The organism is Pseudomonas sp. SZ57 (assembly GCF_009495975.1).
GTDB classification, from domain to species: domain Bacteria; phylum Pseudomonadota; class Gammaproteobacteria; order Pseudomonadales; family Pseudomonadaceae; genus Aquipseudomonas; species Aquipseudomonas syringae.
The window spans coordinates 1-51,139 of sequence record NZ_WIBD01000031.1; the positions used below are offsets into that span (position 1 = coordinate 1).

At 57.3% G+C, this 51,139-nt stretch carries 44 protein-coding genes; 16 read left to right on the top strand and 28 right to left on the bottom strand.

Annotated elements, in window-relative coordinates; all coding sequences use genetic code 11:
* Window positions 1–479: 479 nt before the first annotated feature.
* From GE543_RS24190 to GE543_RS24200, 3 genes are all read right to left on the bottom strand, one after another.
* On the bottom strand, window positions 480–2,312 hold the full coding sequence (locus tag GE543_RS24190) for an ABC transporter ATP-binding protein (protein WP_003412816.1): 1,833 nt from the start codon (window positions 2,310–2,312) through the stop codon (window positions 480–482).
* 102 nt (window positions 2,313–2,414) lie between these two features.
* Window positions 2,415–2,978, bottom strand: coding sequence for a peptidylprolyl isomerase (locus tag GE543_RS24195; protein WP_100072401.1), 564 nt, complete (start codon window positions 2,976–2,978; stop codon window positions 2,415–2,417).
* Between the two features lie 221 nt (window positions 2,979–3,199).
* Window positions 3,200–4,123: a LysR family transcriptional regulator gene (locus GE543_RS24200; RefSeq protein ID WP_003418424.1), complete on the bottom strand. Its 924-nt coding sequence runs from the start codon at window positions 4,121–4,123 to the stop codon at window positions 3,200–3,202.
* A gap of 67 nt (window positions 4,124–4,190) precedes the next feature.
* On the opposite strand from GE543_RS24200, the gene GE543_RS24205 reads away from it, so the two are divergent.
* Window positions 4,191–4,505 carry a hypothetical protein gene (locus GE543_RS24205; RefSeq protein WP_003314461.1) on the top strand — a complete coding sequence of 105 codons (315 nt, stop codon included), beginning with the start codon at window positions 4,191–4,193 and terminating at the stop codon, window positions 4,503–4,505.
* A 187-nt stretch (window positions 4,506–4,692) separates the two neighbouring features.
* Here GE543_RS24205 and GE543_RS28035 read toward each other — a convergent pair whose 3' ends face one another.
* A complete protein-coding gene (locus tag GE543_RS28035; protein WP_153222540.1) occupies window positions 4,693–9,525 on the bottom strand; it encodes a M10 family metallopeptidase C-terminal domain-containing protein in 4,833 nt (1,610 codons plus the stop codon).
* A gap of 267 nt (window positions 9,526–9,792) precedes the next feature.
* On the opposite strand from GE543_RS28035, the gene GE543_RS24215 reads away from it, so the two are divergent.
* The gene (locus GE543_RS24215) at window positions 9,793–10,671 is read left to right on the top strand and encodes a carboxylate/amino acid/amine transporter (protein ID WP_003418418.1); all 879 of its coding nucleotides are present in this window, start codon (window positions 9,793–9,795) and stop codon (window positions 10,669–10,671) included.
* 1 nt (window position 10,672) lies between these two features.
* Here the strand turns inward: GE543_RS24215 and GE543_RS24220 are convergent, their stop codons facing one another.
* Complete coding sequence (locus tag GE543_RS24220; protein WP_003314465.1) at window positions 10,673–11,407, bottom strand: SDR family NAD(P)-dependent oxidoreductase; 735 nt, start codon at window positions 11,405–11,407, stop codon at window positions 10,673–10,675.
* A gap of 78 nt (window positions 11,408–11,485) precedes the next feature.
* Window positions 11,486–12,031, bottom strand: a complete 546-nt coding sequence (locus GE543_RS24225; RefSeq protein ID WP_153222541.1) for a Bro-N domain-containing protein — start codon at window positions 12,029–12,031, stop codon at window positions 11,486–11,488.
* Between the two features lie 465 nt (window positions 12,032–12,496).
* Here GE543_RS24225 and GE543_RS24230 point away from each other — a divergent pair, with 465 nt between their 5' ends.
* Window positions 12,497–13,072, top strand: coding sequence for a DUF1349 domain-containing protein (locus GE543_RS24230; RefSeq protein WP_153222542.1), 576 nt, complete (start codon window positions 12,497–12,499; stop codon window positions 13,070–13,072).
* 56 nt (window positions 13,073–13,128) lie between these two features.
* Here GE543_RS24230 and GE543_RS24235 read toward each other — a convergent pair whose 3' ends face one another.
* Window positions 13,129–13,566: a DUF3757 domain-containing protein gene (locus GE543_RS24235; protein ID WP_178118667.1), complete on the bottom strand. Its 438-nt coding sequence runs from the start codon at window positions 13,564–13,566 to the stop codon at window positions 13,129–13,131.
* Between the two features lie 948 nt (window positions 13,567–14,514).
* On the opposite strand from GE543_RS24235, the gene GE543_RS24240 reads away from it, so the two are divergent.
* The 4 genes from GE543_RS24240 (at window position 14,515) to GE543_RS24255 (ending at window position 17,211) form a co-directional block, all read left to right on the top strand.
* Window positions 14,515–15,111 (top strand): hypothetical protein, encoded by a 597-nt coding sequence (locus GE543_RS24240; protein WP_153222543.1) that lies wholly within the window; start codon window positions 14,515–14,517, stop codon window positions 15,109–15,111.
* 398 nt (window positions 15,112–15,509) lie between these two features.
* Entirely contained in the window at window positions 15,510–15,863 is a 354-nt protein-coding gene (locus tag GE543_RS24245; RefSeq protein WP_238986383.1) for a YkgJ family cysteine cluster protein, read from the top strand.
* Window positions 15,864–16,796: a hypothetical protein gene (locus GE543_RS24250; protein WP_153222544.1), complete on the top strand. Its 933-nt coding sequence runs from the start codon at window positions 15,864–15,866 to the stop codon at window positions 16,794–16,796.
* 4 nt (window positions 16,797–16,800) lie between these two features.
* On the top strand, window positions 16,801–17,211 hold the full coding sequence (locus GE543_RS24255; protein WP_153222545.1) for a hypothetical protein: 411 nt from the start codon (window positions 16,801–16,803) through the stop codon (window positions 17,209–17,211).
* A gap of 229 nt (window positions 17,212–17,440) precedes the next feature.
* On the opposite strand, the gene GE543_RS24260 is transcribed toward GE543_RS24255, so the two are convergent.
* Window positions 17,441–18,730: a hypothetical protein gene (locus tag GE543_RS24260; protein ID WP_153222546.1), complete on the bottom strand. Its 1,290-nt coding sequence runs from the start codon at window positions 18,728–18,730 to the stop codon at window positions 17,441–17,443.
* A gap of 502 nt (window positions 18,731–19,232) precedes the next feature.
* Here GE543_RS24260 and GE543_RS24265 point away from each other — a divergent pair.
* Window positions 19,233–19,772: a hypothetical protein gene (locus GE543_RS24265; RefSeq protein WP_065087884.1), complete on the top strand. Its 540-nt coding sequence runs from the start codon at window positions 19,233–19,235 to the stop codon at window positions 19,770–19,772.
* 250 nt (window positions 19,773–20,022) lie between these two features.
* Here the strand turns inward: GE543_RS24265 and GE543_RS24270 are convergent, their stop codons facing one another.
* Window positions 20,023–20,460 carry a hypothetical protein gene (locus GE543_RS24270; protein ID WP_153222547.1) on the bottom strand — a complete coding sequence of 146 codons (438 nt, stop codon included), beginning with the start codon at window positions 20,458–20,460 and terminating at the stop codon, window positions 20,023–20,025.
* A 585-nt stretch (window positions 20,461–21,045) separates the two neighbouring features.
* Between GE543_RS24270 and GE543_RS27570 the strand changes: the two genes are divergently transcribed.
* The gene (locus tag GE543_RS27570; protein ID WP_256664797.1) at window positions 21,046–21,948 is read left to right on the top strand and encodes a hypothetical protein; all 903 of its coding nucleotides are present in this window, start codon (window positions 21,046–21,048) and stop codon (window positions 21,946–21,948) included.
* 292 nt (window positions 21,949–22,240) lie between these two features.
* Here GE543_RS27570 and GE543_RS24280 read toward each other — a convergent pair whose 3' ends face one another.
* The 7 genes from GE543_RS24280 to GE543_RS24310 form a co-directional block, all read right to left on the bottom strand.
* A complete protein-coding gene (locus GE543_RS24280; protein ID WP_153222548.1) occupies window positions 22,241–24,361 on the bottom strand; it encodes an alpha/beta hydrolase domain-containing protein in 2,121 nt (706 codons plus the stop codon).
* Window positions 24,362–24,653: 292 nt separating this feature from the next.
* Complete coding sequence (locus GE543_RS24285; RefSeq protein WP_153222549.1) at window positions 24,654–25,268, bottom strand: hypothetical protein; 615 nt, start codon at window positions 25,266–25,268, stop codon at window positions 24,654–24,656.
* A 340-nt stretch (window positions 25,269–25,608) separates the two neighbouring features.
* Complete coding sequence (locus tag GE543_RS24290) at window positions 25,609–26,268, bottom strand: putative 2OG-Fe(II) oxygenase (protein ID WP_153222550.1); 660 nt, start codon at window positions 26,266–26,268, stop codon at window positions 25,609–25,611.
* Between the two features lie 389 nt (window positions 26,269–26,657).
* Window positions 26,658–27,014 carry a hypothetical protein gene (locus GE543_RS24295; RefSeq protein ID WP_046236329.1) on the bottom strand — a complete coding sequence of 119 codons (357 nt, stop codon included), beginning with the start codon at window positions 27,012–27,014 and terminating at the stop codon, window positions 26,658–26,660.
* Window positions 26,999–27,781 carry a hypothetical protein gene (locus GE543_RS24300; RefSeq protein WP_046236328.1) on the bottom strand — a complete coding sequence of 261 codons (783 nt, stop codon included), beginning with the start codon at window positions 27,779–27,781 and terminating at the stop codon, window positions 26,999–27,001. The genes GE543_RS24295 and GE543_RS24300 overlap by 16 nt, the downstream gene beginning before the upstream one ends.
* 10 nt (window positions 27,782–27,791) lie before the next feature.
* Entirely contained in the window at window positions 27,792–28,340 is a 549-nt protein-coding gene (locus GE543_RS24305) for a PAAR domain-containing protein (RefSeq protein WP_153222559.1), read from the bottom strand.
* 309 nt (window positions 28,341–28,649) lie between these two features.
* Window positions 28,650–29,960, bottom strand: coding sequence for a mechanosensitive ion channel family protein (locus GE543_RS24310; protein ID WP_153222551.1), 1,311 nt, complete (start codon window positions 29,958–29,960; stop codon window positions 28,650–28,652).
* Window positions 29,961–30,119: 159 nt separating this feature from the next.
* Between GE543_RS24310 and GE543_RS24315 the strand changes: the two genes are divergently transcribed.
* On the top strand, window positions 30,120–31,232 hold the full coding sequence (locus GE543_RS24315; RefSeq protein WP_153222552.1) for a hypothetical protein: 1,113 nt from the start codon (window positions 30,120–30,122) through the stop codon (window positions 31,230–31,232).
* Window positions 31,233–31,247: 15 nt separating this feature from the next.
* Here GE543_RS24315 and GE543_RS24320 read toward each other — a convergent pair whose 3' ends face one another.
* Entirely contained in the window at window positions 31,248–32,141 is an 894-nt protein-coding gene (locus GE543_RS24320; RefSeq protein WP_003425485.1) for a LysR family transcriptional regulator, read from the bottom strand.
* Between the two features lie 106 nt (window positions 32,142–32,247).
* Between GE543_RS24320 and GE543_RS24325 the strand changes: the two genes are divergently transcribed.
* Both GE543_RS24325 and GE543_RS24330 read left to right on the top strand, forming a co-directional pair.
* Complete coding sequence (locus GE543_RS24325) at window positions 32,248–33,510, top strand: MFS transporter (protein ID WP_153222553.1); 1,263 nt, start codon at window positions 32,248–32,250, stop codon at window positions 33,508–33,510.
* Window positions 33,507–34,535: an alpha/beta hydrolase gene (locus GE543_RS24330; protein ID WP_153222554.1), complete on the top strand. Its 1,029-nt coding sequence runs from the start codon at window positions 33,507–33,509 to the stop codon at window positions 34,533–34,535. The genes GE543_RS24325 and GE543_RS24330 overlap by 4 nt, the downstream gene beginning before the upstream one ends.
* Window positions 34,536–34,592: 57 nt before the next feature.
* On the opposite strand, the gene GE543_RS27675 is transcribed toward GE543_RS24330, so the two are convergent.
* The 4 genes from GE543_RS27675 to bamA form a co-directional block, all read right to left on the bottom strand.
* Window positions 34,593–34,946 (bottom strand): cyclophilin-like fold protein, encoded by a 354-nt coding sequence (locus GE543_RS27675; protein ID WP_032660216.1) that lies wholly within the window; start codon window positions 34,944–34,946, stop codon window positions 34,593–34,595.
* A gap of 275 nt (window positions 34,947–35,221) precedes the next feature.
* Window positions 35,222–37,225: a hypothetical protein gene (locus GE543_RS24340; RefSeq protein WP_153222555.1), complete on the bottom strand. Its 2,004-nt coding sequence runs from the start codon at window positions 37,223–37,225 to the stop codon at window positions 35,222–35,224.
* A 275-nt stretch (window positions 37,226–37,500) separates the two neighbouring features.
* Window positions 37,501–37,929, bottom strand: coding sequence for a hypothetical protein (locus GE543_RS24345; RefSeq protein WP_153222561.1), 429 nt, complete (start codon window positions 37,927–37,929; stop codon window positions 37,501–37,503).
* Between the two features lie 119 nt (window positions 37,930–38,048).
* Complete coding sequence (gene bamA, locus GE543_RS24350) at window positions 38,049–40,421, bottom strand: outer membrane protein assembly factor BamA (protein ID WP_003412781.1); 2,373 nt, start codon at window positions 40,419–40,421, stop codon at window positions 38,049–38,051.
* A 216-nt stretch (window positions 40,422–40,637) separates the two neighbouring features.
* Here bamA and GE543_RS24355 point away from each other — a divergent pair, with 216 nt between their 5' ends.
* Window positions 40,638–41,327 (top strand): response regulator transcription factor, encoded by a 690-nt coding sequence (locus tag GE543_RS24355; protein ID WP_003412780.1) that lies wholly within the window; start codon window positions 40,638–40,640, stop codon window positions 41,325–41,327.
* Between the two features lie 11 nt (window positions 41,328–41,338).
* A complete protein-coding gene (locus tag GE543_RS24360; RefSeq protein ID WP_046271341.1) occupies window positions 41,339–42,574 on the top strand; it encodes an ATP-binding protein in 1,236 nt (411 codons plus the stop codon).
* Between the two features lie 39 nt (window positions 42,575–42,613).
* Here GE543_RS24360 and GE543_RS24365 read toward each other — a convergent pair whose 3' ends face one another.
* The 7 genes from GE543_RS24365 to GE543_RS24395 are packed head-to-tail and all read right to left on the bottom strand — an operon-like array spanning window position 42,614 to window position 48,919.
* Complete coding sequence (locus tag GE543_RS24365) at window positions 42,614–43,981, bottom strand: ATP-binding protein (RefSeq protein ID WP_057406333.1); 1,368 nt, start codon at window positions 43,979–43,981, stop codon at window positions 42,614–42,616.
* The gene (locus GE543_RS24370; RefSeq protein ID WP_003393295.1) at window positions 43,978–44,640 is read right to left on the bottom strand and encodes a response regulator; all 663 of its coding nucleotides are present in this window, start codon (window positions 44,638–44,640) and stop codon (window positions 43,978–43,980) included. Before GE543_RS24370 ends, GE543_RS24365 begins: the two co-directional genes overlap by 4 nt.
* 10 nt (window positions 44,641–44,650) lie before the next feature.
* A complete protein-coding gene (locus GE543_RS24375) occupies window positions 44,651–45,292 on the bottom strand; it encodes a tetratricopeptide repeat protein (protein WP_153222556.1) in 642 nt (213 codons plus the stop codon).
* Entirely contained in the window at window positions 45,289–46,098 is an 810-nt protein-coding gene (locus GE543_RS24380; protein ID WP_003412774.1) for an SDR family oxidoreductase, read from the bottom strand. The genes GE543_RS24375 and GE543_RS24380 overlap by 4 nt, the downstream gene beginning before the upstream one ends.
* A complete protein-coding gene (locus tag GE543_RS24385) occupies window positions 46,085–46,774 on the bottom strand; it encodes a TenA family transcriptional regulator (RefSeq protein ID WP_003418317.1) in 690 nt (229 codons plus the stop codon). The genes GE543_RS24380 and GE543_RS24385 overlap by 14 nt, the downstream gene beginning before the upstream one ends.
* On the bottom strand, window positions 46,771–48,252 hold the full coding sequence (locus GE543_RS24390; protein WP_153222557.1) for an AMP-binding protein: 1,482 nt from the start codon (window positions 48,250–48,252) through the stop codon (window positions 46,771–46,773). Before GE543_RS24390 ends, GE543_RS24385 begins: the two co-directional genes overlap by 4 nt.
* A complete protein-coding gene (locus GE543_RS24395; protein WP_003412767.1) occupies window positions 48,242–48,919 on the bottom strand; it encodes a thermostable hemolysin in 678 nt (225 codons plus the stop codon). Before GE543_RS24395 ends, GE543_RS24390 begins: the two co-directional genes overlap by 11 nt.
* 288 nt (window positions 48,920–49,207) lie before the next feature.
* Here GE543_RS24395 and GE543_RS24405 point away from each other — a divergent pair, with 288 nt between their 5' ends.
* The gene (locus tag GE543_RS24405) at window positions 49,208–50,545 is read left to right on the top strand and encodes a DEAD/DEAH box helicase (RefSeq protein ID WP_003402477.1); all 1,338 of its coding nucleotides are present in this window, start codon (window positions 49,208–49,210) and stop codon (window positions 50,543–50,545) included.
* Window positions 50,546–50,729: 184 nt separating this feature from the next.
* The gene (locus tag GE543_RS24410) at window positions 50,730–51,032 is read left to right on the top strand and encodes a hypothetical protein (RefSeq protein ID WP_153222558.1); all 303 of its coding nucleotides are present in this window, start codon (window positions 50,730–50,732) and stop codon (window positions 51,030–51,032) included.
* Window positions 51,033–51,139: the final 107 nt, after the last annotated feature.

Sequence of the window (51,139 nt, forward strand, 5' to 3'; positions counted from 1 at the left end):
ACCTCTCCGGCCGTGGCCTCGCACTCCAGAACACATCCAGCGACTGAAAGGGCCTCTTCGCGAGCAAGCTCGCTCCCACATGTGCGGTGTACACCTGACCGGCAGGTGAGTATCTATCCAGAAGACATTCAGCGACTGCAAGGGCCTCTTCGCGAGCAAGCTCGCTCCCACAAGTGCGGTGTACACCTGACCGACAGGTGAGCAGCTACCCAGAAGACATTCAGCGACTGCACTGGCACCTTCGTGAGCAAGCTCACTCCCACAAGTGCGGTGTACACCTGACCGACAGGTGAGCAGCTATCCAGAAGACATCCAGCGACTGCACGGGCCTCTTCGCGAGCAGTTGGCTCCCACAAGTGCGGTGTACACCTGACCGGCAGGCGGGGTAGCGGGGATATCAATGCCCCTGAAGATTTTATGGCTTGTGCAGATCTTGTGGGAGCGAGCTTGCTCGCGAAGAGGCCGGCAGCCTCGCCCTATCAATCCACGCCTACAAACCCACCCGTCTGATGCTGCCACAACCGCGCATACAGCCCGCCATGCGCCAGCAGTTCGCTGTGAGTGCCGGTTTCGGCGATCTGGCCTTTCTCCAGAACCACCAGGCGATCCATGCGCGCGATGGTCGACAGGCGGTGCGCGATGGCGATCACGGTCTTGCCCTGCATCAACGTCTCCAGGCTCTCCTGAATCGCCGCTTCGACTTCCGAGTCGAGTGCCGAGGTGGCTTCGTCCATGATCAGGATCGGCGCGTCCTTGAGCAGCACGCGAGTGATCGCGATACGCTGGCGTTGACCGCCCGACAGCTTGACGCCGCGCTCACCGACATGGGCATCGAAGCCGGTGCGACCTTCGGAGTCCGAGAGCAGCGGGATGAACTCGTCGGCGCGGGCCTTGTGGATCGATTCCCAGAGCTGTTCATCAGTTGCGTGCGGATTGCCATACAGCAGGTTCTCGCGAATCGAGCGGTGCAGCAGCGAGGTGTCCTGGGTGATCATGCCGATCTGCGCGCGCAGGCTTTCCTGGGTGATTTCGGAAATATCCTGGCCGTCGATGAGGATCCTCCCGCCTTGCACGTCGTACATGCGCAGCAGCAGGTTGACCAGCGTCGACTTGCCCGCGCCGGAAGGCCCGATCAGGCCGATCTTCTCACCCGGTTTGATGTCCAGGTTGAGGTTGTGAATGATCCCGTTGCCATTGCCGTAATGGAAATCGACGCCGTCAAACCGGACGCCGCCGTTTTCGATCTTCAGCGGCAGGGCGCCGGGTTTGTCATTGACGGTGACGGGCTGCGAGATACTTTCCAGGCCGTCCTGCACGGTGCCGATGTTCTCGAAGATGCCGTTGACCACCCACATGATCCAGCCGGACATGTTGACGATGCGGATGACCAGACCGGTGGCCAGTGCGATCGCACCTACCGAGATCATCGACTGGGTCCATAGCCAGAGCGCCAGACCGGTCGTGGTGACGATCAGTATGCCGTTCATGGTGGTGATGGTGGTGTCCATCGAGGTGACCACGCGGCCAGCCAGCTGACTTTTTTCGGTGTGATCGCGCATCGCTTCGCGAGCGTACTGCTGCTCGTGATTGGTGTGGGCGAACAGCTTGAGCGTGGTGATGTTGGTGTAGCCGTCGACGATGCGGCCCATCAGCCTCGAGCGCGCATCGGACGAATCCACCGAGCGCTGCTTGACCCTCGGCACGAAATACATCAGCGAGAGGATGAACGCCGCGATCCAGGTACCCAGCGGGATCATCAGGCGCCAGTCGGCCTCGGCGAACAGCACCATGGCGCTGATCGCGTAGATCAGCACATGCCACAGCGCATCCACCGACTGCACGGCCGAATCACGCAATGAGTTGCCGGTCTGCATGATGCGCTGAGCGATACGCCCGGCGAAGTCATTCTGGAAGAAGTTGACGCTCTGTTTGAGCACGTAACTGTGGTTCTGCCAGCGAATCAGGTTGGTCATGCCGGGGCTGATCGTCTGGTGGACCAGCAGGTCATGCAGGCCGACAAAAATCGGCCGTAGCAGCAGGGCGACGACGACCATCCAGATCAGCTCGGAACCGTGAATGCTGAAGAAATTCTCCGGCGGCGTGGTTTGCGCCAGGTCGATGATGCGGCTCAGGTAGCTGAACAGCGACACTTCGATCAGCGCACCGATCAGCCCGACCACCAGCAGCGCGGTGAACGTCGGCCACACCTGACGCAGGTAGTAGAGGTAAAACGCGAAGACGGTATTGGGCGGGGCAGCGGTAGGAGCGTCTTTGAAGATATCGATCAGTTTTTCGAAACGACGATAAAGCATTGGCTATCACACCCACGCGACGTGGGTTCTCCTTGATAAGTGGAGGCTCTCCCGTCCGGACCGCACGAAGCCCGAAGGCCTCATGCGGTGCAGGTTTCCCGATCAGTTGACGCGTTTGGCGGACTTGATCAGGATCGGGTCGATTGGCACGTTTTGCATGCCTTTCTGAGTAGTGGTGCGGGCGTTGACGATGTTGTCGACGACGTCCATACCCTTGACGACTTTACCGAACACCGCGTAACCGAAGTCGCGCGCGCCGTTGTCGAGCATGGCATTGTCATTGGTGTTGATGAAGAATTGACTGGTGGCCGAGTTCACGTCCGAGGTACGCGCCATGGCAATGGTGCCACGCACGTTATGCAAACCGTTCTGGGCTTCGTTCTTGATCGGATCCTTGGTCTGCTTCTGAACCATCTGCTGGGTGAAGCCACCGCCCTGCACCATGAAGCCCGGAATCACCCGGTGAAAGATGGTGTTGGTGTAGAAGCCGCTGTCGACATAGCCCAGAAAGTTCTGGGTGCTGACCGGCGCCTTGGTGTCTGCGAGTTCGATTTCAATCTGGCCGAAACTGGTGTCGAGTACCACGTGCGTGGCTTTATCCGGAGCAGCCATCAGGTTAGCGGCGAACAGCACGGAGCAGGCGGCGAGAGCGATTTTTTTCAGCATGTGGCAACACGTCCTTCATTAAGAGATATCGACTGTGACCGGCAAGGTAACCACGTTTGGCTTTTTTTGCCCAGCGTATTGGCGGGTTTGCAGCACTTCAGGCGATCAGGCTGCACGTCCATGGGCCGCATAGGATTTCAGACTGCGTTGCTGGCGATGAATTCCAGCCGCGTGAGATTGAAGTGCTGCATACAGTGAAGAGCGCCACGTGCCTGCGCCTGTCAGGCATTTTGCGGCGTGCCGGGTGCAGCGGTGAGCGGGGTCGTGTCAAAGCTGCGGATCAGATCGATCAGAATCTGCGTCGCCGGGCCCAGCGGCCGGTCCTTGCTGGAGTAAAGATAGAAGGTCGGGTTGCGGCTGCCGCCCTTGTCCAGGCGCAGGGGCTTGAGCAAGCCTTCGCGCAGTTCGCGCTCGATCATGTGCCGCGGCAGCCAGGCGAAGCCCAGGCCGTTGCTGACGAAGGTCGCGGCGGTGCCCAGGCTGCCGACGGTCCAGCGCTGTTCCGCACCCAGCCAGCCGAAGTCCCTGGGTTGCTGCCTGCCCGAATCACGGATGACGACCTGCAACTGGCTTTCCAGGTCCTGAAAGGTCAGCTCGCGATTGGCCTGATGCAGGGCGTGGTCCGGGTGAGCGACGGCGACGAACTCGACGGAGCTCATCTCGGTGCCCAGATGCCCGGCAATGCTGTAGCCGCTGATGGCCAGGTCCGCCACGCCTTCGAGCAAGACCTCTTCGACGCCGGAGAGCACTTCTTCACGCAGTCGCACCCGGCAGCCGCGGCTCTGTGGCATGAATGCGGTCAGCGCCTTGACCAAACGTGCCGAAGGGTACGCCGCGTCGATCACCAGGCGCACTTCGGCTTCCCAGCCCTGTTCCATATGGTGCGCGAGGTCTTCCAGCTGGCTGGCCTGCTTGACCAGTTGCCGCGAGCGGCGCAGCAGTACGCCACCGGCTTCGGTCAGCACAGCCTTGCGCCCGTCGATACGCAACAGCGGCACGCCGAGCTGTTCCTGCATGCGCGCCACGGTGTAACTCACCGAGGACTGCGAGCGATGCAGCGCTTCGGCGGCCTGAGCAAAACCACCGTGATCGACCACGGCCTGCAATGTGCGCCACTGGTCGAGAGTCACGCGGGGCGCTTTCATGCTGTAATTCCTCTTTAAATACGGGCTTATTGTTCTACTCTGACAATCCCGACTCGGAGATTGCCGAATGAATCGACTGTGTTGTGCGCTGCTGGTCATGTTGCCGGTGACGGCCCTGGCGTACCCCATTGAGGTGGAAAAACAGTACCAGGACGTGAAGATCGATTATGTTGCCCACGACGTCTATCACGATACCGGGTCAATCACCGTCAACAACTACGGTGAAGTAGACGCCAAATGTTCGGTGGTGTTCATCAACGGGCCGGAGGCACCGCGCACCCGACGTGTGCAGGTCGGCGCAGGCAAGAGTCTCGACGTCTCATCCCGATTCAATCGCAGCATCATAAAGCTGCGAATCAGGCTCAGCTGTCAGCCCGCCTGAGAGTAGAGCGCTCTTATGGATAAGACAAATTTATGGGTAGGGGCACAGAGGCTTCGCGTTTTTGTGCAACGCGTTGGTGAAGGACCGGGGTTGTGGGGGATGTCACTCACCCCGGTCGCTCTTGCAGATGTTCTGAGGGTGCAGCCCCGTTTCCAGGGCTGTTTAAGCGTTATGTGCTTTGGGACGATCAGGCAATAATGTCGGCGGCCTGAAGCGTTTGCACGCCCGTGAGCTGGATTTCGAAGTCCGCACCGACGTTGTCATCGATGTTGCCGTACAGCACGCCGTCGGCAAAACGCAGTTCACCGCTGTTGTTGGCGCTGAACGCCGCGTTGCCGATGAATACGAAGGCATCGTGGCCATCGGTCAGCGGGCGGGCATCGAAGCCGGAGAAGTCCAGCTTGTCGCCTTCGACTGTCTTGAAGCCATTGATGATGTCGCGCAGTCCGCCCAGGCCCGTATCGCTGCTGCTGTTGAACACGTAGTGGTCTGCACCGGTGCCGCCGATCAGCGTATCCGCGCCTGATCCGCCGATCAGCACGTCGTCACCCGCGCCGCCGGACAAGGTGTCGTTGCCATCGCCGCCACTCAGGGTGTTGGCGTTCTTGTTGCCGGTCAGCGTATCGGCAAACTGGCTGCCGATCAGGTTTTCGGTGAATTTCAGTGTGTCCAGGCCCGATCCACCGGTGGCTTGCTGGGCGCTGGTGTTCAGCGCAACGGTGACGCCGGCGGTGGCGAACAGATACGACACGGTGTCATTGCCGTCGCGGCCGTCCATGACGTTGTCGCCAGCGCCTGCATAAATCAGGTTATCCAGGGCGTTGCCGGTGGCGTTGGCGGCTCCGGTGCTGTTGATGACGATGTTTTCCAGATTGGCCCCCAGCGTGTAGCTGGCCAGCGAGCTGTACACCGTATCGACGCCGCCCGCTTTGGCATCGGCATTGGTCTCGACCACCCGGTCGGCGGCATCGTCGACGTAATAACTGTCCGATCCATCGCCGCCGGTCAGCATGTCGGCACCTGCAGCGCCGTCGAGAATGTTGTTGCTGGCATTGCCGATGATGACGTTTTTCACGGCGTTGCCGGTGCCGTTGATGGCAGACACACCGGTAAGCACCAGGTTCTCCACGTTGGCGCCCAGCGTCCAGCTGACAGACGATACCACGGTGTCCACCTGCGAGGGCGAGTCGTTGCTTTCGGTGACGGTATCGAAAGCGTTGTCGACCACGTAGATATCGTTGCCATCGCCGCCGCTCATGTCATCCGCGCCCTGATCGCCGTCCAGCACGTCATTGCCGGAACTGCCGACCAGCGTGTCGTCGTCACTGGTGCCGAAGATGTGGCCGCCTTCGTTCTGGCCACTCTCGAAAATGGCCGCCGGGTCGTTGTTGTCAGCGGCGTTGCCATGAAAGCCCAGGTCATCGGCGATGAAATCGGCCAGACGCTGGCCGACGATCTCGGCGGACTCTTCATGCAAGTGCCAGACGTCATCGGGGTAAACCAGCGGGTTGACCTCGTAACGCAGGGGCAGGTCGGTGTAGTCAACCGCCAGCTTGACATCGGCGCGCTCAGTGGCGATGGCTTCCTGGACGCTTCTGACGTACCCGGTGCCTTCGACAATGGCGTTGATCTTTTCTTCGGTGTAACCGCGCGCCTTGGCGGCGTCGGTCTGGTAGTGCCCGGTTTCGGCGATGTACACGGTGAAATCGCCGATCTGCGCGTGCAAGTAGTCGAACACTTTCAGGGTCGAGGCCTTGTACAGGTCGGCCGCCGCCTGCTTGTCAGTGGCGCGGGCGATTTCCTGAGCGGCTTCTTCGCCCTGACCCCAGATGATCCCGGTGGTCACTTTGTCGATGGCGGTCAGCGACGCCAGTTGCGACTTGAGCAACTCGGTGGCGCGCAACAGCGCAGGGCCCGGCTCATCGGTGTCGACCAGCCACCAGGAAACACGCTGTTCATCCTGAGTGCCGGTCGAGTAGCCGACCACGGTGCTGCCGCCCACGGCGAGGTCGATGCCATCACCGTTGGCGTCGGTGAACTGGCTGCGCACGTCGTAATCGGTGTAGCGAGTCAGGTCCTTGACCATTTCCGAGGTGCCGGACTGGTTATCGTCTTCGGTCATGCGCAGCAGGCGCGCATTGGACTGGCCCAGCGTCGGCAGGTAGAGAATCTCCTGCGCCTCACGCTGGCCGAATACGAAGTCCGCATCGGTGAGGGTGTCGATCAGGTTGCCGCTCAGGGCGATTTCGAAGCGATTGCCGTCGGCATCCGCCGTGGCGGACTTGATGTAGGTCTTGTCGCCGGTTTCGTTGAGGGTCATGTACAGCGTGTGATCTTCGCCGTTGCCCAGCCCCAGAAAGCCCAGGGCGGAGACGTCTATCTTGTCCTGGCCGGGGGTGAAGTCATAGATCGTGTCGGTGGCGGTCAGTCCGCCAGCGTCGTAATCGCGGTAGCTGTCGGTCAGTGCGCTGTAGACGAACGTGTCGCCATCGGCGCCACCGTACAGGGCGTCGCGTCCTGCGCCACCGTTGATGATGTCGGCGCCGGTATCGCCGCGCAGCGTGTCGTCACCGCCCAGGCCCAGAATCGTGTCGTTGCCTTCGGTGCCGTACAGCGCCTCGGCGTTCTCTGTGCCAGTGAGGATCCCCGGTGTCACGTTGCCCACGTTGATGGCAAAACTGTCGGCCACCGAAGCACCGGTCGCGTCGCTCGCGGTCAGCAATACCGAGTAAAGCCCGGATGCCGTGCCGCCCGGTGTGCCGCTGAAGGTCAGGGTCTTGCTGTCGAACTTCAACCAGTCGGGCAGGGCGCTGTTATCGGCCAGGGTGGCGCTGTAGGTCAGCGTGTTGCTGTCCGGGTCGCTGAAGCTGCCGGGCTGCACGGCGTAGGAGAACGCCTTCAGCTCGGTGATGTTCTGGTCCATCAGCGGCGTATTGAGCACTGGCGCCTGATTGGCGGCGGCTGCGGTGGAGAAGATGAAGTTGGACGCACTGAGTTTGTCGGCCAGGTTGCCTTGCAAGGCGATCTCGAAGCGATTGCCTGTGCTGTCGACCGCATCGGTCTTGATGTAGGTCTTGCTGCCGTCGGCATTGACGGACAGGTAAATGGTGTTGGCGCTGCCATCGCCCAGGCCGCGCAGGCCGATGCTGGACAGGTCGATGCGGTCTTCGGCCGGGTTGAAGTCGGTAATCGTGTCGCTCTGCTTGGTGCCGCTGGCGGTGTAATTGCGATAGCTGTCCAGGCGCGAGTTGTAGATGAACAGGTCCGCGCCTGCGCCACCGGTCAGGGTGTCGGCATCGGCTCCGCCAGTGATCGTGTCGGCGCCCGCGCCGCCATCGATACGGTCCGTACCGGCATTACCATTGAGCACGTCATTGCCGTCGGTGCCGGTGAGGGTATCGCCGCCCGCCGTGCCTTCCACGACATGCTGGAAGATGAAGTGGCTGGCATTGAGCGTGTCTTTCAGATTGCCGCTCAAGCCCAGCTCGAAGCGATTGCCGCTGGCATCGGCGTCGAGTGATTTGACGTAGGTGCGGTCCAGTGTGGCGTTGTAGCTGATGTTCAGCGTACCGCCCTTGCCGCTGCCCAGCCCGGTGAAGCCCAGGTTGGTCAGGTCGATGCGGTCCTGGCTGATGTCGAAGTCGGTGACCAGATCGGTGGAACTGGTGGTCGCCGTACGGTAGCTGTCGGTCAACTGATCGAAGCGAAAGGTATCGGCCCCCGCGCCGCCGGTGAGCTTGTCGGCCCCGGCACCGCCGACCAGGATGTCGTCACCCGAACCGCCGTTCAGGGTGTCCTTGCCCGCCAGGCCGAAGATCTGCTCGTGGGCTGCGCCACCGGTAATGACGTCGTTGCCCTCGGTGCCATTGACGGTCACCAGCGGGAATGCATCACCTGCAAAGCTGCCATCGCCATACACCAGGGTCAGCCCCTTGCTGGTGTGGCTGATGGTGTTGCCGACGATGCTGTTGCGGTCGGTGCCGTCTTCGTTACGCTCGGCGACGCCGTACGTGGAGTTGTCACTGCCGGTGATCGTGTTGCCACGGATCAGGTTGTCGCTGCCGCTGAAGAACTTGCCGGACACGCCTGTGGTGTCGTCGTAGGACTGAATGATGATTTCCGGAACCGCTGAACCCAGCGCGTTGTTGCTCAGGGTGTTATCGAAGATATCCACCCCGGAACTGCCATAAATGCGCACGCCGGCGTTGCCGTTGTCGTGGATGTCCACGCCGCTGACCGAAACCTGGCTGGACAGCTTGATCAGTACGCCTTCTGCTGCGTTGCCATATACCGCGCCGCCGGTGATGGTGATGTTGGCGGGCGAGGGGATGTTCTCGCTGCCGCGCTGCACCACGATGCCGGTGCTGCCATTGCCATAGGCAACGTTGTTGCTCAGGGTGAAGTCGTGGGTGCTGGTGACCACGTTGAAGCCGTGACGATCGTTGTCGTACGCAACGTTGTTTTCAAACACGCTGTCGCTCAGGTAATCGGCCACGAAGCCATCCAGACCGTTGCCATGCGACACGCTGTTCTTGATCACCATGTTGACGGTCTGCTCGTGCGGGTCGAAGCCGTAGCCCGAGCAATCCTTGATCTCGACGCTGTCGAGGGTGACGTTCGAATCCTTGCCATCAGAGCCTGGAATGTAACCGTTGAACCAGCCGTCCACCTTGCCGGTGGTGGCGTCCCGGTTACCGTCCAGCGTCAGGTTCTTCATGCCGAAGTCGTGGGTTTCTTCGCCATAGGCCGAGCGCACGATGCCGGTCACTTTAGTGTCCGAGCCATCCGCGAGCTTGATGATCGTCTCGCCCATGCCTGCGCCCGACAGGGTGACGTTGCTCTTGAGCATCAGGCAGCCATCTGAAGGCTCCTCGCCACCGGACACGACGTACGTTCCGGCCCCCATGACCACTTCACCGCCGCCTGCCGCAGCGGCTGCGTCGATTGCGGCCTGAATGGCTGCCGTATCGTCAGTGACGCCGTCGCCCAGTGCTCCGAAGTCTTTTGTGTTGAATATCATGGTGTTACTCCAGGCGACGACGAATGTGGATGAATTGAGTCAATATTGCAGCGTCGGGATGATAAGACCTTTTTCTGTGGAAAAGTTGCCGATATAGGCTATATTTTCGTCGAAACCGACGACATGTACGTCAATAATGCGACTGTCATATTTGTGACGGGTAACGCGGAGCGCGGCGACGGGTTGGCGTCAAAAAGCGGCGGCCGCCGAGTGGACAGTAAGTGACGCAACCGCTATGGTCGCGCCCTTCAAAAATGGGGGGCGGGCATGGGTTATCTACTTTTCGTCACACTGATTCAGGCGTTCTCGTTCAGCCTGATCGGTGTCTATCTGGCCGGGCACGTCGACAGCTATTTCGCGGTGCTGGTCCGCGTGGTGCTGGCGGGTCTGGTATTCATTCCGCTGACCCGCTGGCGTCAGGTCGAACCCCGCTTCATGCGCAGCATGCTGCTGATCGGCGCGCTGCAATTCGGCGTAACCTATGTCTGCCTGTACCTGAGCTTCAGGGTGCTGACGGTGCCGGAAGTGCTGCTGTTCACCATCCTCACGCCGCTGCACGTGACGTTGATCGAAGATGCGCTTAACCGGCGCTTCAACCCCTGGGCATTGCTGGCGGCAGTGGTCGCGGTGCTGGGCGCTGGCGTGATTCGTTACGATGGCCTGGACGGCGACTTCCTTGGCGGCTTTCTGCTCCTGCAACTGGCCAACTTCACCTACGCCGCCGGGCAGGTGCTGTACAAGCATCTGGTGGCGCGTTACCCGAGCGACCTGCCGCATTACCGACGCTTCGGCTATTTCTACCTCGGCGCACTGGCCGTGGTACTGCCCGCGTTCCTGATGTTCGGCAACCCGCAACACCTGCCGGAAGCACCGACCCAATGGATCGTGCTGCTATTTCTCGGCCTGTGTTCGACGGCGCTGGGCATGTACTGGTGGAATAAAGGCGCGTGCATGGTCAACGGCGGCACACTGGCGGTGATGAATAACCTGCATGTGCCGCTGGGGTTGTTGATCAATCTGCTGATCTGGAACCAGCATGAGGACTTCACCCGCCTGCTGATCGGCGGCGGGGTGATCGTGGCGTCGGTGTGGATCAGTCGCCTGGGCGTGCGACGCGTGCCGGAGAGCGTTTCCGGCACACGTTGAGTCAGACGTGCTGGCCGCCGTTGACGTGAATCTCCGCACCGTTCACGTAGGACGCGCCAGCCGTACACAGGAAGTAGATCAGCGAGGCGACCTCCTCGGGCTTGCCCAGCCGGTGCATCGGCACCAGCCGCTCGACAATCTCGGCGGTGCCGGGTGACAGAATCGATGTATCGATTTCACCCGGCGCAATGGCATTGACCCGTATCCCGTGCGGGCCGAAATCGAAGGCCATTTCCCGGGTCAGCGCCGACAGTGCCGCCTTGGACGTGGCGTAGGCGACCCCCGCAAACGGGTGGACCTTCGAGCCGGCGATCGAGGTGACATTGATGATGCTGCCCTTGGCTGCCTTCAACTCGTCAAACAAGCCCCGACCCAGCAGCGCGGTGGAGAACAGATTGACGTTGAACACCTTGATCCAGGTGCTGTAGTCCGACTCCAGCACACCCATGCGCCCGCCGTCCTCGGTCTTCGGTGAAACGCCTGCATTGTTGACCAGCGCATCGAGCCGCCCGCCGAGCTTGTCCTTGATCGCTGCCATGCTCTCGCTGACGCTGTCGATATTTTCCAGGTCCAGGTGAATGTGGTTGAGCAGACCTTCAGCCCAGGGGCAGTCAGCGACCCAGTTCTGCCGCGACGCCGTAAACACCTCCCAGCCAGCGGCATTGAAATGCTTGACCGTGGCATGACCGATACCCCGGCTTGCGCCAGTCAGCAAAAGCTTTTTCTTGTCGCTCATGAGTGCGTTCCGGTTTTTAGGGTGGATGCATCATGTTTTTTGGTGGGAAGGGTGTCAACGGGGTTCAGGCAGTACCGGTCAGGCGGCATTGCGCATTGTGTTGATGCGCTTCAACACCCTGCGCCATAACGGCCGCTTTGGCCGGGGCGCTGCCTCGGCCACCACATTCGGCATGTCGCGCAAGCGAACCCAGGTTTCGCTGCGCCAGTGCAGCACGCTCAGCGACGTGCCGGGCCATTGCAGCTGACTCATTCTGGGGTTATCCAGCGTGACGTTCTGTTGATCATGCAAGGTCGTCAGCACCTCATGCGTCAGCCACTGACGCAGCGCGCGGTTCTCCGGCACGTAATGATGAACCAGCAGCGCCAGCACGCCGGACTCGCTGATCATCAACTGCCGCTGGCACTCGCCATGAGCTTCCAGCCAGACCTCGCGACGCTGATCCGCATCAAGCTTGAGCGTGGCACGCTCATCCAGCGCCCTGCCCATCAGACGGGCAAGGTCGGCGAGGCAGAACCAGGCTTGAGACTCTGTGAAAATGGCGCGAAGGGTGCGGCTGTGGCGGAGGAAGAGGGTGGCTTCGAAATGGGGGATATGGGTGTTTCTGAGAACGATATTTCGCATGGGTGACGCTCTTTTTGGTTATCGAGAGCCGCCACGGATTGTCGCCAAACATTGGGTGGCAGCTGTGTGCAGGTTGGCGAACCGGGCAAAAAGACAAACCCCGGCAGACCCGAAGATCTCCCGCGCACAGCCGCCATAGCGCGACATGCAGGCCGACAGGATCTGCTGTTTCGCGATGGAGCGTATTTTTGTCTTTTCTTTGGGTCGCCAAACCCAGCCGCTGATTTTGCAGCGAACGGCGGGGAGGTTAGCGTGGCAGGGATGGGGTGGCAAGGGTGTGGGGGGGGGTTGGGACGTAGGAAATGTCGTTTTTTTTTGGGCGGGTGAGGTGCTTGAGGTTTTAGGGTGTGGTCAGATATCTGTGTTGTCGGTTGATTTTGATTGCTGGGAAGGTGTCCATGCATATGGAGTAGATGAGGTCAGTAAACCCTCGATCACCCTCGACAACCCCACACAGGAGGCGACATGTTCGACAAAGGCATCTGGCTGAACCAACCCCGGCACTGCAGCGTGACGGACGAGCGTCTGATAGTCACCACAGACCCGCAAACCGATTTCTGGCAGCAAACGCACTACGGTTTCTGCCGCGACACCGGTCATTTTCTGGGTGTTTCGGTGACCGGTGATTTCACTGCGCAAGTGCATGTGCAGGGTGATTTCAAGACACTTTACGATCAGGCGGGCTTGATGGTCCGCATTGACGAGCGTAACTGGGTCAAAGCCGGCGTTGAAGTCAGCGACGGAGCCCTGATGCTGGGCAGCGTTCTAACCTGCGGACAATCCGATTGGGCAACCGGCGCGTTTGATGATTCGTCATCCGGGCTCTGGCTGCGAGTCACCGTCGCCAAGGGCGTGCTGCGCATTCAGCACTCCAGCGACGGGCTGCGCTGGCCGCTGCTGCGCCTGGCACCATTTCCCGTGAGTGAGTCTTATGCCGTAGGCCCAATGTGCTGCAGCCCGGAGCGGGGAGGGCTGGAGGTGGTGTTCTCTCATTTCGAGGTCATGCCTGCACTGGGCAAGGATTTGCATGATCTGACGTGAGTGACTCTTCAGCGAGCCATTGCAGGCTCGCTGAAGAGCGACAGAGTTATTTCGTGTTACTGAACGACAGTGAACTTGCAGTTTTCAGCTGATGTTTTTTCACACACGTTATAGACAAGACCAAAAGGCCCATCTTCTTTCTTCCAGGCATTGCCTGCAGTTTTTATAGTGAAATCCTTATTGTTTTTAGCGATGAAACGCATGTCCAGCGCCTCGCGCCCACCGATGTTGTAGGTGCAGTGTTGCAACATCTGAGGTGCGTCTGCACCCTCTTGAATAGCAATGGCCAGGTCAAAGGACTGCACAGGCATTTTCTTTGTCACAACGCCTTGCAGTACGCCGGTCCACTCGCCGTCATTGCCACTCGCCCGATATACACCGGGCGAGACCTGTTCGATTTTCGAGACAGCAGGGCAGTTTTCCGCTGCTTGAGAGGTCATTGACAGTCCCAGCAGGGAGGTAGCAACTGCGACGCCGATCAATAATTTTTTCATGATATTCCTTAAATTTATTTAATTCTTGATGTGTATATAAGCGTATGTATAGGGTTTTTACGCGGTTAGACCGAGTGAGCTTGTTTCCCAAGTCCGCTAGTTGGTTGCATATGGCTATCTAGTGTGTGGCAAGAAATGTGTTGCTTATTATCTCGTTGTTAAGCGAGGTGCGTGCTTCAGTAGTAACTTGATCGTATCCAGTGTGGATGGGTTTATCGTAGGTGTTAGCTTGTCTATTGTCTGCGCCTTCAGGCCTTAATTGTTTGTAGGAAATGGCGTTGGTTTGTGTGGGGATAGTGGGTTGGTTGATTACTCCTGAAAACCTGTCCACATAGGCATGGCAAGGACAGCGCGCGGGATGACGGCTCGAAAGACCGAACCGGTGGCTTCACCAAGGCTTGGTTCGTGAAAGCCACTCCCCACAGGCGTACGCACCAATAACGCCTTTGCGGTATCCGCAGATGGGAACCGAAATCGTTGGCGGGCGGGATGGCGGTTGGTCCATTAGATCTAACGTCGAAGCGCTCAGAAATTCTGATCATTCTTGAGGCACCATTCCCGTATGTGCGCCTCGACCAAGCCAGCGCCAATCTTCCCAACGGAGCCGCATCCCTGGACAAACCACCCGGTCCAATGGCAATCCGGCCTCCTCGAAGGTAAGCGAAGACCGCTTGCATGAACCACGCCTGCACTGCCAGCACCGCCCAGAAGTGGCTCCAGTCGCCGAAAAAAACGCAACACGGCACTGCCCAATGACGCGATAGCCATCAATGCCGGTATCAGGTACCGATAGCGCTTTAGAATTCCGGTGTTGCTGGCTTCTCTCTCCATCGACCTTTTCCCGCTCCAATCAAAATTGAATGCTCCAATCATGGAATCTGCAGTGTTTCTGATAACATCCGCCCCCATTCAATTAGCAATACCAGCATCGACACACGGAGAGTGAAAATGAAACGCCTGCACTGGCTCCTCGCTGGAAGCTACGCCGCGCTTTTAGCAGGTTGCAGCAATCCAGTTCCCTTTGGAACACCTGAAGATTTGGCCCGTATGAGGCAAGATCTCAACTTGGCGTATTTGCCGTCGACCGTGCTCCCTCTGAAATGGGCCTATTTTGACTATGGCGTTCAACAAGAAGGGGTGGACACAGTTGATACTCTCGCGCTGGTCCAACCCGGCTTACTCACACTGGTCGGGTATGAGAACGGCCACTACGTTCGGCAAGCTGAAGTTACCAGCGCGTCAACCGACTGCATGTACATTTTCAAGGGTGATGTCAGCGCACAGCCGGTGTGGTTACTGAAAGCTGATCGCCCTGTATTTTTGACTACCGGCAACAGCAGAGGGCTTATCGACGTCACCCGACGTAAAACACTGATTGATCAGATGACGGCGGCAGGTTTCATTCCCCACCTTGATGCCCAAGGAATGCCCTATCAGCCAACCGGAATCACCGAACGCAAGCTCGTAATGATGACAGGCTATGGGCAACGCGTTGAGTTAATGGAGCAGAACAAGACTTACAACGTCTGTAAAAAACAAAGCTAAAGACCCGAGGCGGCCTTTTTCGAGGGGCAGCAACCGGCCGATTCTTTTGAAAAAGTCGGCCATGGTTTCCACGGCAGAAAAGTACGTGTCTGAGTTTGAAATCTTTGCTTGGAGTAGAGAGTTCCAGGTTCAGATTTCCCGTAGATGCGCGCAAAAAGGCATTTTCAGCAGTCAGTACATACGCAGCCTGGAAGGACCGACTTTTTCAACACAATCGGCCAGAAGCAGTCGCTCAGTCCTGCAAGGAAACTCGGACCCTTTTGATCTCTAGGCTGGTGTCGCGTTCGCCCGGTATGCAAGGGGCACTAAAGTTTTCCAGCGAATAGCAGATACCATTCATAGACACGATGACGATCAGTGCGTTATCACCCGCCACATTCGCAGGAAGCGCTTGAGCCATGAGCAATGGATTGCTGGAAGTACACATGCTCTTCCCCTCGTACGAACGCAAAATTTCAGCCGCATTTTTTTGTACAAAATGTGGACTGTGCTGCAAAAATCTGAACAAAGCGACTGCTTATGCACATCTGGATCGTGGGGATGGAACCTGCGTGAATTTTGATAGCACCAGTCACAACTGCAAAATCTATGAAACCCGCCCATTAATTTGTCGGGTAGATGATTTCTATGAGCAAAACCTGTCTGCGCATATGAGCAAAAGCGAATATATCGCGGCCAATCTGAAAGCGTGCGCGGATGCGCAGCATGCACACAAAGTCAATAATTCTCCAACGCATCGAGAGAGAGTTTAAATGCCACTTCCAATTATTTTGTGGGGCGCGGCCGCTGCTCTGGCAGCAACCGGTGTATTCAAAGGTGTTGAGGCATCTGGCAACTTTGACAAGGCCAAAGAGATCGGTGAAAACGCAGAGGCTAAATTTAAAAAAGCTTCACAAGTGCTGGATGGTGCTCGTGAGGAAACCCAAGCCGCGCTGACTGCGCTGGGCAAATTAAAAGTCCACACATTCAGCCATCAAATTAAATACCTCGTTGAAGCGTTTAAAAAAAGAAAGGACACTAAAAGCACCCTGAAAGGTTTCAATGAGGACTTCACCGTGGAGCAATTGAAAGCCTACGAGAAGCTGGTATTGAACTCTCTGGAGATTGAGAGAGGTCTCGCTTCTGGAGTAGGTGGCGGAGCATTGGCCGCTATCGGGGCCTATGGTTCGGTAGGGGCATTGGCCAGCGCCTCCACAGGCGCGGCGATTTCCGGGCTCTCAGGCGCGGCGGCCACCAACGCGACCTTGGCGTGGCTTGGCGGAGGCGCATTGAGCGCCGGCGGTTTTGGCATGGCCGGCGGCATGATCGCCTTGGGCGGAATTGTGCTTGGCCCTGCTCTCGCCATCGGTGGATTCATGATGGCGAGCAAAGCTGAAGAAGCTTTGACTAAAGCCCATGCTTACCAAGCCAAAGTCGAAACTGCTGTTGCAGAAATGGAAGTTCTGAAAACAGCACTGAAGGCGATTAGAACGAATGCGGCCGAGATGGCTGCAACCATTACCGAGCTTGTAAAGCGCTTTGAGGCAATCAAAGTCAACGACGATAGCGACAGCGCCGCGTTCGAGAGAATGGTGGTGTTGGGTACGGGCCTGAAAAAAGTACTTGATGTGCCAATCATCGCGGCAGATGGTTCCGCCGTCAAGAACATTAAAGGCACGATTTCCGGAATATTGACCCTGAGCTGATGCCATGAAAAAGCACATTCAAACTATCATAAAAAAAGCGCCTGACATTCCCATGCAAGCGGCGCATTCTTCCTTCGAAATGCTAGTATCATCCTGGACGGAATACAAAAAAGTCGCAGAAGTTGAAGGCACTAAAAGAGCAGCCATCTCGGCATTCAAAGACGTCAAGTTAGAACAGGTCGGTGCTCAAAGAGCCGTTCTGGAGCAGTACTTGGCGAAGACCTTCGAAGAGCGGGCAACAACGATTCATAACTTCTTCGAGGTGCTCGACAAGGGCATTGAAACTGGCGACAGCTCCCTGATAAGCAATGCAATCGGCGCAATCGTCGATATTACCAAGCAGTCTCCCCTTGCGGGTGCGCGCGAGCTTATAGGTGCTTTCTACGATCCTGAGGTCAAGACGATCGAGATTTAGGTACTGTGTGAAAGGTTACTTCGCGCAGCCTCTAGTCGCAGCGACCGCAAGGCCATCCCACCGGTTATGAAGTACAGCTCAGGGGTCGATTTCTGCCTGTCGTGACTGGCAGAAATGGGCCAAAAGCAGACCGTCAGCACGGTTATGATTTCTCCCAATAGGGATACCAGTAAAGGTTTAAATGACATTTCACGCGAGCCGGCGATGCATGCAGCTCTACGATTAAAATTTAGCTGGGCAACGGACTGACATGCAGGACCGGGTTGTTCCTGACCTTGGCCAGTCGGATCTTGACTCGACTACCTGGTTTGCCAAAGAACCTCGCGGCCCTTACACCCGTCAGCTTGTGCCCCTCCGTATAGTTGAAACTCTCGGTCACGCTTCGGCGAACAAGCAGTTCAAAACTGCGAGAGTTCTCCGCGATCCACGTAATCACTTCTCTTGTAAGCGTGGTTGGTGCTGGTTGAACGGGTTCGGGTCGCCCTTTGATTTTTGGCCTTGCTGGCTTCGGTCGTTTGGCTTCAAACAAAGTGATGTCATCAAGCTGGAAAGAGCCAGGCACTGTGCATACTTGCGATTTCCCCCACCACAAACTCACGACGAGGTTGGTACCGTCTGGATGGCCGATTAGGCTCCTAGCAGCCGAGGACACCCGGAGAGACAGCTTCGGGAAAGCGTTGAATATCCCTGGCCCGAAAATGATCCCTCGACCAATTAGGCTGATTTGTTGGCCCGCGACCCTTGCCCAGCCAAAGTCATTCGATTCTAGGAAGCACAAATAGCGGTCACCTTTATCTAACGTTGCCTCAACCTTTCCGTTCGGCCGTTCCCAGACCAGTAAATTGGCTTTATCTTCGGTCTTAAGAACAGAAGACTGGTCTATGCGTTTCACCTGAGCGGTTTTTGTGATGCTCGCCCTCAAGGCTTTTTTGAGCTTGCTGGCGATCGCAGCTCGATTTTTCGCATGCGCTTCGAAGCGCTCACGTCGGGCGCGTCGCCGGGACTTGTCAACGAAATCCTTTTGGTGCTCCGCACACTGTTTCTGGAACTCTTCGTACAAGGCCTTCAAGCGTTCAATGTCCACCCTCATATCCGCGACCATTTCTGGCGTGATGCGCTCGGCATCATCCAGCCAGGGCTCAACGATGTCCATTGCCTGCCGGCGAGCCGGTTCGTCATTGAGGTGAACACTGAGCTCAAGATTGTGCTTTCCACCCTGAGTCAGGTTCTGGCTGCCTAACGTGACAAAGGTGTCTTTGTCAGTCACCAGCTTGGCGTGCAGCCCATCTAGCTGGTAGACCTCCTGTTTTTGCATCAACTCGACGACGTCCTCCAGATCCGAACCGCCGGTAGCAAAGACGTTGGTGTCAAACAATGTGTAGATCCGCGCGCCTGTCTTGCCTTTAACCAGACTCAATGCAACGTCCTTGGTGATATAGGGCGACAGGATGATTAGTGGCTGGGTAGAACGCTTTGCCTCTTGCTGCCAGCGTGGGTGGATATCCTTAAACATGCGCATGTAAGCTTCTTCCTGAAGTGCTGCCCGCCCGGAAAAACCGAGCTGATTCCAAGGGTGGGCATTGAATTAGGGGAGTATAGGGCGTTGATAGAGATTAAACGGCTCAGCGTAAATGGCTGCCTGGCCCGCGCCGGGATGCGGACGGTTGAACAGGTAGTTGAGTGTGTGGGGCATGATCGCATCAGGGGACGGTAGCAGCAATGAATCACCGTGAATGGTCCCTAGTTTCCTAGACACCTATGAGCGGCCTATGAGCGGCTGATTCTGGCCGATAGTAGCCGGTCACGAAGGGCTGCCGTCGACCAAAATAAGTCGCTAACGCAGCAATCTGTGACGGCCAGTCGACATCGCCCAGCGCGTGATATAGAGTCTGGTGCGTTCATTAATTGGATGGATTATCCGCAGAATGAAAAATCGAATGTAATTTTTCTATCACGGCCGATTGGTTTGTAAATCTGATATTGCATCTCGGCCTGAATCAACTTGTAGTTTAGGGCTAGCGATGAGAGATTCCGATATTGTTTTGACGGACGAAGAGCAAGCACTTTTTTTGTCGATCAAGTTCAATTGGCAAAATCACGATGAGCTACGTTGCTCAATAGAGCCGATGCAGTTGCTCGCTGCAAGCCTTTTTGAAAGATCCGCGATTCCCGAGATTCGAATTGCCTACTTTACTGATCCAAATTTCAACCCTGGGGAAAGGGGTAAATCGCGCGAAGAAATATTTGAAGGTAATGGAATCTCTGGAGATGAAATACTCCGCCACCCGCACTTTCTAAAGCACCTTGAGTATTTTTTGTGCGGGCCTAAGCTTCCTTCTGTGGCAATTGATACCTTTAAGAAAGAGGCCTTAAGCTCAGGCTATCTGACAGGGGGAGATATCAATGACCTGACGCCTTTCGCTAGATCATGCGTAAGGTCAAACAGATTAGACCCTCACGTTGCTGCGGATGAGTTTTTTAAACTAGCTATTGAATGCGGTGCTGGGCCTTCTTATGCGGACACGATACGTAAATCCGTACGTACTATTAAACAGCGATAGCGGATCGCACAAAACATATCGGTACCGCTGACTTGTCGATTCAGTGACTGCTAGTGATCGATTAACCGTAGGGCGCTGTGAGTAAAGGACGAAAGCATCGTATTTTCAGGCGTTAGGCGGTATGCAGGGACGCAGGAAGGAGCTGAAATCCCTATCTTTAAGGTTCGCTTAATAGGCGCTGCTAACCAAGGAGGTTGCAGTCGGGAAACGCGACTGCTATCAATTCTCTTCGATGATTTTGTCATGGCCCTCAGCCAGCGAGTTCTGCGTTGAACCTAGCAACAAGTTCGGTTTCAAGGAAACAATAGTGGTTCATTACAGCGTAGTAGTTTGAGACTGCTCGACTCAATAGGCTACACGCCTCGGTCTGCGGATCGAATTGCACGTGGTCATCATCTTTCTTGTCCATATGCTTCGTTCGGTTTCTCGCATAGTTCATGATATCTGCAATGTTTTTAGGTTTCGTCTCTATCCCGCCGTTCAAAAATTTAGAAAGCCTCACTGCTCCGTCTTGCACGCTCCTGAACGATGACTCATAACCTAAGCGCTCAGCGTAGGCTCCGAGAATTTCCTCGGCGCCACCTGCAAGATGCAGTGCGGAGAAATAGGAGTTTCCTTCGTAGTACATGACCAAGGCTCGATCCAATAGCTCGGCTGCTACTAGAAGCTTCTGCGTAGGCTCTAACATGACGTAGCTCCTGGATTTCATCACATGTGTTTTGAAAATGGTCAATAATTTGAGGGCAGAATCGAGATCATTGGAATTAGAGGGCTCTTGACCGAAGTTTTGCCAAGCCTTGTATGTGACCGGCATTTTCACGGATTGTTTGCAGCGCCCACGAATTCTCATTGACCTCTGGCATACCTTGCTGTTCGATTCGTAACGTCAGCTTCATCAAGGCTGCCTCCAGGCCAGTTGGTTGGGGTACATGCTCTCCAGCACATCCGATAGCGAATAATCACCCAGCATGGTTTCAACTCTGGCGAGAAAAAGTACAGCATAGTACCGGTAGTATCCTTGTCACGCAGTAATTGCGTCTTGTCTTGAAATTGCTACAAAATGGAGCGGGCAACGGGCTAGCCGGTCTAGCTGGGACGTTAAAGATATGCTACGCCGAATCCGTCATCGGGGCGAAAGAGAAGCGGCGCCGGTGCCGCAGTGATTGGGGCATCGGGCTTTTATCAAAGAAATATCGCATTGAAGAAATAATGAGCTTGTACAATATTTTTTAAAACAAGAGCTTAAACTCAAGTCAAAGTAGGAGTGTGCAGGTTGAGGGAGTTAGCGAGAGCCGAGGGTGAGAAAATATCGGGCATTAGGCCGGTAACTGAAGAGCAATATGAGCTATATCGATTTCATCGTGATGTTATCGCGGAGTTTAGTAGAGGGCATGAGTTGTTGAAGCTTGTTCTTGAAGAGCATCATCAGTTTCAGCAAGGTTTGGTTGATGTTGGTCACGCTATTGCGCATGAGCCTAATATGATCAATCAGAATAATTTGCGAGTGCTTACGTTTAAAACTAGTCGATTGATGTTGGGTTTTCTCAGCTCTGTTAGGATATTTCTTGAGCATGCCCAGACTTCAATTTCTCGGCAGTATGGTAAAGCCTCAGAGCAATTTTTTTACTTTAAAGAATTGACAGCGCACCAGTTTGACAATGTATTTTCGTATCGATTTTTATACAAGCTTCGAAACTATACACAGCATTGCGGTATGCCACCGGTTGATTTTTCAGTGAATATAGTGCCGGGCGCTGAAATGGAAATCCAACTGCTTTTTGTAAGGAGAGTCTTACTTGAGGAATATTCAGAGTGGGGGGGTGTCCTGAAGAAAGAGCTTGAGTCAGGTGTTGAGCCTCTTTATGTTTTTCCTCTTTTGAAAGAGCACCGGAATTCGATAGTTGGTATTTATCTTGATTTTTATGAGAGGTTCAATTCAGAAAAGGTCAGCGTAAGTGGGAAGTGGATTTGTAGTTTTTTGTCTGATGCAGATCCTGATGACAAATATTGTTTTTTGGAAGTCGGTGATACCCCGCCCGATTCAAAAGAAAAATCCTTTAGGTTGGAGTGGATACCTACATCTATGGTGAGAGAGTTTTTGTGGGTAGATGGACATTTTCACAAGGCGCTATCAGGTGAGGATGAGGTCGAGCCCTCGACCAATCCCGAGTTGTGATCAGCGAGTCCCTGTTCGGATTCACCATCGGATCATCTACATAGTCGTTTTCGTTACCCAATGATGGCTGGGTATCTGGGACAGAAATGGGGCAAACCGAAAGCCAATCTATTCCATCTGAACACTTTCATCGATTTGTCAACAAAGCCCTACAGCCCTCGTTAATAGGGACTGTAGGGCTTTTCAGCGTTATTACTCCAGCACAATCGGCGTGTGATTCGCTCCAGAGCCTACGCCCAACACCCGAGGCATAACTAAGACTCAGCAATGACTGACAACTGGTCACCTCCGCTCAAGGCCCTACACGCACCCCTTTCTCCTGCGCCTCCTTCACAAGCCGCTCACGGTCTTCAGGAAGCAGCATTCGCGCCTCAACCAGCGAGTCTGCGGCTTTACTCACTGCAGACACATAAGCCTCCTTCGTGGGGTAGCGTTCCTCCAGGGAAAGGCGAGGGTCTCCGGCCACGATTCGCTCTTTCTTCGTCGCGGCAAACGGGAGGAAGCTGCCTTGGAAGTTACAAAAGCCGCCATCAAAAAACTCGGGGCGGAAGGTGTTCCAACCCGTGTAAGTCCCGATGGGAGCACCCAGATACACATCCCGAACGCCACCCACATCAATTCCGTCTGCATCCACTTGAGGCACCAAGAGGCCGTAACTACCAACCCCCGATTTCGGCGGCTCGTTTGTGAGAATGCCAGAGCTGTCTTCGGGACGAAAACCAGGTCCAAAATCAAGCACTTGCAGGCTGTTGACGGCACCGGTGTAGCGGAGCTCGGGGCGCGAAACGCCACCATAATTGGTTGCGGGGATGAGCGGGAAACTGACCCTGTCCGCCGGTACGAGGGTGCCGTCCGCCACAGAAGGCTTTATCGAAGCGGGCGGTGTTGTGTCATCACGAACCCAGCTAACGAGGTTGATGAACGCTGCGCGCATGGTCCAGGTGTGTGGATTTGGATTTGATTGAACCTGGCAAAGGCCGAAAGGTGGGTTAGCCGGGAGTGGCAAAGACGGCGGTGCATGCTGCGTACTTGCCATAATAAAAGTGCGGACGTTTTCCGGTTCAGGTGCATCGCGCAAGCCGAGTGGATCGGTAAGGCCAAGCGACTGGCGTCCTTCCCAAAGTTCAAGGGCCGTTGCCATGTGGAATATCAGAGGGCAAGTATTGTTATCGTTGCAGCGATCCAGCAAACCCTGCGAGCGTCCGGTAACAGGATCGGTTTCCCGGCCATAGGTAAACGGAAAATCGTAATCAGGGTAGTCATGATCGACCTGTTGTCCCCACGCTCGACCAGGTTGAGCAAATCGAATGTTGAGTGGCATCAGGCCGCCACCGATATGCGGCATCGCACCATCATAGACCCGATGACCTTCCTCGCTGCGGTTGAAACCCAGTGCGATCATGCTGCGGATGAATCGCCCGGCTTGTGATGAGCCAGTGATAATCGACTTGACCTTGGGCCCATGCACTACAGGGTTGGGCACACCTTTATCGTCATGCTCAGCCTGCTGGAAAAACGCACCAACATCCCGTGCGATCGCAAAACCGATACCCATTACCGTCGGCTCCTTGGCCTGGTAAATCAGCTCGTAAAGCTTACCGGGCTGAAAACCAGCGGGTAGGCATATCTGGGTTTCGCTCGGCGTATTGCAATCGCCAAACTTCCAGTCACTCACTGGAATTTCCTGTCGGGGCGCATTTGCCCGTGAACGCACCGTCAACGTCGGACGAAAGCCATTCGCGAGCACTTTGGTATTGTCGGTTTCAACCGATTTGTAGCTGGTATGAGGCGGCGTGGAGGTGAACCAACCTGCGGACAGGTTAAGGCTGACGGTCGGTGAGAGCGTGGTCAACTCACTGCGCACCACACCTGTTACCGGCGACCCATCAGTATTTATGGCCGTCGGCAATTGCACCATCATGCGGTTGTCGCCCGGGGCAACGTCCCCCTGCCAGGCAAACGCGATCAGCGTCGTACCCTGGCGCTGTAGAAAACCGTCCCCAGCGACGTCGAAGTTGTTGAACGCTGCTGGACTGCCCCGCATATCAGCGTTGAACAATAACATCGCGCGCTTAGAGCCTCGATTTGGCACGTCGAATAGAAGAATGTCATTCGATTTGGCCACGTCAGCGGGACGCAGGATTGCGATATCAGTCGTGTATTCAACCATCCCGCGACCGTTACGGGGTGCAAGTTCGATGTCTTGAATAATCTTGTTTCCAGACGCTCCTAGGTCTAACTCACCATGAGCGCGCGCAAAGACGCGTTCGTAAGTCCCTGTACTCCCAAAGCTTTCGCCTTCGAAAGCGGGTTCGGTCCGCAGGATCTCCAACTGAGTAATACGGGCTTGGGCGGGTGCTGCAACGATCATCATGGCGCTTGCAAACGCTGCAGCATGAAATAGGCGATTCATCTTTACCCCCAATTTGTCATTTTTTTTATAGATGGCTTTTGATGCCCTGATAGTAATGCTTGTACAGATCAAAGGGCTTCAAACATAGCCTGCAGGTAGCTCGGTTATCATGAATTTGTAACCGTCCGGTGAAGTCATCTTCCCGATCCTAGCGATAAGGGCAATGTTGCCCACGTTAAAACACGTGGACACTATCGCCCTTATCATAAGGATTGCCATCCGCCAAAGAGCCGCAAACGCAAAACCCGCTCAGCCCATGTGCTGGGTGGAGCGATGGGGTGTTGCCATGGATTCAATACGCCTGATTGACGGTCAAACCACGCATGATAGAAAAGCTCGGGTCGATCAACTGCAGCGTGTTATCCGCCTTCAACCTGCCGACAACCACGCGATAGGTTTTCGGTTCCTCAGAAAGCGTTTCCGGGTTGCGTGCCAGTTTCTGCACAGCAGGTGTTTTGGCCCACGCGGCTACCGACTTCTGACGAATGTCCACCGTCACGACCCATGACTTATCAACGGCCGGGCCCATTTGTTCGGTGTTTTCTGACGTGTCTTTGATCTTGGCTATCTCATAGCCTTGGGCATAACAGAATCCTGACTCCTGTTGGACATAAGCAGCTTGCCCAGGGTCAGTGAGGGAATATGTCTTGCCACTTTTAGCGAGCAGCCCCGCGGCCGCCAACGCATCGAAAGCGGGCTCATTACCCATCGAAGTGCCGCTCCCGAAACCTTTCTCCAGAGTCACCGGGAAGGTCTTGAACATAGACGCACGCACACAGGAAGCTCCCTCGAGCCTGGGTTGCAAGGCGGCCTGAATCTCACTTTCGGAAGGCCCGCCTGAGCAGGCAACAAGCATCAACGCACCACTGACAATCAACACCGCCTGGGCTACTTCTCTGATTCGCATCGTTTTATCCTTTACGATTGAAGGCTGATATCGGCATTAGGACTTCTGGCTCAGGTAAAATGTTTCCATTCCTCCAAACTATTACTTCCAGACCTCGATGAGTGCCAGGCCAGTAGAACGTCCTTTGGTTTAGCCGTCATGCCGCAAGCCATATTCCGAGCCTTCATGCCATCAGCGGCAACACTTCCCTGTCTCTGCGCCATTACATAACCAGAAAGCCCAGCAATGCGGGGCTTTCTGGCTTCTGGCGTTTGTTATTACGATGTTCCGGATTTTCTGGTCGGCTGGATATCACCGCAGGTGACCAAATCTGCTGAATTCTCGCGCGGCTGATGAATGGCTAAACACCAAAATTAAACGCAATCGACACCCTCGGACGCTTGCCTTTGTAGCTCTGCACCAGATGCATGAGCCAGGACGGAAACATGACGAGTGTTCCGGTGCATGGCGTGATGGTGGTGCTGTAGCCAGCGGTCAGGCAGCCATCAATGCGCATGCGAAGTGTCGGGTTGTAGACCGAAGGCATCATGCCGCGAGGGTCGGGGAATTCTAGGTCGCCGCCGATTGAGACGTCATCATGCCGGCCACCATCGTCAACCCAGTAGACGCCAGACCAGAATGCACCTGGATGGCCATGCAGAGCGTTTCCGTGGCCTGCTTCATTGACGTTGACCCAAGCGTTATGGCGCCATTCGAAATCGGGCTCGATCAGTCCGTGATCTTCGCTGTGGACCGCAGTGAGCTGTGTTGCGAAGTCCATGGCAAAGGCGAGAATTGCTTCGCCTGCATCACCTGCCCATGCAGGGAAATCGGCGGAGGACTGCCAGCCACCGTCATTGCTGTGCAATGCCCCGGATTCCTCGTTCCTGCGGGTCTCTATCGCATCCAGTAACTTCAGGTTCAGCAAGTCAGCCTCTGGATAGATCAGGCTGGCCAATGGTGTGCTGAAGCATCGGTTGATGTGGATTTTTTCCGGGTCCACATTTTGTGTAAAAGACATGAGGGTGATGCTCGGTGAAATCTGATCAGGCAATGTACAAAAGTGACTGTGTCAGTACTTGTCCTGTCTGTAGCTGTGCGCGTTAGATTTGGTACGTTACGAGGGAAGAGGCTAGTGTGCTGTCTCAACATCACGCAGATTTTTGGAGTCATACCCTATGCTCCGGCTTGGCTCGGCGGGTTCTTCGGGGCTCAGGATAATTGCTTGGGCGCCGATCTGGTCGTTTCCCAATCCAGTTCATACCAGAGGCAGCTGCATCAGATCCGGACCATGCCAATGCCAATCATGCTGCTACGGTATTTCGCATGCTAAACGTCATGAGATGCCAAATTCAGCTCTGGCTTGATATTAATCCGCTTGCAGCACACTAGTCTGTTGTAATTTAGGGTTCAAAGCCTACTGGCGATTTCCTTCCAGATGTAAGCGTAGTTGTATTGCAGCCAGCGAACCAGCACCTTATCGAACTGCTGGCGAAACCAGTTACGCTCTCTAGCCGCCAGCCTTTCTTCTATCGATTCTTTGAGCGTTTCGGGGTCGAACCCCGTCCACACCGGAGGCACAGCTGCCACGAGATTGGTGAAGCATACCGGCGCGACCTCTGAATAGAGGATTGTGTAAAGTATTTTAGGGTCGACACCTCTCACCTTGTTCGCCACATAGTCATATTCGACTGGAAAATCATTGAATGGCTCGGAAAGAGCTGCTCTGACTTTAGTCAGTAGTGGTTCGTTCAGAAGATTTCCCAATGTGTGAGCTCCTCTAACTCTTCGTCCAGTGAACTCGCCACCGCTTCACCTGCGACACCACCGGCGATTGTTCCCGCCAAGACAACTGCTATTGCACAAATGGGGGCGCCTGGCCCGCACAATGCGCTAACCCCCATCCCCGCAAAAATACCGCCGACCGCCCCGGCGCCGACGATGATGCCTTGGCGAGCTGCTTCTTTGGGTTTGTTGTCAGCATTCAATATTTGATAAGTTGCGAGAGCAGCCGTCACGAGAACACCAAGCTTGCCCATGATCAGCATTTTTTTTGTACCCGTCGTGAATTTCGCATTATCACGGCCCGAAGATTCTAGGATGGCGTAGTGAACCTTGTTCTTTTCTACTTCTGAAAGACTGTCGTAACCCTTCTGAAAAAGGTTTTCAGAATACATATCCAAAAGTGTTTTGAGTCCCTTTCCCTCTTTTTTCTTCCTCTGAACGATCGCCAACCCCTGCGCTGAAGTAAATTTGCGATGCTCCATCATGATTTTGTTTCGCATCTCGTGACTGAACTTCACCCCTTCTTGCGCCGTAATATTTCCCGCTTTCACGTCATCTCGAACTTGCTGAGACATGCGTTTTATATTCGTGGTATAGCTCGTTCTGATCTTTTCATCAGAGATCGCATCCAGTGAAAATCTTAGCGCAGACCCCTCCATCAGTTCTAACGCTCTGTCGAGGGGAGAGTCTTGCAAGGCATGCTCACGCTGAACGACATAGCTGCCGGTGACAATGTACGGCTCTGTCATAGGATGGTCCTTATCCTAAAATCGTGTTCAATAGGCTCTCCGTGAGAGAGCGGGGCTCTGCGGATGCTTGCTCCGCAAACTTGAGCATCACGCAGGTCTTACCGGACGGATTCGAAAACTTAACGGCATTGTCTTTATTGAATACACCTTGCAGTGATGATCCATCCTCAAAATGTGCGGTGCACGATAAACCCTCATAGCTTTCGTCAGCAGGAATTCTGAAGCCGATCCAGCTTGCGAAACCCGTTAACGGAGTAGGAGGAACAAACTCGCAGGGGGTGTGTGTATCGCCAATTATTATCGTACCCGAACCACCAATCACGATACCGCCGTGTGTGCCTCCGGTATCGATGGTCGCCGCATTCTTGCCGTTAATGAACACGGTTGTAGACAGCCCTGAAGAAAGCGCGCTACCGCAAGTACATGTGTCGCCCTGACGCGCTGCGGGAAGGCCGTCGAAGAATACGTCAGGAGATCCTGATGCTATAGGGTTAGTGCCGTGCCCTGGCAGAGGGCAGCTGTATGGATCACCTTTTCGCGCCGCTGGCTTAGCCACCATGACCTCCTGTCGAAAAATGTTGTGAGAGTCGTAACCTACCAAAATAGATCGCCCATTAGAAATCTCGTGATGATGGGCGCATGCAATGATAAGTGCTTGAATCAGGAATTCACTACAGCATGAAGAAAACTGCGTTTGCTTGCACAGATCGAGTACAGCAATTGGCCGTTCTCTGCCGGTCATGGCAATGTAAATGACTGGTCACGTCGACTGCGAACGGGTGGGCAAGCCCATGCGATTACTCAATATCCAGCTCCTAAGGGGGTGTGAATCCATCTTGAGCATTCAGTTACGCATTATCTGCGCCTCTCAGCCCGAATGTTCTGTAGGCAACGGCTCCACCAACGGTGTAGCCCCCACCCGCGCCGGCTCCCCCCGCAACCCCACCCGCATATCCGCCCCACTAGGCTGCTGATACAAATTCAACCCGAACTCCGGCATCACGGTAATCAGATAATCGAAAATATCCCCCTGTATCCGCTCGTAATCCACCCACACCGTGGTGCGGGTGAAGCAGTAGATTTCCAGCGGGATGCCCTGTGAGGTGGGTTCGAGCTGGCGAACCATGCAGGTCATGTTCGGGTTGATGTCGACGTGGCTTTTCAGGTACGCCAGGGCGTAGGCGCGGAAGGTGCCGATGTTGGTCATGCGCCGGCGGTTGGCGGACATTTGTGCGACGTTGCCTTGTGCCTGGTTCCAGGCCAGCAGTTCGGCCTGTTTGCGGCCGATGTAGTCGGTGAGCAGGTGGATTTGCATGAGTTGCTGTTCTTCATCGTCGCGCACGAAGCGCACGCCGCTGGCGTCGATGAACAGGCTGCGCTTGATGCGCCGTCCGCCGGATTGCTGCATGCCGCGCCAGTTGCGGAACGACTCTGACATCAGGCGCCAGGTCGGGATGGAGACGATGGTTTTGTCGAAGTTCTGCACTTTGACGGTGTGCAGGGTGATGTCCACCACGTCGCCATCTGCGCCGACCTGCGGCATTTCGATCCAGTCGCCGACGCGCAGCATGTCGTTGCTGGTCAGCTGCACGCTGGCGACGAAGGAGAGCAGGGTGTCCTTGTAGACCAACAGGATGACCGCCGACATGGCGCCGAGGCCGGACAGCAGTAGCAGGGGCGAACGGTCGATCAGGGTGGCGACGATGATGATCCCGGCGAAGACGTACAGGATCATCTTCGACAGCTGCACGTAACCCTTGATGGAGCGCGTGCGGGCGTGTTCGGTGCGCGCGTAGATGTCCAGCAGGGCGTTGAGCAGGGCGCCGATGGCCAGGGTCATGAACAGGATGGTGAAGGCCATCGCCAGGTTGCCGATGACGTTCTTGCCTGTGGCGCTCAGCCCGGGGACCAGGTTCAGGCCGAATTGAATGACCAGCGACGGTACCATTTGCGCCAGGCGATGGAAAACCTTGTTGTGGCGAAAGTCGTTGATCCAGTGCAGCGATGCCTGACGGCCCAGCATCCTCACGGCATACAGCACCAGAAAGCGCGCCACGCGGCCAAGTACCAGTGCGGCGGTCAGCAACAGGATCAGGGCCAGCCCGGTGCGTATCCACGGGTGCTGATCGAGCATGTCCCAGATTTCCTGGGTCTTGAGCCAAAGCGAGTGAATATCCATAAAAGCATCGGGCCCGTTGAGCGAAGAGGGGGGCGTGATTAGAACATTTACCGGGTCGGACGGGGCGGCCTGTGAGCACGAAGTGCACGTCGGGCAATGATTTCAAATTGTATCAATTGCTGAAGTAGACTCATCGCTCATCATCAAAGGAGTTGCGTCTTGCACCTATCCATCGTTCAACGCTGTGCGTCACGTCTCGGGTTGCAGGCCTTGTGGGTACTGGTCGGTCTGGCCTCGTCGACGTTGGTCAGTGCCGCCGGCGCGTTACCGACCTACGGTGAAATGGACGCTGCAGGGTTCGCGGGCTCGCCCCGAGAGAACTACGCCCTGCAGGATTTTTCCGATAAATACCGTGCGACGCTGGATATTTCAGCCAAGGACGATGTGTTTCGTCCCGGCGTCATCAACGTGTACGACAAGGCCAGCGGTGCGGCCTTGATCCGCGTGCAGTCCGATGAGCTGGTACTTGGCACTGACCCGAAAACCGGCAAGGTCAAAACCAACGTGCACGAGTTGCCCTATGGCGAACAAAGCGTACTGATCTATCAGGATTTCAACTTCGATGGCATCAAGGATCTGGCCTTGATGGACGGGCAGAACAGCTGTTATCACGGCCCCTCGTATCAGGTCTTTCTCGGCACGGCCAATGGTTTCCGGCACAGCGATTCGTTTACCAAACTGGCGCAAAACAACTGCGGCCTGTTCAGCGTGGATGAGAAAACCCGCAAGATCGAGACTATGACCAAAGACGGTTGCTGCTGGCACCAGACGTCTACGTACAGCATCCGTAATGGCGAGCCGGTTCTGGAAACGCAAACGGTCCTTGACCATACCGGAGGGTCGGGACTGCCGACTGAAACAGTCAGTCGTAATCAGAATGGCAAGATGACGCACACCACCAGCATCGTCTGGGAGGAAGACCAGCAGCGTGAGATTCTCCTGTCGTTCAGGCTCGCGCCGTCCGGCAAGCGCATTGTGTTGTTCCGCTCAGGGGACGCAAGCCCGGTCTTCTACGCGGCCGTGGACAGCAAGAATCAGGTCGGGCTGCTGTTTCCCCAGGCTGACGGTGAGCAACTGAAGTACGACGCTGCCAGTCACGTATTGAGCTTCGTGCGCGGCGACACCGCTTACCGGATCGTGGGTGACGCAAAGGGTGCGCCCACCGCCATGCAAGTCGTGGTGCGTGGCAAAACCACCGAGCTGAAACTGCTTGCCGAGCCCGCTCAAGGTTCGCTGAACAAGGTCGCGGATGCGTTGAAAGCCGCGCAGTAAGCAGGCGGCGGGGTGCTAGCCCCGATACCTCACCGCCTCGACAAACGCACTGAACGCCGGCGACGCCTGTCGCCGGTTCGGGTAGTACAAGTGAAAGCCTTCGAAATACGGGCTCCAGTCGACCAGCACTTCTTTCAGGCGGCCGCTGGCGATGTGCGGTTCGGCCATGGAGTCCGGCACGTAGGCCAGGCCCACGCCGTCCAGTGCGGCGTTGAGCACGTGGATCATGCTGTTCGACGTGAATTGCCCATTGACCCGTATGTTGAGCTTGCGGCTGCCCTTCTCGAACTCCCAGGCGTAGCAACTGCCGTTTGGCGAGTGGCGGATGTTGATGCAGGTGTGCTGGGTCAGGTCCTGAGGCTGCAGCGGGACGGGGTGTCGCTCGAAGTAGGCAGGCGACCCGACCACTGACAAGCGCCAGTCAGGTCCCAGGCGTACGGCAATCATGTCCTTGCTGATGGATTCACCCAGACGGATGCCTGCATCGAAACGTTCGCTGACAATATTGGTGAAGCCGTAGTCGATGCAGATCTCGATCTGGATATCCGGGTACTGCGCCAGAAACCCCGCAAGCATCGGGCGGATGATGCCTTCTGCGGCGTCATCGGAGCAGGTAATGCGAATGGTGCCGGCGGGCTTGTCGCGCAGTTCGCCCAGCACTTCGACTTCTGCGGCAATCTGGTCCAGCAGCGGCCCGATCGAGCGCATCAGCCGTTCGCCTGCTTCGGTCGGGGCTACGTTGCGGGTGGTTCTCGCCAGCAAGCGCAGGCCCATGCGCTCTTCAAGGCCGCGCAGGGTGTGGCTCAGGGCTGAAGGCGTAACGCCCAGCTTGGTGGCCGCCTTGGTAAAGCTCTGATCGCGTGCTACCTGCAGAAAGGCTTGCAGATCATTGAGTTTGGGTGTGCTCATTGCTGAGTCCTTCTCACAAGCGCGTTTAAATTGTGGTGTCTAATCATCCTAATTCCTTTGCCCTAACCTGTGCCGACTATTTTCAATATCGCCAGGTCAGTGACGCATGCAAGCATTCGATTCAACGCTAAAGGGGGCTGAGACGACAGCACATCCGCCAGCCTGGGGCGCCGTGTTTTCGATGGCGCTGTGTGTGGTGGTGCTGATTGCGTCGGAGTTCATGCCGGTCAGCCTGCTGACACCCATCGCGCAGGACCTGGGCATCAGTCAGGGGCAGGCAGGCCAGGCGATTTCGATCTCCGGCTTTTTTGCCGTGCTGACCAGCCTGCTGAACACGCCGCTGACCGGGCATCTGGATCGCAAGCCTGTCCTGCTGGGCTTCAGCCTGTTGCTGCTGGTGTCTGGCGTGATCGTCACGCTGGCCTCCAACGGCTGGCTGTTCATGACAGGCCGTGCATTGCTCGGGATTGCCATTGGCGGCTTCTGGTCGATGTCGACCGCTACCGTGATGAAGCTGGTGCCGAAGCAATCGGTCGCCAAGGGCCTGGCACTGATCAACGGCGGCAATGCGCTGGCTGCAACGGTGGCCGCGCCATTGGGCAGCTTCATGGGCCAGTACATCGGCTGGCGCGGCGCGTTTTTCCTGGTCATCCCGCTCGCCGCGCTGGCGTTTGCCTGGCAATGGCTGAGCCTGCCGGCCATGCGCAGCCAGCCGAACAACCGGGCACGCAATCCGTTCCGCCTGCTGCGTAACCCGCAAGTGGCCGTCGGCATGAGCGCGATCCTGTTGCTGTTCATGGGCCAGTTCGCCGTCTTCACCTACCTGCGCCCGTTTCTGGAAGAGATCACCGGGGTCAGCGTCAACACGTTGTCCCTGATGCTTTTGGCGCTGGGGGCCAGCGGGCTGGTCGGCACCTACCTGATCGGCAGGCTGCTGCACAAAGGCCTGTATGCCTGCCTGATCGGCATTCCGCTGCTGATGGCGGTGCTGGCCGTGGCGCTGACTGGTCTGGGTCATTCGCCTCAGGCCGTCGCCATTGTGCTTGCCGTCTGGGGCCTGATTGCCACGCCTGCACCGGTCGCCTGGGGCCTCTGGTTGAGCCGCACGCTGCCCGACGATGCCGAGGCGGGCGGCGGCCTGATGGTGGCGACCATTCAACTGGCGATCACCGCCGGGGCCGGCATCGGCGGCGCGCTGTTCGACAGCCTCGGTTGGTGGAGCCCGTTCGCATTCGGTGGCGTGTTACTGGCGTGTTCGGCCGCGCTGGCCTGGACGGCACGCGACAACGCGTTACTGCAGGAAAAAAACACCGGTCAGGGCCGGGCAGATAACCGCGGGTCAATTTCTCAACGAGGTAACACGCCATGAAAAAGATTCTTTTGATGCTTGGGCTTTTAATAAGCTCATACGCTGCGACAGGAGCAGACATGTCTCACGGTGCCGATAATTTCTACACAAGCGACAAGGTCGTTGCGCAAAAAGTACTGTTCAACAACCAGTACAAGATGAAAGTCGCGGGCAATCTGTTTATACCCAAAGGCTCGAACCCGAACGTTAAAGCTCCGGCAATCATCGTCGGCCATCCGATGGGGGCGGTGAAGGAGCAAAGTGCCAATCTGTACGCGCAGAAACTGGCCGAGCAAGGGTTTGTCACCTTGTCGCTGGACCTGTCGTTCTGGGGCGGGAGTGAAGGCCAGCCGCGTAACGCCGTTTCACCGGATCTCTACGCCGAAGACTTCAGTGCTGCAGTGGACTTCCTGGGCACTCAGACCTTCGTGGACAAAAAACGAATCGGCGTGCTGGGGATTTGCGGCAGTGGCAGCTTTGTCATCAGTGCCGCGAAGATCGACCCGCGCATGAAAGCCATTGCCACGGTGAGCATGTATGACATGGGCGCCGCCAACCGCAATGGCCTTAAACATTCGCAGACGCTAGCGCAGCGCAAGAAGATTATCGAGCAGGCGGCACTGCAGCGCGACGTGGAATACAGCGGCGGTGATACGGCTTACACCAGCGGCACCGTACACAAACTGACTGAAAAATCCGGCCCGATCGAACGCGAGTTCTACGATTTCTATCGCACGCCACGGGGCGAGTTCACGCCCGAAGGCCAGTCCCCCGAACTGACCACTCACCCGACGCTGACCAGCAACATCAAGTTCATGAACTTCTATCCGTTCAACGACATCGCGACCATTTCGCCACGCCCGATGTTGTTCATCGCCGGTTCAAAGGCGCACTCTCTGGAGTTCAGCGAGGAAGCGTACAAACTGGCCGGCCAGCCCAAGCAACTGATCATCGTGCCGGAGGCCGGGCATGTGGATCTGTACGATCGGGTCGATCTGATCCCGTTCGACAAGCTGGGCGAGTTTTTCAAGAACAACCTGAAGTAATCCGCCTGAAAGCGCTATGCATGAAAAGGCCCTGCAACTGCAGGGCCTTCTGTGTGATCAGTCATTGGCAAATTCAAACCGGACGGCTACAGTCCCCGGCTGCCGAATGACTTCGATACCTGATTCAACCCGCCCCAGCCTGATCAGGCCGGGCGAGTACTTGAAGCCTTTATGAAAAATCGCCAGATTGCCCCAAGGCGCGTAATAGGCGATATCCCCCTCGATTGGCGTAACGCCCGCCGGAGCACCGGTCACGTTCAGTTTGCGTGGCAGCATGCTTATTTTCTCGGTGGCGGCGTAGTCCTCCAGTGTCAGTTCAACGGGCAGCAGCGAGACAAAGTCCCTTGCCGTTTCACTGTCGTCCAGATGGAGCATGACGACCTTGTCACCCGCATACATCCTGACGTTCATACCGCGCTCCTGGTCCTTCTCGCTTGAAGATGAAGAGACGGGCTGTTGCGCATAGGCCGTCTCGGCAAGGCCCGGCATCAGAGCGCCAAAGCCCACACAGGCTGCGAACGTCACGCGTGCGATTAGCGTCGTTTTCGAGTCTCGCAATCGTGCTTTTACCATGGCTGTGTACCCGCTGAAATGCTCCGGCAACAGCATACCGCGTGTTTAGCTGTTTCTTGTCTGCATGGAGGTTCACTGTGCAGATGAGCGCTGTCCATGAATGCTTGACAGGTTCAGACAGCGGCGTCGTAGATTTCCACTTTTGAAACAGTGCGGATCAAACCGGGAAACCACGTATTGACAGGGATTTCGAAGTCCTTGTGTATATATAAATCTATAGTGAAATCACTGTTCAGAACCAGAATGCCTGAAAGTAGATGCTGATAGTTTTCGGTTTCCCTGAATCCATCTGCATCAGTAAACCACATTGGCTTCTGGTTTTCGTGACCAAGCATATTGTAGAGGTCGTGGATGCTGCTGGGAGCAGTCTCGAAAAGCGACATCATTGCTTGCTTGCCAGCTTCTCCGGGGCTAAAAGAGACAGTACTTGAGCGTGAGCAGCAAAACAGGGTTTCCAATCCAGAGTCGGCAATGATTTGCGCTACGCAGGTCCACTTTTCTGCGAGTTCAGGTCCGGAGAACTCATGCATCGACAGGGACGTATCAAGGATGAGTCGTGGCGGGACAGATACGGCGAACTCTAAAGCCTTACGAAAATGAGCACTTAGTCTCTTTGATTCGGCTGGATTCAATGGCGTTATCTCTGCGAAAGCTTCGCAGCGCTCACTGACGTTATGATCTGACTGAGCCTCACAAAGTCGGGCGAGTTTGGTGCGCTGGCTGTCGGGTATGGTCCCATGGTTGGCAAGAGCCACAAGGGCTTTTTTATGAGTGAAAGCGTAGTCACGCAGGGCTTTATTGAAGTTCAACGTATTGGCTTTGTCGTACTGCTTGGCTTCCAGAACATAGACCGCAGTATCGGGTGTGCTGTGAGTAGGGTGAATCAGTGTGTAGTCAGGCTGTACGTTATTAAGGCGGCCTGTTCCGATTAACTTTCCCGGTGCGAGCGCTTTGAATTCTGAAATGAGGCTGAAACGCTCGTTTTTCGAATAAACGTCTGCGATGGGCGTTGGGCTAAAATGGAATTCCAGGCTGCCGTTCATGCCGAGTAGTTGAAACCTGCCCCCCTTGGACATGACTTCGTTTCTCAAAAGCGTTATCAGCCAAACGGCATAGATCTGAGACCGCTCTTTCCATATAGGCAGGTCCAGTAAATTGTTCAGGCTTTGATCCACCGGATGAGGAGGAGGAAGCTCGAAGTTACCTTCGATGACTCTTGTAATTTGATCAGCCAACGCTTTCCGCTCGAGGGCGTTTTTCGAGGCGAACTCGTAACAATGCCAAATGGCGGGCAGCCAGCGAAACCTGACAGGATGGTCATCCATGATCCGCGCAAACACATTCTCACCCCATAACAAGACCGGCGCGCGCGCGTCCCAAGATCTCAATGGTTCGCTAAAGGCCGTTCTCAAGTGAGTCTGGTCGGTATAACGCTTAGCGCGAAGAGAAAGTTGACTTACCGCATTGATGTAAGGCCTCAGCGCCTTGTCAATTGGATCTCCACTTGTCAATGTTGGCATCGGGACCGTAGCAACGTAAGGCCACTCAGGTTGCATCCAGTCCAGAACTCGCCTGTCGGAGACCGGGTCCACTGAGGTAACAGGTTCTGCGTTACGCTCACCGATGACAGGACGGTTACCCGAGCCGCGCTTGCCAGTCGTGCGAATATAAGCGTCTGCCAGCACTTTATAAATGCCCCGCGCAACCTCATCCATGCCACGGGGGCTTATCGCAGGGCTCGATATACCAGCGGCTACAGAGGTGAGAAGTTTGTTTGCGACACGAAAGGCATTTACGTCAAAATTCAGATTTCCAGACTCATCGAAATCAAAGTTTATTAGTATCTGCTCATTGCTCTTGGTGACGTTGCCGTCAATCAGCATCTCATAGATATCATTGAGCATCTGGCTGAACGGTTGCAGTGCAGTTAAAAGTGCGATGACGAGTGTTGTTGTGTCAGTTTTCTCGTTCTTCAGGTGCGTTGAAATATCTCCGCCAGGGGGGATGCCCAGTGACTGACGTAATGCCTCAAATAATTTTTTGTCGTGCGTCTTTGGATAGAAGCGACCTTGCGTATTGAGGTTGTTCCAAAGTGATTCAGCGGTATCATGCTGCATTCAATATCTTCCTTGACGATGCCTATAGCCACATGGGCGAGGATTGGGCTGCAGGACACACCTTGCCACAGGCTTATATAGTTTGAAAGCATAATGGGATATTCTTTGAGGGTACCCCTCTTCCATTGTCGGCTCTGTGCTTCAATGATAACTCAGCCATGAGAGCAAACGTCAGCGAAATAGATTGCGCGAAACAGGCGCAAATTTAATTAACCTAGCGCCGAACCAATACCGTAGTCATGCCCGGCATGCACGTAACGTTCAGGTTACGTAGGTCACGAAATCTGGGCTGCGTTTATAATCCGCCGCTCGCGCAACGCACTCAAACACTCGCGCCCCGCAGCCTCGGCGGTTTGCATGACCGTCTGGCTGTTGTCCTCGGTGATCCAGGTCAGCAGCCGCACCTGACCCGTCGCCTGGCTGCCGCCATGCATGCGAGACAGGGGTTCGCGCTGCTTGAGCATGGCTTTCATGCGGGTGGCGAGCATGAAGATATCGTCGATGAAACCGTCTTCGACGTTGTCGTGATGCTCGATGCCCAGCCCCGTGGCGTCGTGGTCGATACGCAAATGGTAGTGCATGGCCCCGGTTGCATCCTCGCTGCCGAACAGCGCGATGACGAAGCCTTTGCCCAGCAGCGAGCGCAAGGCGTGCTGGATGATTTCCTGCACATCGGGGGTGATCTGTCTGACTTCGCGGCTCATGTAACGACTCCTGACCTGATGAGTAGTGCAGGCAGTATTCAACGACGGGATGTAAAGCGCGGTCCGGGCCAGGTAATGCTGGGTAAAGACCGCCTTGTTCATGCTGTAAAAGCTCCGCCTCAAAAGGTCTGGCCCAGCGAGAACTGGAACACTTGGGTCTCGGCGTCTTCGGGCTTTTTGATCGGCACGGCGAGGTCGAAGCTCAGGGGGCCGAGCGGCGAGTACCAGGTCACGCCGACGCCGACCGAACTGGCCATCTGGTCGATATTGATGTTGCCGCAGTTCTGCGTGGTGGTCAGGTAGCACTTGTCGGCGTAAACCGTGCCGAAGTCCCAGAACAGCGAGGTGCGCAGGGATTTCTGGTCTTTGACGAAGGGCATCGGGAACAGGTATTCCATGCCGCCGGTGATCAGGATGTTGCCGCCCAGGGCTTCGGTGTCGCGGTCGGAATAGTAGATCTGCCCCTGACTGGCGTAGGTGCCGGTGGCCGGGGTATTGCGCGGCCCCAGCGTGCCGTCCTTGAAGCCGCGCACCGTGGCCTGGCCGCCCGCCGTATAGTTTTCGTAGAAGGGCAGGCCGTCGGTATCGCCGTAACCGTTGCCGTAGCCGAGTTTGGTATGCAGGCGCAGCGAGGTGGTGTCGCTGAGCGGCAGGAAGGTCTGGCCGTTGTAGTCGAGTTTGTAGAACTGTAGGTCACTGCCCGGCACGGTGCTGGTCAGGGTCAGGCTTTGCGAGTGACCACGGGTGGCCAGTACGCCCTTGTTGAGGGTCGATTCCGACCAGCCGACGCTGGCCTTGAGGTTGGTGAACGCATCACCCTCGCGCTCAATGAAGTCATAGATCTCGTCAGCGCTGTAGCTGCCGGCGTCGAGGGTGTCACGCTGGATCGACAGCCCGTAGGTCAGGCGCGATGTTTCGCTGATTGGATAGCCGAGGTTGACCCCTGCGCCCACGCTGTTGAGCGAGTAGTAGGAGACCTCGTCGTCGTCATCGTAATACTTGCTGTAGTCGGTCGCGTTGTAGAAAACGTTGTAGCCCAGGCTCACCCCGTCAGGCGTGAAGTACGGGTTGGTGAACGCGAAGTTGTACTTGGTCTGGTACTCGGAGCGGGTCATGCCGAGGCTGGCGAAGTTGCCGGTGCCGAGAATGTTGTTCTGCGAGATGGAGCCGCCGAGTATCAGCCCGGCGCTTTGCGAAAAGCCCACGCTGGCGGTGATGTTGCCCGAGGCCTGTTCTTCGACGGCGTAGTTGATGTCCACCTGATCATCGGTGCCGGGGACCGCTGGCGTTTCGACGTTCACTTCCTTGAAGAAACCGAGACGCTCCAGGCGCACCTTCGACTGGTCGATCAGGTAGGTCGAGGCCCAGCCGCCTTCCATCTGGCGCATTTCACGGCGCAGCACTTCGTCGGCGGTCTTGGTGTTGCCGCGAAAGTTGATGCGGTTGGCGTAGGCGCGCTTGCCGGGGTCGACCACGAAACTGATATCAACGGTGTGATCGGCATCGTTGGCTTTCGGCAAGCCGTTGACGTTGGCGAAAGTGTAGCCATCGTTGCCCAGACGGCGGGTGATCAGGTTGGTGCTGTCAGTCATGACCTTGCGTGAAAACACCTGGCCCGGTTTGACCAGAATTAGTTGTTCGAGCTGGTCCTTCGGCACTTTCAGGTCGCCGCCCAGTTTGACGCTGCCCACCGTATACCGGTCGCCTTCGGTGATATTGACGGTAATGAACACGCCTTTCTTGTCAGGCGTCAGCGACACCTGCGTCGAGTTGATATCCATGTTGATGTAGCCGCGGTCCAGGTACCAGGAGCGCAGTCGCTCCAGGTCGCCGGAAAGTTTTTCGCGGGCGTACTTGTCATCGTTCTTGAAAAACGACAGCCAGTTGCTGGTCTTGAGCTGAAACTGATCAGCCAGTTGTTCATCGGAGAACACGGTGTTGCCGACCACGTTGATGTGCTGGATCGACGCCACCGTCCCTTCGTCGATGGTGATTTTCAGGGCGATGCGGTTACGTGGTGCAGGCAGCGCCTCGGTATCGACCGAGGCACTGTAGCGGCCCTGGGAGACATATTGGCGTTGCAGTTCATTGCGCACGCCCTCCAGCGTGGCGCGCTGGAATATCTCGCCTTCACTGAGCCCCGACTGCTTGAGCCCCTTCATCAGGTCGTCGGTGCTGATGACCTTGTTGCCGACAATCTCGATACTGGCGATAGAGGGGCGTTCGACTACATTGATCACCAGCACATTGCCATCGCGTGCAACGTTGATGTCCTGAAAGAAACCGGTCTTGAACAGTGAGCGCGACGCGTCGGCCAGGCGCTGCTCATCGGCCTGATCGCCGACATTGAGCGGCAGCGCAGCGAATACGCTGCCGGCTGATACGCGTTGCAGGCCGTTGACGCGGATGTCCGAGATGGAAAAAGTGTCGGCGTGTGCCAGCGGGACGCTGATTAACAGGCAGAACGATAGAAGCAGACGCGAAGAAATCATCAAACCCTTTCCAGAAAGCTGCGACAAAGGCATTTGAGCGCTGCCGATGACACGCCAGAAAGGGCCGGTCCGGCGGGCGCTGTTGGCTGCGCAGCATAGGGCGAGGGCATGTTGGGGACGGTTAACGCCGTGTAAGGTTAGGTAAAGATCATCGAGCCCGGCTGACACGCCGCAGCAGCGCCGGGATAATCGGCAACCACCAATCAAGGGCCTGCCATGACTTCCGTATTGCTTGTCGACGATGACCGGGAGCTGACGGAAATGCTCAGCCAGTACCTGACCCGTGAAAGCTTCGACGTGACCTGCACCAACAGCGCTGAAGAGGGCGAGATTGAAGCCTTGTCCGGGCGTCACGACATTGTCGTGCTGGACATCATGATGCCGCGCATCTCCGGGATCGAAGTGCTGCGGCGGATCCGCGCGCAAAGCCAGGTGCCGGTGATTCTGCTGACCGCCCGCGGCGACAATATCGACCGTATTTCCGGGCTGGAACTGGGCGCCGACGATTACGTGCCCAAGCCCAGCTCGCCGGGTGAGCTGGTGGCGCGTCTGCGGGCGATCATGCGCCGGGTGCGTGCGGTGTCGGTAGTTGATGCGGTCAGGGATGTGATTCAGGCCGGAGAGCTGATGCTCTGGCCAGGCAAGCGTGAAGCGCGCTGGCAGGGCGTGACGCTTGAACTGACCGGCAACGAGTTCTGCCTGCTCGAAGAACTGGCGCGGCATGCCGGGCAACTGGTCAGCAAGCAGAATCTGTCGATGAACGCGCTGGGACGGCCGCTGGCTCGCTACGATCGCAGTATCGACGTGCACATCAGCAGCATTCGCCACAAGCTCGGCCCGCGCAACGATAACCAGAGCTGGATACAGAGCGTGCGCAATCTGGGCTATATGTTGATCACGCCATGAGGCCGAGCCGGTTGTTCTGGAAGCTGTTCCTGGCGTTCTGGCTGGCGACCAGCCTGACCTTCATGGTAGGTGCAGGTCTGTTCATGTTCACCCAGGCAGGGCGGGACGATCCCTCGTTCAGCACGGTGCTCGACAACGAAGTGCGCATTTTGCAGCGCTCGGGCATTGCCGCAGGGCAGGCGTTGCTCGATGCCTGGCAGCCGGAGGGTCACAGCAAGGTCGGTCTGTACGACAGCCAGGGGATGCTGCTGGCGGGCGATTCGCTGGAAAACCCTCGCTTCGAACTCGCCGTGCGTACGCGCGAAGGTGCACTCGTGCATATCCGCTCTACCCAGCGCCCCAACCATGACGATCAACCCTCTCACCTCAATCCGCTGATCACCGGCACGGTCATGAGTGCACTGTTCAGCTGGTTTCTCAGCAGCTATCTGGTGGCACCGCTGATTAAATTGCGTGAGGCGATGGGCAAGGTCGCCAGAGGCCGTTTCGACACACGGGTGAAGCCCGACATGGGCCGGCGGCGCGATGAAATCGTCGACCTTGCCGAGGATTGCGACCGCATGGCCAATCAGCTCAAGGTCATGGCCGACTCCCAGCAACAACTGCTGCATGATATTTCCCATGAGCTGCGTTCGCCGCTGACGCGCATGAGTGCCGCCATCGGCCTGTTGCGCCAGGAGCCGACCCAGCTGGACATGCTCGAGCGTATCGAGCGCGAATCGGAGCGCATGGACTCACTAATCGAAGAGTTGCTGACCCTGGCGCGCATGCAGAGCGATGTCGAAAGCCTGACCCGCGACCAGGTCGATGTCATCAGCCTGCTGGCGGCCATCGTCGAGGATGCCGAATTCGAGGCCGGACTGAAGCAGTGTCGGGTCAGGCTGCAGGCTCCCGGGTCTTTCGTCGCACAGGTCGACAGCGAACTGCTCTACCGGGCCTTCGAAAACGTGATCCGCAATGCCGTTCGCCACACGGCGGTCGGCACGGATGTGGTGGTGGTCGCCAACGTTCAGGCCCAGCCGCTGTGCCTGATGGTCAATGTCATCGATCAGGGGCCGGGTGTGGACGAGGCGTGCCTGCAACGGATTTTCCAGCCCTTCGAGCGCGGTCCGGAGAATGCCGCGCAGGGCTTTGGCCTGGGCCTGGCCATCGCCCTGCGGGCTATCGAAATGCACGGCGGGCAGATCGCCGCACGCAATCGGCCGGGCGGCGGTCTGGTGGTCGATGTGCTGCTGCCGGTGTCGTGACGGCGCTCGATGGCCGTCCCTCGGCGCGTTGCTCAATGCTCAGCGCAACGGCGCCTGCAGACTGGCCCTGAGCCCGCCCTCCGGACGATTGTCGAGGCTCACGTTGCCGCCCATCAGCAGCGCGACTTTCTCCACGATGGCCAGCCCCAGACCTACCCCTTGATCGTTGCCACGGCTGTAGAACGGCTCGAACAAGCGTTCGCGCTCCTGCTCATCGATACCCGGGCCCTGATCGTCGACGTTGAGCCGGAAGCAATGCTCACTGAACGTCAGCTCCACCGTGACCTGGCCGCCCTCGGGTGAAAAGTTGACGGCATTGGTGATCAGGTTGTGCAAGGCGATATCCAGCGCGGGGAAGTCCACCGTTACGTCGCGGCTGGCTTCACTGCATTCAAAGGACAACTCCAGATGCTTGCTCAGCACCCACGGGGTCAATTGCACCAGACTGTCGCGCACAGCGCTGACCAGATCCACCGCCACCTTGCCCGCTGGCGACGGGCCGGGTTCCAGGCGCGCAATGGTCAGCAACTGGTTGACCAGCCGCGTGGTGCGGTCCACGCCGATGATCAGGTAGCCCAGCGACTGTTGCCGCTGCGCCTCGTTGTGCGCTTCCAGGACGTTTTGCGCGTGCACCCGCAGGACCGCCAGAGGCGTGCGCATTTCGTGGGCCGCATCGGCAATGAAGCGCCGCTCGCGTTTGAGCAGGTCCTGAATCTGTCCCAGCAGGCGGTTCAGGGCGGCCTGCATGGGTTCCAGTTCGGTAGGCAGGGCGTTGAGCTGCAGCGGGTGCAGAGCACCGGCGTTACGGCCGCGCAGGGTATTGGCGAAATCGGCCAGCGGCCTCAGCCCCCAGCGGATCGCCAGCCAGATGGCGATCATCAGCACCAGACTGCCGATCAGGTTCGGCAAGACTGTGTGACGCACAATGCGGTTGACCAGATCCGAGCGCACGTCATCGCGCTCACCGACCCAGACCAGCAGACCATGCTGCTCGTCCCTGAGCACGAAGGCTCGCCATTGATGGCCGGCCATGTCGTTGAAATCACTGAACCCGGTGCTCTGTGGCGGATGAGTGAAGGTCGGGGCGCTGGCAGTGTGTACCAGCGAGTTGTTGTCCTTGTCCCAGACCTGAAAGGCGATCTTGCCCTCGTAAGGGTGGCCGTCCACACGTGGTTCAGCCTGGGCGAGGGCCTGATTGAAGGCCTGATAGAGCTGCGCATGTTCCTTGCGCTCCATGGGCATGCGCATCACGCCTTCCAGCAGCCTCGCGTTCTGCGCCAGCTGGGCATCGTAGATTTCCGCGATTTCGTGATTGCTGTCATGCACGTTGAACAGCGTCAGTACCAGAAGACCACTCAGCAGCAGGCCGATGATCAGGGTCAGTGTGCGGCGGCGTATCGACTTCAAGAACGCTCCTCCACCAGATAACCCACGCCTCGAATGGTACGGATCAGGGTGCTGGAAAACTTTTTGCGCAGATGGTGAATGTGCACTTCAAGGGTGTTGCTTTCGGCCTCTTCGTTCCAGCCATAGAGCAGTTGCATGAGCCGTTCGCGGGTCATGACCCTGCCTGGCGGCGAGAGCAATTCATACAGCAGTTGGTATTCCTTGGGCGTCAGGGCAACTGCGGCATCGTGATAGCTGACCTGTTGCGTGCTGGGGTCCAGGCGGATGCCGTTGTGTTCGATCAACACCTTGGCGCGCCCGGCACTGCGGCGTAGCAGGGCGCGCAAGCGGGCTTTGAGCTCGGACACATCGAAGGGTTTGACCAGGTAATCGTCAGCGCCACTGTCCAGGCCGATAATCCGGTCTTCGGTGGCGTCGCGTGCGGTCAGGATCATGACCGGCAGCGTCGAGCCGCTGTGACGCAGTCGACGCAGTACTTCAAAACCACTCAGCGTCGGCAGGCCGACGTCGAGAATGGCCAGATCGAAGCTCTCGCTGAGCAGGGCATGCAGGGCGCTGCTGCCGTCCTTGATCCAGTCAACGGTGTAGCCTTCCCGGCTGAGTGCCTGCTGAATGCCTTCGCCCAGTGCAACGTCGTCTTCGATAAGCAGCAGACGCATGGTGTCTCCGTCAGTTGAGCTTCTTGTTCACGCTGGTGAGCAGCGACTGGATGTCTTTTCTGCGCCCGGCGTCGGCCTCTTCACGGCCCGGACGGGGTGGTGCCTGTAACGCCTTGTTCAGGGCTTGCTGCGCTTGAGCATAGTTGCCCTGATCGAACTGATGTTGTGCCGAGAAAAATAGCGTGTCTATGCCGTTCGGGTTGAGTTTCAACGCTTGCTCCAGCAATTGCCCGGCCTTGGCCGAGTCGCCGAAGCCTATCGGCCAACCCGGAACCTTGTCATACAGCGCTGCCAGGCTGGTGTAGGCCGAGCCCTGCAAGGCATTGGCGTCCAGGGTCATGGCCTTTTCCAGGTCGGCCTTTGCCTGTTTGGCTTTACCCAGTGCGCCAAGGCCGCCTTGTGCCCCGGCCCAACTGCTGGTGACGATGCCCGACCAGATCCACGCTTCTGCTGCGTCGGGACGATCCTGAGTGAAGGCCGTGGCTTGCGTGGCCAGCTTCTCGAACGCGTCGACACGCTGCTTCTCGGGCAGGCCGTACTGAATATGCGCCCATTCCTTCTGGATACCGGCCAGACGCTGCTGGTCGGGTGCATCGAGTGCCCAGAGCGGCAGGCTGATCAGGCTCATGACGACGAAAGCGATTCTTTTCATGGTATGTGCTTCTCTTGCGCAATGGGTGAACTGTGGTGGCGGATCAACGGGAGATGCTTGCGCAGGCCCCGGTCCACGAGGGTCGGCAACAGGCTGTTGAGCCTGACGAAAAAACGCTCCGGCCACCCCAGGTAAAGCTCTCTGCGGTTACCTGCAATGGCCTGGAGCACCGCTTGGGCGACGTCTTGCGGGTCGTCGACTGCCGAACTCAGCGCGTCGTTCAGTGCCTGTGCTGCGGCGCTGTTCATGCTGGTCCGGGTGGCGCGCGGGGCGACGTACAGTACGCCCACCCGGGTGTCGGCCAGCTCGCGACGCAGCGCTTCGGAAAACCCTCGCAACGCAAACTTGCTGGCGCAGTAGGTGGCATACCCGGCATGGCCGATGGAGCCGTAGGTAGAACCGACGTTGACCACCATGGCTTCGCTGGCCTGCTTGAGCACCGGCAGCATCAGGCTGGTCAACTGGATCGGGGCATGCACATTGAGGGTCAGCATGGAATCGATGTCGCTGGCTGACAGCTGTTCGAGCATCGCGAAATGGTTGGTGCCCGCCGCATTGATCAGCAGGTTGACGCCAGGCACGGCGCCGACCGCGCGGACCACTTGCTGACGACCCTGTGCCGTGCACAGGTCCGCCTCGACCCAGTGCAGGTTGGCTGGGTAGAGTTCGAGCAGCTGACGCAGCGGATGCACATGGCGCGACACTGCCAGCACCTTGGCACCCTGGCTGCACAATGCCTCGGCAATGGCCAGACCGATGCCGCCGCTGGCACCCGTGAGGACGACGTGCGCGTCAGGCAGCCGCATGAGCCGACTCCTGGTGCGCGGTCAGGGCAGCGCCCGGCAACTCGCGAAACATGTCGGTGTACAGGCGGTAAACCATGCGCGACGCATGAATCACGGCCTGTTGATCGTCCGGATCATCGACCTTGTCCATCAGTGTGCGGAAGGTTTCCATGTGGCCGATGTCCAGGCTGCCGTGAGAACTCAGGTAGCTGAACGCTTCTGGCCCAAGGCCGAGCCCTTTGCGCATGCTGTCTGCTGCGTGCGTGGCCAGGGCAATGCTGGTGCCTTCCAGCACATTGACCATGCCGAACAGGCCCACCGGGTTGCCGCGTGCGATGAGGTCGTAAAGGTAGGCGACCATCAGCTCGACAGGCGCGCCGGGTTGGCCGTTTTCCACGGCATCTGCCTGCCCACCGCAGGCACGCAGGTCGTTGAGTACCCACTTTTCATGCCCGTATTCGTCCTCGATGTACTCACAGACGGCCGCGCGCAGCCATTCCATGCGCGACGGCAGCCGCGCGCCGCAAGCCATCATCAACGGCACGGTGTGGCGCACGTGGTAGTAGGCCTGAGTCAGAAACGCCCGGTAACTTTCCAGGCTGACCTGGCCGGCCATTGCCTGGCGGATGATCGGCAGATTGAACAGGGTTTCGCGTTGTTCCTGGGTCGCATCCTGCAGGGTCTGAAAAAAACTCATGACAAGGCACCTTGGGTCAGGTTGGAGGGAGTAAAAAGTGTTTGGTAGCGTTCAAGAATGGCCTCGCGGCGAGGCCGGCCATTCGCGGTAGACAAACCGTTTGCGGGGCTGAAAGGCTCGTCGAGGCGGGTCCAGCTCGTGACGCGGGCGTAATCGGGCAGCGCCTGATTGGCCTTGTTGACGGCCTCGTCGATCTGCAGGTCAGTGGTGCCGGGGCGCGATGGCCAGAGCAGGGCGTGGTTGGACGGCAGAGCCTCGCCATACACGAACGCCTGGGCAATGCAGAGGCTCTGGGTCAGTTCGGCTTCGATCCATTCCGGATTGACGTTGCGTCCGAAGCTGGTCACGAACTGATGTTTCTTGCGGCCTTTCAAGTACAGGTAGCCGTCAGCATCGAGCTCACCCAGATCGCCGGTAGGCCACCAGGCCGGTGCAGGTGTCGCGTCGCCCAGATAACCGAGCATCGGACTGCCGGCCACCAGCACTTCGCCGTCAGCCGCCAGGCGTAGCCAGATGTGCGGCAGTGGGCGACCGACGCTGCCGGCACGCTGGGCGTCCGGTCGATTGAGGGTGATGACCGAGGCGCACTCCGACAGGCCATAGCCCTCGAAGACCGGCAGGCCTGCCGCTTGAGCGCGTGACAGCAGATCAAGGCTGACGCGCGCGCCACCGACTGCGGCGAAGCTCAGCATCGACGCATCGAACGCGCCCGCTTCGCAGGCCGTCACCAGCAGCAGCAACAATTGCGGAACCAGAATCATGCTGTCCGGGCGGCGCTGTTGCAAAAACATCAGCAGACGCGAGGCGTCGACGCCACTGGCACCCTGGATACCCAGTTCCTGCTGGCTTGGCAGGCTGATGCGTGCGCCGGCATACAGGGCTGCATAACAGCCGATGTTTTCCAGCAGGATCGCCAGCGGCAACAGGCTCAGATGGTGTACAGGTCGCACCGACTGACTGGCTTCATGAAGCCCGCGAGCGACCCGGAGGATGCTGTCGGCACTCAGGCACACGCCCTTGGGGGTGCTCGTGGTGCCCGAGGTAAAGGTCAGTTTGGCGGTGCCCACCGGCATGTACGCTTGCTCGGCAGCGCGGCGTTGCCAGAATGCGCCGTGTTGTCTGTAGTCAGAGGCCTGCAGCTCTTGGGCGAAGAGCGACCCGGTAATCACCGTGTCCGCCTGGCTTCGTTGCAGGCAATGCCGTCTTTGAGTAAGGCTGAAGAACGGCGGCAGCGCCACGCAGCTCAGGCCTTCGAACAGCACGGCCAGGTCCCAGAGCAGGGCGTCGGGGCTGTTGTCCAGCATCAGCGCCACGATCCGCGCATTGGCGACGCGCAATTGTTCGCGGCGCTGCGTAATCTCCTCGACCAGTGCGGCGTAATCCAGCGTCCGGTCTTCGCCTTGCAGGGCGATGGCGCGGGGCTGCTCATCGGCCAGCGTCTGCAGTCTTTGCCAAAAGGCTTCACGTTCATGCGACATGGCAATCAGGCTCCAGTGTCTGTGGCAGTCCGAAACGTTCGAAGATGCCCATGCTGCTCAGGTGCAGAAAACCGGCACGGATGTCGCCGACATGCACGCTGGGCCGTGAGTCGTAATACGAGCCCCAGGTGTGACGCCCTTCGCCCAGACGGGCCGGATCGGCAGCGCATAGCGTGACCGGATTCAGGCCCAGACGATTGAAGCTGTTGACCAGTGCCGCATTGCCGGTAAAGGCGACCCATTCAAACCCGCTCATCGCCAGCAACCAGGTCACTGTGATGATGCTCAGTCGAGCGCTGCCCAGGCTGTTAGCCGCCAGGTTGCCGACTTCGACGATGCCCTGGCGCTCGATCAAGCGGCCTGCCGCAGCGTTGACCTGCTGTTCGATGGGCGCATCCAGATAGTTCTCCAGAAACAATGTGCCGGCGCTGGCGTGACGGATACCGGCCACGGCACACAGCGCGCCGCTGCCGTCCTGGAGCCCGAAAAGCTCCGGCATGAATTGCCTGACGTCGGCGTTGTGGGCTTTGCGAAATTGTTGCTGAACGAACAGTTCCAGAGGCTCACGCTGCTGTTCATGCGCCAAGGCGCGGAAGAGGGTCAGGGTGGGTGCCCCGGTATTGCCAAAACTCAGCGGTAGACGAATGTTCGAATCGATATCAGGCATTGGCGAGGCTCCTCCCCCGGTCAGCGAGTAGGGTGGAGTATCGGAGCGGTTTCTTAACCGAATCTGAAGGTAGACAAAGAAATCACGACCTTCGATTTTCTGCGCGCAAGAGGGGTGAAATATCGGCGCGAGGTGCGAGATGGCGGCGTTGTCCGGCAAACTTGCGACTGGCCTTTATTCGCCCGTTGGTAAACAAAATCGGCCTTTGGTGGTAAAGAAACTCGGCCCCGGCGCTCGAAACCGTTACGCTATGCAGCTGTATTTTTGTTTTTCGTCGAGGTAGCACCCGTGTTTTCCGAATTCGCCCTGCACGAACGCCTGCTCAAAGCTGTGGCCGAGCTTAAATTTGTCGAGCCTACGCCCGTGCAGGCGGCCGCCATTCCGCTCGCACTGCAAGGGCGCGACCTGCGGGTGACTGCGCAAACCGGTAGCGGCAAGACCGCCGCATTTGTGCTGCCGATCCTCAATCGTCTGATCGGCCCGGCCAAGGTTCGCGTCGACATCCGTGCGGTGATCCTGCTGCCGACCCGTGAGCTGGCTCAGCAGACGCTCAAGGAAGTCGAGCGCTTCTCGCAGTTCACCTTCGTCAAGGCCGGTTTGATCACCGGTGGCGAGGACTTCAAGGTTCAGGCTGCCATGCTACGCAAGGTGCCGGACATCCTGATCGGCACGCCGGGTCGTCTGCTGGAGCAGCTGAACGCAGGCAATCTGGACCTCAAGCACGTTGAAGTGCTGGTACTGGACGAAGCCGACCGCATGCTGGACATGGGCTTCTCCGAAGACGTCGAGCGTCTGGCCGGCGAATGTGCCGGTCGTGAGCAGACCATGCTGTTCTCGGCGACCACCGGCGGCGCTGGCCTGCGGGAAATGATCGGCAAGGTGCTCAAGGATCCACAGCACCTGCAAGTCAACAGCGTCAGCGAACTGGCTTCCGGCACACGCCACCAGATCATCACTGCTGATCACAACGTGCACAAAGAGCAGGTCCTCAACTGGCTGCTGGCCAACGAGACTTACCAGAAAGCCATTATCTTCACCAACACCAAGGCCATGGCCGACCGTTTGTATGGCCGCCTGGTGGCACTGGAATACAAGGCGTTCGTGCTGCACGGCGACAAGGACCAGAAGGACCGCAAGGCCGCCATCGACCGTCTCAAGCAAGGCGGCGCGAAAATCATGGTCGCCACCGATGTGGCGGCTCGTGGCCTTGATGTTGAAGGTCTGGACATGGTGATCAACTTCGACATGCCACGCAGCGGCGATGACTACGTCCACCGCGTCGGGCGTACCGGCCGTGCAGGCAGCGACGGTCTGGCGATCTCGCTGATCTGTCATGGCGACTGGAACCTGATGTCGAGCGTGGAGCGCTACCTCAAGCAGAGCTTCGAGCGTCGCGTCATCAAGGAAGTCAAAGGCACCTACGGCGGGCCGAAGAAGGTCAAGGCCTCCGGCAAGGCGGTAGGCGTCAAGAAGAAAAAGACCGACGCGAAGGGGGACAAGAAGAAGGTCGCGGCCAAAGGGCCAACCAAACGCAAGACAGTCAACCGTCCCAAGTCCGACCTGGTCAGCCAGGACGGCATGGCCCCGCTGAAAAAACGCAGCACCCCGGCCCCGGCTGCCGAGTGATTGCCGTGATCGCTCCCGTGCATTCGGGAGCGATCAACCTCTTTACAGTCCTGACAACGCCTCGTTACACCGTCCGCCAGCTTCTCTGAACCGTCATACACCTCGCAGGTCACACCCTTTGAGTCGCATGCCCGTGGCTGGAGGTCATGGGTGATCATTCCATGCTGGACGGAGGTTTAGAAAAATGACTTACAACTGGGACCTTATCGAGCGTTTGCTGCACGATGTGCAGAACAACGGCACCCCACCGACATCCACTGAATTCGAGACATTGCTCAATCGCAGCTACATCGAACCGCGTCCTCGCGAGGAAGGCGGAGATGGCTCGACGTACATGCTGACAAAGCGCGGCGCAAGCCTGCTGTCTTTGATCGACAGCAGCATTCCGGGGAATGACCACCCACGTCAGGTGCTCAATGAGCAGGCCGGCGACCCCCTTGACCCCGCGCTCTTCGACACCATCGCCAAAAAGCCCCAGATCGCCTGAAACCGCTGACACTGCACATGCCGATTATGAGGACGCAGAGCGTCCTGAACGGCATACCCACGCGGAGCATGGGTACGATAGTTGTAGAGCTATCGTTCCTCACGCTC

Coding starts and splice junctions, on each gene's coding strand:
- GE543_RS24190 (WP_003412816.1), bottom strand. CDS start 2,312: ATGCTTTATCGTCGTTTCGAAAAACTGATCGATATCTTCAAAGACGCT.
- GE543_RS24345 (WP_153222561.1), bottom strand. CDS start 37,929: ATGAGCCGCGAAGTCAGACAGATCACCCCCGATGTGCAGGAAATCATC.
- GE543_RS24340 (WP_153222555.1), bottom strand. CDS start 37,225: ATGCAGCATGATACCGCTGAATCACTTTGGAACAACCTCAATACGCAA.
- GE543_RS24355 (WP_003412780.1), top strand. CDS start 40,638: ATGACTTCCGTATTGCTTGTCGACGATGACCGGGAGCTGACGGAAATG.
- GE543_RS24390 (WP_153222557.1), bottom strand. CDS start 48,252: ATGTCGCATGAACGTGAAGCCTTTTGGCAAAGACTGCAGACGCTGGCC.
- GE543_RS24325 (WP_153222553.1), top strand. CDS start 32,248: ATGCAAGCATTCGATTCAACGCTAAAGGGGGCTGAGACGACAGCACAT.
- GE543_RS24270 (WP_153222547.1), bottom strand. CDS start 20,460: ATGTTAGAGCCTACGCAGAAGCTTCTAGTAGCAGCCGAGCTATTGGAT.
- GE543_RS24280 (WP_153222548.1), bottom strand. CDS start 24,361: ATGAATCGCCTATTTCATGCTGCAGCGTTTGCAAGCGCCATGATGATC.
- GE543_RS24245 (WP_238986383.1), top strand. CDS start 15,510: ATGAGCAATGGATTGCTGGAAGTACACATGCTCTTCCCCTCGTACGAA.
- GE543_RS24225 (WP_153222541.1), bottom strand. CDS start 12,031: ATGCGAAATATCGTTCTCAGAAACACCCATATCCCCCATTTCGAAGCC.
- GE543_RS24230 (WP_153222542.1), top strand. CDS start 12,497: ATGTTCGACAAAGGCATCTGGCTGAACCAACCCCGGCACTGCAGCGTG.
- GE543_RS24265 (WP_065087884.1), top strand. CDS start 19,233: ATGAGAGATTCCGATATTGTTTTGACGGACGAAGAGCAAGCACTTTTT.
- GE543_RS24215 (WP_003418418.1), top strand. CDS start 9,793: ATGGGTTATCTACTTTTCGTCACACTGATTCAGGCGTTCTCGTTCAGC.
- GE543_RS27675 (WP_032660216.1), bottom strand. CDS start 34,946: ATGAACGTCAGGATGTATGCGGGTGACAAGGTCGTCATGCTCCATCTG.
- GE543_RS28035 (WP_153222540.1), bottom strand. CDS start 9,525: ATGATATTCAACACAAAAGACTTCGGAGCACTGGGCGACGGCGTCACT.
- GE543_RS24290 (WP_153222550.1), bottom strand. CDS start 26,268: ATGTCTTTTACACAAAATGTGGACCCGGAAAAAATCCACATCAACCGA.
- GE543_RS24310 (WP_153222551.1), bottom strand. CDS start 29,960: ATGGATATTCACTCGCTTTGGCTCAAGACCCAGGAAATCTGGGACATG.
- GE543_RS24250 (WP_153222544.1), top strand. CDS start 15,864: ATGCCACTTCCAATTATTTTGTGGGGCGCGGCCGCTGCTCTGGCAGCA.
- GE543_RS24410 (WP_153222558.1), top strand. CDS start 50,730: ATGACTTACAACTGGGACCTTATCGAGCGTTTGCTGCACGATGTGCAG.
- GE543_RS24255 (WP_153222545.1), top strand. CDS start 16,801: ATGAAAAAGCACATTCAAACTATCATAAAAAAAGCGCCTGACATTCCC.
- GE543_RS24300 (WP_046236328.1), bottom strand. CDS start 27,781: ATGACAGAGCCGTACATTGTCACCGGCAGCTATGTCGTTCAGCGTGAG.
- GE543_RS24205 (WP_003314461.1), top strand. CDS start 4,191: ATGAATCGACTGTGTTGTGCGCTGCTGGTCATGTTGCCGGTGACGGCC.
- GE543_RS24240 (WP_153222543.1), top strand. CDS start 14,515: ATGAAACGCCTGCACTGGCTCCTCGCTGGAAGCTACGCCGCGCTTTTA.
- GE543_RS24380 (WP_003412774.1), bottom strand. CDS start 46,098: ATGCGGCTGCCTGACGCGCACGTCGTCCTCACGGGTGCCAGCGGCGGC.
- GE543_RS24260 (WP_153222546.1), bottom strand. CDS start 18,730: ATGCGCATGTTTAAGGATATCCACCCACGCTGGCAGCAAGAGGCAAAG.
- GE543_RS24195 (WP_100072401.1), bottom strand. CDS start 2,978: ATGCTGAAAAAAATCGCTCTCGCCGCCTGCTCCGTGCTGTTCGCCGCT.
- GE543_RS24375 (WP_153222556.1), bottom strand. CDS start 45,292: ATGAAAAGAATCGCTTTCGTCGTCATGAGCCTGATCAGCCTGCCGCTC.
- bamA (WP_003412781.1), bottom strand. CDS start 40,421: ATGATTTCTTCGCGTCTGCTTCTATCGTTCTGCCTGTTAATCAGCGTC.
- GE543_RS24305 (WP_153222559.1), bottom strand. CDS start 28,340: ATGGTGGCTAAGCCAGCGGCGCGAAAAGGTGATCCATACAGCTGCCCT.
- GE543_RS24385 (WP_003418317.1), bottom strand. CDS start 46,774: ATGAGTTTTTTTCAGACCCTGCAGGATGCGACCCAGGAACAACGCGAA.
- GE543_RS24395 (WP_003412767.1), bottom strand. CDS start 48,919: ATGCCTGATATCGATTCGAACATTCGTCTACCGCTGAGTTTTGGCAAT.
- GE543_RS24235 (WP_178118667.1), bottom strand. CDS start 13,566: ATGAAAAAATTATTGATCGGCGTCGCAGTTGCTACCTCCCTGCTGGGA.
- GE543_RS24370 (WP_003393295.1), bottom strand. CDS start 44,640: ATGCGTCTGCTGCTTATCGAAGACGACGTTGCACTGGGCGAAGGCATT.
- GE543_RS24200 (WP_003418424.1), bottom strand. CDS start 4,123: ATGAAAGCGCCCCGCGTGACTCTCGACCAGTGGCGCACATTGCAGGCC.
- GE543_RS24320 (WP_003425485.1), bottom strand. CDS start 32,141: ATGAGCACACCCAAACTCAATGATCTGCAAGCCTTTCTGCAGGTAGCA.
- GE543_RS24220 (WP_003314465.1), bottom strand. CDS start 11,407: ATGAGCGACAAGAAAAAGCTTTTGCTGACTGGCGCAAGCCGGGGTATC.
- GE543_RS24285 (WP_153222549.1), bottom strand. CDS start 25,268: ATGCGAATCAGAGAAGTAGCCCAGGCGGTGTTGATTGTCAGTGGTGCG.
- GE543_RS24330 (WP_153222554.1), top strand. CDS start 33,507: ATGAAAAAGATTCTTTTGATGCTTGGGCTTTTAATAAGCTCATACGCT.